Raw genomic sequence first — 55,363 nt, 5'->3', positions numbered from 1 at the left:
GTCGAAAGACTGGGCTTTTTCTCGTGTATTTTTTGCCAATTTGCATCACAGCCAAGCTCCAACACAACAAGGCTTTCCCGCTTGGGAGGGCCTTTTGTATTTCGGCTCAGGGGCTCACTTGCTTGTAGTACTTGCCGAGCAGTGGGCTCTATGCAGGCTGATTTGAAGAGGTTTTGCGGCATACAATGCACTTTGGTTTCAAATGGGAGGTAGCCTCTATGTTTTGCCCGCGCTGTGGTATCGAATCGCTGCAAAAACGCAGCGAGAAAGAGTTTGCCTGTGGTTGTGGTTTCCACTATTTCCAGAATGTGGCGTCGGCCGTGATGGTGGCGCTTTGCTGGCAGGATGAAGTGCTGGTTGCGGTGCGAGGGCGGGAGCCTGGCAAAGGACTGCTGGATCTGCCCGGTGGTTTCGTCGATCCTGGTGAGTCGCTGGAGGAGGCGCTGGTCAGGGAGCTGAAAGAGGAACTGGGGCTGGATCTGGGGATAGAGGCGCCTCGCTATGTCGGCTCCTTTGCCAACGTCTATCCCTATGACGATGTTGTCTATCACACCTGCGATACCGTCTTTATGCTGGAGTTGGCTCACAAGCCCGCCGTTACCGCGGCCGCTTGTGAGTGGCGAAAGTTGCGTGAGATCTACCCCACAGAGTTTGCCTTCCGATCCACGGGCGCAGCCATCGGCCAGCTGCAAAGGTTGCGGGGATGAGTGCCCGCCTCAGCGCTCTCGAACGACGCGACCAGATGGCTGAGCTGGAATAAAGGGCTAGCCCGGCAGGGAGAGGGTGACTATCAAACCGCCGTTATCGCCATTTCTGGCCTCGACCCGGCCGCCCTGGGCCTGAATGGCTTTACGAGTGATGGCGAGTCCCAGCCCATAGCCCTTGCCTGCAGAAGGGGACCCGATCCGCACGAAGGGATCGAACATGCTGGAGAGCTTGGTTTCGTCCACCCCCATGCCTTGATCCACCACCTCGATGGCGAACTCTCCCCCTTGCCTGTGCAGGGTCAGGGTGATGGATTGGCCAGGGTGAGAGAAGCGTAGGGCATTGCGCACCACATTGTCGAGCGCGCGGCGGATAAGCTCAGCCTGACCACAGATGGTGTGGTCCACCGCCTCATCCACCAGTTGTCTTATCTCGACACCCATATGCTGCGCCTCGTAGCGGGCATCGCTCACCACAGCCTCAACCAGGGCTTGCAGATCGTAATACTCCTCACAGTCCCGTTCGCCGTGGCTGGCGCGGGTGAGGGTGAGCAGTTCGCCGATCATCTTGTCCATGCGATGGGTTTCGAGCTGGATCCGCGCCAGGGATCCCTCGATCCTGGCCGGATCCTGTTGGGCCAGACCGATAGCCAGTTGCAGGCGTGCGAGGGGAGAGCGCAGCTCGTGGGAGACGTCGTGCAGCAGCTGTTCACGGCTCTCGACCAGCAGTTGCAACCGCTCGGCCATGGCATCGAAGTCACGGGCCGCCTCGCGGATCTCGTCGTGGCGTCGTCGCATCAGAGGATAGAGACACACGCCCAGATCACCCTGGGCGAGACGCTCGAATCCCTGCCGAAACTGGTTCATAGGACGGGTCAGATGCCAGGCGAGCAGGGCGCTGAAGAAGAGACCGCCGAGGCCGCCTATCCACCACATGGGGGGCGGCATGTTGAGCCAGTCGTTGCGTCGCGGCGGCGGTGCCAGTTGTTGCTGCAGGCCGGACGTGTCGTAACCAAGCCAGTAACGCTGGCCATCGGCTCCTTTGACAGTGCGGGTAAGCAGATGAGGGAAAGGGGATTGGGCGGCTTCACTCTGCTGGATATGCAGAAGCGGGCGTTCCTCGGCGGGCCAGTTGGTCGTCAGGGTGTTCAGGGTGGCGGGCCCCTTTTCTTGCAGCAGGGTCGCCGCCGAGTTCAGTTGCCGCCCGGCCAGCTGCCGCGCCATTCTCTCCTCTGGCGGTCCTTCATGGCTGTAGAGACTGAAAGCGACCCATAGCAGCTGGCTCATCATTATGATGGTGAACCAGAAGCCGAACAGTATCTTCCAGAACAGGTGGCCCTTGAGGATCATGTCAGCCGGTATCCTATGCTGCGCACCGTCTCTATGCCGATGACCTCACCCGCCAGCGCCTGCAGCTTCTGGTGGATATTGCAGATGTGCACGTCGACGCTGCGATCATAGGGCTCGCGCGGGCGGCCCAGTCCGTGCAGGGATAGCTCATCCTTGCTGACTACCCGCTCCGGCGCCCGCAGCAGCAGTTCCAGCAGATTGAATTCCGTGGCGGTCAGCTCCAGTGGCTCGCCTTGCCAGTGACACTGGCGAGTGGCTGGGGAGAGGGTCAGTTCCGCCAGACGCAAACCGTCACTCTTGCCAGCTGGCGCCGGTGCAGGTTCGACTCGTCGCAGCACGGCCCTCAGCCTGGCGACCAGCTCTCTGGGGTAACAAGGCTTGGGCACATAGTCGTCGGCCCCCATCTCCAGTCCGATCACCCTGTCGATGTTGTCCCCCTTGGCGGTGAGCATGATGACGGGGATCTTGCTGTCGTGGCGGATCTGGCGCAGTACCTCGCTGCCGTTGATATCGGGCAGCATGATATCGAGCACCACGGCCACATAGTTGCCGGAAAGAGCGTGTTGCACACCGCTCTTGCCGGTCAGCACATGGGTGGTGACAAAGCCTTCGCCGCCCAGGTATTCACTCAGCATGGTGCCAAGCTCCAGGTCATCGTCCACCAACAGGATCTTCATTGCTCTTCTCCCTCTCGAGTCGGCGCCATTTTCCCGTGTCTGCATGCGGCTGGCAGCTGCTTTTACGCAATCCTTACACTGCCCTGCAGGAGGCTTAACCGGGCATTGGGGTACATTGCGCTGGCTTGTTTCATCAAAGGATATCCCCGATGACCCGTACCCGTCTGTTCGTTGTCCGTCTGCTGCTGCCAGCCCTCTTGCTGATTGCGGTGGGCTGGTTTTTCAGCGCGACCGGTGCGGCGCCGGTGGCCTCCTATATCACAGCCACCGCCGAGCGGCGCGATCTGGAGCAGAGCGTGCTGGCTGACGGTACCCTGCAGGCCCAGAAACTGGTGAGTGTGGGGGCGCAGGTCTCCGGCCAGATCAAGGTCTTGCACGTTGCGCTCGGGGATCAGGTGAAGCAGGGCGATCTGCTGGTCGAGATCGACGATCTGACCCAGCAGAACGCCCTCAAGGATGCCGAGGCCGCCCTCGACAATGTGCAGGCCCAGCTGGCCTCGCGTCGGGCGACCCTGCGCAACAATGGGCTGGTGTTCGATCGTCAGCGCAAGGTGCTGGCTCGGGGGCTCGGTAGCCAGGCCGACTATGACAGCGCAGAGGCGACCCTGATCGCCACTCGCGCCGATATCCGGGCACTGATTGCGCAGGCGGTGCAGGCCCGCATCGCTGTGGATACTGCAAGAGTCAATCTGGGCTATACCCGCATCGTCGCCCCCATGGCGGGCACCATAGTGGCCATTCCGGTGGAGCAGGGACAGACGGTCAATGCGGTGCAGAGTACCCCGACCATCGTCAAGGTGGCGAGGCTCGACACCATGACGGTGGAGGCCCAGATCTCGGAGGCGGACGTGATCAGGGTGAGCACGGGCCTGCCCATCTACTTCACCATACTGGGGGCGCCCGAGCATCGTTACGAGGCCAGGTTGCGCGCCATCGAGCCCGCGCCGGACTCCATCAATGATGACACCAGCAGTTCGACCACCACAGCCGTCTATTACAACGGCCTGTTCGAGGTGAGCAATCCGGAAGGTGCCCTGCGCATCGGCATGACGGCTCAGGTACACCTGGTGCTGGCGACCGAGCGCAATGCGCTGGTGATCCCGGCCATCGCACTGAGCGGTGACAGGGTGCAGGTGGTGGATGGTGCGGGCAAGCTGCAGTGGCGGCAGGTGAAAGTGGGCCTCAACAACAAGGTGGATGCCCAGATCCTGAGCGGCCTCGAGGCGGGGGAATCCGTGGTGGTGAGCCAGTTGACGGCCCAGAACCAGCAGAGCGGGCGCATGGGCCCGCCCATGGGGATGTGATCATGACCCAGCCACTGCTGCAACTGAGCGGGATCCAGCGTCACTTCGGCGAGGGGGATCAGCGGGTACAGGTGCTCAAGGGGATTGACCTGACCATAGAGAGGGGGGAGATGGTGGCCATCGTCGGTGCCTCCGGCTCCGGCAAATCGACACTGCTCAACATTCTGGGTTGCCTCGACCAGCCGAGCGACGGTCATTACCGGGTTGCCGGTCAGGAGACGAGCAAGCTGGCCGCGGATCAACTGGCGGCGCTGCGCCGCGAGCATTTCGGTTTCATCTTCCAGCGCTACCACCTGCTGGGGGATCTCAGTGCCCGCGACAATGTGGCGTTGCCAGCCATTTATGCCGGTCTGGCTGCCGGTGAGCGACAGGCCAGGGCCGAGACGCTGCTGCGCAGGTTGGGGCTGGGTACGCGGCTCGACTACAAGCCGAGCCAGCTCTCCGGTGGCCAGCAGCAGCGAGTCAGCATAGCCCGTGCCCTCATCAACGGTGGTCAGGTGATACTGGCAGATGAACCGACTGGCGCGCTCGACAGCCACAGTGGGAAAGAGGTGCTCGGCATACTGCATGCCTTGCATGAGCAGGGTCACACCCTGGTGATAGTGACCCATGACATGAGCATTGCCGAGCAGGCCGAGCGCATCATAGAGCTCAAGGACGGTGAAGTGGTGGCCGATCGCCGCCGCGTGCCGGCATCTAATCCCCCACCTTTCCAGGATAAACCTCGGCCTGGCCGCTTTGCATGGGGTGGTGGGCTGGACAGGTTTGCCTCTGCCTTCAGGATGGCGCTGCGGGCCATGCAGGCCCAGCGGATGCGCACCTTCCTCACCATGCTCGGCATCATCATAGGTATCGCCTCCGTGGTTTCCGTGGTGGCGCTGGGGCGCGGCTCCCAGCAACAGGTGCTGGCCAACATCAATGCCATGGGCACCAGCACACTGGAGATCTTTCCCGGCAGCGGCTTTGGGGATAGGCGGGCCGAGGCGATACAGACCTTGCGGAGCGAGGATGCCGATGCCCTGGCCGGGCTCGATTATGTTCACAGCGTGACCCCCAGTCTGGCGACCAGCACCACGCTGCGCCGGGGCAGTCAAACGGTCTCCGGCACGGTAAACGGGGTGGGGGATCAGTTCTTTCAGGTGCGCGGCTATCGGGTGTTGCAGGGCATGTTGTTCGATGCCGGCAGCGTGGCCAGTCTGGCGCAGGAGGTGGTGATAGACGCGAACAGCCGGGATCGACTGTTCGATGCGGGGGAATCACCACTCGGGCAGGTGATCCTGCTGGGCAAGCTGCCGTGCCGGGTGATCGGTGTGGTGGCCCGCAATCAGAGCGGCTTTGGCAGCGACGAGAACCTCAATGTCTGGATCCCCCACACCACGGCCATGAAGCGGATGCTGGGTCAGAGCTATCTGCGCAGCATCAGCGTGCGGGTTCAGGATGAGGTTTCCCTGGCCGCCGCCGAGGATGGTCTCACCCGGCTGCTTCGCCAGCGCCATGGCAGCCAGGATTTCTTCGTGCTCAACACGGACAGCATCCGTCAGGCCATCACCAGCACCACTGCCACCATGACGCTGCTGGTTGCCATGATCGCGCTCATCTCCCTGGTGGTGGGCGGCATAGGGGTGATGAACATCATGTTGGTGTCGGTGACGGAGCGTACTCGCGAGATAGGTGTGCGGATGGCGGTAGGCGCCAGGCCCAGCGACATCATGCAGCAGTTTCTGATCGAGGCTGTGCTGGTCTGCCTGCTGGGGGGCGCAGCCGGTGTGCTGCTCTCCCTGCTGGTCGGCGTCTTGTTCGAGCACTTCAGCAGTCAGTTTGCCATGCGTTACTCCGCAAGCGCCGTGCTGGCTGCCTTCTTCTGCTCGAGCCTGATCGGCGTGCTGTTCGGTTTTTTCCCGGCTCGCCGGGCGGCGAGGATGGATCCCATCCATGCACTTGAGCGGGAGTAACCAGACTTTCGGCGCCTTTGTGCGCCAACTCATTCGCATCCTGGGGCGGGAGCTCATCCCTCTTCAACCCCCGGGTGCGGATTGGCCGGACGGCATGGACTGCCAGTCTGGCAAGCCTGAACTGTGTCATTGACATGACACGCCCTGCTCTGCGCAGGTTTTTCAACCGGGCCCCGTGCCCGGTTTTTTTACGCCCTCCTTTACCGTATTGAGGGGGATGCGATGGACGCGGCTCTTTGTTAACCTGCCTGTTTCACCCGAACCGCAGGGAGCTGCATCGATGCGATCCATTGTCAGCCTGCTGGCTTTGTCACTGCTGTGTGCTTGCAGCAGCCACTCAACCCGAGAGGATGTCATGTCAGGGAAAGAGCGCCTTCACTACCCCGTCACCCGCCAGAGCGATCAGGTGGATCACTACTTCGGTCACGCCGTGGCCGATCCCTATCGCTGGCTGGAAGACGACCGCAGCGCGGAGACCGAGGCCTGGGTCAAGGCCCAGAACAGTGTCACCCGGGATTATCTGGCACGCATTCCGTTTCGCGATGCCATCAAGGACAAACTGGCCGCCTCCTGGAACTACGCCAAGGAGGGGGCGCCGTTTCGCGAGGGGCGCTACCACTACTTCTTCAAGAACGATGGCCTGCAGAACCAGAACGTGCTGTGGCGCCAGCAGGCGGGCAAGCCGGCCGAGGTGTTCCTCGATCCCAATACCCTCAGCCCCGACGGCACCACGGCGCTGGATCAGCTGAGCTTCTCCCGGGATGGCCGCACCCTGGCCTACTCATTGTCGCTGGCGGGCAGCGACTGGCGCGAGATCCACCTGATGGACGTGGAGAGCAAACAGCCCCTTGAGGCCCCCCTCAAGGATGTGAAGTTCAGCGGCATCAGCTGGCTGGGCAACGAGGGCTTCTTCTACTCCAGCTACGACAAACCCGATGGCAGCGAGCTGTCGGCCAGGACGGATCAGCACAAGCTCTACTTCCACCGGCTCGGCACGGCGCAGCAGAATGACCGCCTGGTGTTCGGTGCCATCCCTGCCCAGCAGCACCGCTACGTGGGGGCAACCGTGACCGAAGATGATCGCTACCTGCTCATCTCGGCGGCGGACTCCACCTCCGGCAACCGCCTCTATGTGAAGGACCTGAGCAAGGAGAACGCGCCGCTGCTGACGGTGCAGGGGGATCTGGATGCGGACGTGAGCCTGGTGGACAACAAGGGCAGCACGCTTTACTTGCTGACCAATCGGGATGCGCCCAACCGCCGGCTGGTGACGGTGGATGCGGGCAACCCCGGCCCCGCCCGCTGGCGTGACCTTATCCCCGAGCGCCAGCAGGTGCTGACGGTGCACAGCGGCAGCGGCTATCTGTTTGCCGAATACATGGTGGATGCCACCGCCCGGGTCGAGCAGTTCGACCATGACGGCACACGGATTCGCGAGGTGGCGCTGCCCGGTCTTGGCAGTGTCAGCGGTTTCAACGGCAAGCAGGATGATCCCGCGCTCTACTTCGGTTTCGAGAACTACGCCCAACCATCCACTCTCTACCGGTTCGAGCCAAAAAGCGGGGCCATCAGCCTCTATCGCGCCTCGGCGGCCCCCTTCAAGCCCGAGGAGTACGTATCAGAGCAGCGCTTCTACCAGAGCAAGGATGGCACCCGGGTGCCGCTCATCATCAGCTACCGCAAGGGGCTGAAACTCGATGGCAGCAATCCCACCATCCTCTATGGCTATGGCGGTTTTGACGTGAGCCTGACCCCGAGCTTCAGCGTAGCGGTCGCCAACTGGCTGGATCTGGGAGGCGTCTATGCGGTGGCCAACCTGCGGGGGGGCGGCGAGTACGGTCAGGCCTGGCACCTGGCGGGCACTAGGATGAACAAGCAGAACGTGTTCGACGACTTTATCGCGGCGGCCGAATACCTGAAGGCCGAAGGCTATACCTCCAGCGACAGGCTGGCTGTACGAGGTGGTTCCAACGGCGGTCTGCTGGTGGGGGCCGTCATGACCCAGCGGCCGGATCTGATGCGTGTTGCCTTGCCTGCGGTGGGGGTACTCGACATGCTGCGCTATCACACCTTTACCGCCGGGGCTGGCTGGGCCTACGACTACGGTACCAGCGCCGACAGCGAGGCCATGTTCGACTACCTGAAGGGCTACTCACCGCTGCACAGCGTGCGGGCCGGTGTCAGCTACCCCTCGACCATGGTGACCACGGCGGATCACGACGACCGTGTGGTGCCAGCCCACTCCTTCAAGTTTGCCGCCACCTTGCAGGCCGACAACGCAGGGCCCAACCCCCAGCTTATTCGCATCGAGACTAATGCCGGGCATGGAGCAGGCACGCCGGTGGCCAAGCTGATCGAGCAGAGCGCGGACATCTACGCCTTCACCTTGTATGAGATGGGCTACCGGCAGTTGCCGCGTCTACCCTGACCCATGCGAGATGGGCTACTGGCCGTTGCCGGCCAGACCATGACATAAGGGCCCTGCGGGGGCCCTTTTCTTGTGGCCGGTGAGCGACTCACGCCTTGTGCTCCCATGTCGCGACCATCCCTGTCTCGCCATTCTCCCGTTTTGGGTGGAGGGGGCCATCTGCCCCGTCCCCGGTGGTATAGTCAGCCACAGGATCAGCATTCAAGGAGTCCATCGTGAAGAAGATCATTTACATCTTGCTGGGGCTGGCATTGGCCGCCCTGGTAATCATCACAGCCCTGGTCAAGCTGATTGACCCCAATGAGTTCAAGCCACAACTGGTGGAGCAGGTACGCAAGAGCACAGGCCGCGAGCTGGTGATGGAGGGGGATATCGGCTGGCGTTTCTGGCCGAGTCTGGGTCTCTCCCTAGAGCGGGTGGCGCTTCGCAACCCGGCTGGTTTTGCCGAGCCGGATCTGGTGCGCTTCGAGCGGGGGGATGCCTCGGTCGCCGTGTTGCCCCTGCTCTCCCATCGACTGGACATTGGCGAGGTGACCCTGACCGGTGCCCATCTGTTTATCCAGACCAGGGCCGATGGCAGCTCAAACCTGAACGATCTCGTCAAGACGCCTGAGGCGGCGAAGGACAGCGAGCCCGCGCCAGGTGGCCAGAGCCAGCCCCCTGCGAGCAATGGCCAGACCTGGCAGATCACTTTGCAGGGGGTGGTGCTGGAGCAGGCCAGTGCTCTGGTACAGGACGATCGCAACGGCACTCTCTCCCGGCTCGATCAGCTCGATCTCGCTCTCGCTCTCGGCCAGCTGACGCCGGGTCAGTGGGTGCCGGTGACCCTGGCCGCCAAGGGGGCGCAAGGCAAGCTTGCCTTCGATATCAAGGGGGAAGGAGAGGTCAAGCTGGCACAGGATGCGTTGGCCAGCGAGCTGAAAAACCTGAGTCTGAGCGGCAGCCTCAGCCAGCCGCAACAGCGGCTGGATAGCTTCTCGGTCAAGGCCGATCGGCTGGCACTGGGAGAGTGGAGCAGCCTCACCCTGAACCTGCAAGGCGCCCAGCTGGAAGGTGACCAACCGACTCTGGCCGGCTCGCTGGAGGGAACCCTCAAGGCGCGAGTAGACAAGGGTTTGCAACTGGTCGAAGTCTCGGATGCGAAGCTGGCGGCCAATCTGCAAGGTAAAGCACTGCCACGCCCGCAGATGAACCTCAAACTGGCTGGGTTTGCCCGCGCCGAGCTGGATCAGCAGAAGATCACCCTGAGCAAGCTGGTGATGAGCGCCGACGATGCCCTGCTCCGTGGTGAAGGGGCGGTGCGACTCGGTGCCGTGCCCAAGATTGAATTTGATCTCAAGGGCGACAAGCTGGATCTCGACAGCTGGCTCGGCGAACCGGCAACAGCCAAGGCAGCCGCTCCGGTGCAGCCCGCTGCGGCGAAAGCGGGTGATAAAGGCGCAGTGCCCGCCAAGGCTGCCAAGGGGCTCTCGACGGTAGAACCGGACCTGAGCGCGCTCAAGGCATTCGATCTTGCCGGGCGCTTGCAGCTTGATAGCCTGCGGTTGAAGGGGCTGGACTTGAGCGCCGTCGATCTGCAACTTGCCCTGGCCGGTGGCCAGCTCACCCTCAAGCAATTCAGTGCCGGTGTGGCCGGTGGTCAGGTGACCGCCGAGGGTGCAATAGATGCGCGTCAGCAACCAGCCCGTTATCAGGTACACAAACGGGTGCAAGGGGTGAATGTGCGCCCGCTGCTGCAAACCCTGGCCCAGAGCGATCTGCTGGAAGGCAAGGGGGATCTCGAGGTTCAGGTGCAGGGCACTGGACTGTCTGAGCAGGCGTTGCGCGACAAGATGCAGGGCAAGGTGAGCCTCAAGTTGAGCGATGGTGCCCTGCATGGCATCAACCTGGCGGAGATGATCCGCGAGGCGCGAGCCACTCTGACCGGCAAGGGGACAGATCAGGTCAAGGAGGCACGCAAGACCGACTTCAGCGCCCTCACCGCCAGCTTCCAGTTGGCGAACGGCGTGGCGCGCAGCGACGATATCCAGCTGTTCGCCCCGGCACTGCGAGTGCGGGGCCAGGGTCAGACGGCATTGGTGCCCCAAACCCTCGATTTTCTGTTCCTCACCTCCATAGTGGAGAGCAGCAAGGGCCAGGGGGGCAAAGGGGTGGATGAGCTGAAGGACATCACAATACCGGTACGCATCGGCGGCCACTGGCAGGCCCCTACCTATCGGCTGGATGTGAAAGAGCTGCTCACCAACAACAAGGTGCTGGAGGAGAAGGCCCGCAAGGAGGCCGAGCGCGGTCTCAAGAAGCTGTTGGGTGACAAGGCTGACAATGACGCTGTCAAAGGGGTGGCCGACCAGCTGCTCAAGGGGCTGTTCAAGTAGCAACTCCTTCCTGTTATTGCCATTCAGAGCCCGCCCCGTGCGGGCTCTTTGTTGCCGCATGTCAATGCGTCGGAGGGCTGGCGGCAAGAGAGCCATGGCTGCTTCTGGTTAAAAATGGGGATGTACCCTTGTCCCAAAGGTGATATCACTGTTGTTTTGCCAAGGAGTAGATGAATGAGTCGAAGTGAAGTAGTGAGAGAGATATCCCATCCAGACTGGCCTCTGGTCTGGCAGATCTATGGCAGCAGCTTTCCGCACTACGAGCAACGCCAGCCGCAACATCAGCAGGTCAAGATGGCGGATCCTCACTTTCACTGTCAGCTCTTTTATCAAGGCGACTTGCTGCTCGGCTTTATCTTCTGGTGGGCCTGCGGCGAGCAGATCTATATCGAGCATCTGGCCATCAATCCGGCCCTGCGCGGCCAGAACCATGGCTCCCGCCTGCTTGCTGACTTCTGCGAGACGGCGGGGCGCTCCGTTATCCTGGAGATTGATCCGCCAGAGGATGAGATTGCCATCCGGCGGCTGCGCTTCTACCAGTCGCTGGGCTTTTGTCTCAACGACCATGACCATGTGCATCCGCCCTATCATCCTGACTATCAGGGGCACGATCTGCGGGTGTTGAGCTACCCAAATCCCATCAACCCCTATGAGTACCAGCAGTTCAACCGGATGCTGGTGGCGAGGGTGATGGACCACGGCGTGACTGCCTGACCGGCATCCTGGTTGGCCCGCGATCGGACAGTATCGGAGACTGGCAATCAGGGTGAAGAACAAGGAGGTTCAATGAGCAGGAATGTGCTGATCACGGGTGGCAGCCGTGGGATAGGGGCGGCCACTGCCCGCTATCTGGCGGGGCAGGGTTATCATATCTGCATCAACTATCGCCATGACTGGCAGGCTGCCGAGACGCTGGTGGCACAGATCCGGGCGCAACATCCGGTATCCTGCATAGCGGTGCAGGCGGATATCAGCGTCGAGGCCGAGGTGGTGCGCCTGTTCGAGGAGATGGACGAGCGGCTCGGGGTGGTCACCCATCTGGTCAACAACGCCGGTATCTTGCAGCCACAGATGAAGGTGCTGGAGATGAGCGCCGAGCGCATCAACAAGACACTGACCACCAATGTGACCGGCTACTTTCTCTGCTGCCGTGAGGCGGTGCGCCGCCATCGTCAATGTCTCCTCGGCTGCTGCTCGTCTGGGCTCGGCGGGTGAATATGTGGATTATGCCGCCTCCAAGGGGGCCATAGACGTGCTGACCAAAGGCTTGTCGCTGGAGGTGGCTGCGCAGGGGATCCGGGTCAACGGGGTACGCCCTGGCTTTATCTACACAGAGATGCATGCCGACGGCGGTGAACCCGACCGGGTGGAGAGGGTGAAAAACCAGATCCCGCTGCAGCGGGGCGGTCAACCAGCCGAGGTGGCCGCCGCCATTGCCTGGCTGCTGTCTGACGAAGCCTCCTACGCCACCGGCACCTTTATCGATCTTGCCGGGGGGCGATAGGCATTTTGCGCAGACTTGGTTGAAGGAGGGGGGACGGAATTAATCCGCCCCCAATCAGGATTATTCGTAGACGGCAGTGGCCGTCAGTAGCTGGTCGGCAAAGGTAAATATTTCATCGATAGAGCTAATGGGATGCCTGGTTTCTTTTTTGTCAGCGTCAAACAAACCAATATATTTTTGCTTTGCATTGAAATGTAACCGGCATAGTGGCTTGCGGTTATTGTCATCGAGCAGTATGCCAAAGTAGCTTTGAGTATCTCTGGCTGCGATCCTGGTTACATCAAACTGTTGTCTCAAGATGGCCTTGACGACATTGAAACCTTCCATCTCTTCAATTGTGGTATCTACCTTTGATTTTTCCTCACTATTATCGACTTCATTGTTATCACTTGATAGGCCACTATCAAATGCAGGCTGGATAGCCGAGGAGCTAACTGTGCTACCAATTGCTGATTTTAACCGTGCATTGATGCTGTCATTGAGAAACTGACTGAGGGCTTTCTTGGTTATATCGGTAAAGGACTGCTTGACCCTTGCGGTAAGCACACCATCATAGATCCTGGATGCAAAGAACTTAACAAAGTCCTCTTCTGGCGAACCAAACTGCTCAGCCAGTAGTCTCTTGATTTGACTGAGATATTTTAGCTCTCCTGCTGCATCGACAACCGACTCTACATCAAAGGAGGTCTTGGTCAGCTTCAATACCTCAGGCACTATGTGTTCATCAATGTCTTCTAAATCGAGCGTTAGAAATGGTTTCTCGTCCATCTTGTTTGGTGCATCAAGGTCGGTATAAAACTCATATTGAGCACCATTGGTCAGGATGCCGATGCGGGCATTAGTGACAGAAAAATAACGAAAGAGTTGCCCCGAGTGCTTGGTTGACAGTTTCTCACTGTACTTTTTGCACTCAACCAGAATCTGAATCTGTCCATCCTTAAGAATGGCATAGTCAACTTTTTCCCCCTTTTTGATACCAGTATCTGCGGTGAATTCTGGAATTACTTCGGTGGGGTCGAATACATCATACCCCAGTACGCGGTTGAGAAATGGCATTACAAACGCATTCTTGGTTGCCTCTTCGGTCGTGATCATCGACGACTGTTGAGCAATCTTTTTGGCTAGGCTCTGTAACTGTTCTGAAAAATCCATTTTTATCTCCACATGGACACTGGGTGTTGGCATGGCTGAATTGACATTCCCCTTTCACCATTTCGGGCTAGAAATCGGGTGATAACGTAGACATAGTTGATCTCCACTTATATTCAGCAAAGTGTCATACGATGCCAAGTTGTGAATGCTTGAAACAGGATCCAGCTCACCGCTATTGAGTATTATGTGAAGGAAACTCGGGTTCCGGGCTGATATTCATAATGAAAAGGGGCGCTGAAGCGCCCCTTTTCATTGATCCAGCCGAGCCTTGTTTCACTCCCCCAACAGCCGTTGCCAGACAGCTCCGTTCGGTCAGCAACTGGTTTTCACCCACCTTGCGGGAGGTCTCCGGGAGATTGCGGTGATGACCCGGGTGGCGGATCTCCAGATAGGCGTGTTTCAGCCCTTTCGTCTGCTCCTGGGGGATGCCCCCCATGACAAACTCGGTCATCGCCCTAGATGGAACGGGCTCGTACCAGCAGCCTGCTGGTACTGCTCACAGGCGGCGGCTGTCGATGGCTCGTGCCCGTCTTTGTCGCTGTCGGGGAGAACACCAGACCCGAGCCGTAGCCGAGCGCGATACCGCCGATCTTGCCATAAGCCACCACGGCGAAACCGCGTTGGTCTCTCACAGCTACTTTGGGCGAGAGTTTGCTCATCTTGGTCCAGCGGCCTGATTGACCACCAGGGCATCAGTCGTGGCGCTCTCATACAGGGTTTGCAGGCTTCACTGCTCAGCTTGAAGCCCAATAAGTGCGCCCGTTTTTCAGTGAATTGCCATGTAGTTGAACGATGGGAGCTAGCTTTGATTTTCAATATGAAAAACTCGATAGATGTAGAATTGCTGCTGTAACGATTCAGCTTGTTGTGTTTAACAATTTTTGAGATTGTCAGCCTTGGCTTGCTCGCCACAGGTGGCATCGTTAGCGAAACTCAAGGGTAAAAACGGAAAAAGTGCTACTGAAATCACACATTGAAAATCATTTTGTGAAAATTGTCTTTCATTGTGAAGGTATTGGGTTGCTGGGGTCGCACGCTATCAAGGAAGCAGCCAAACCCCCGTCACACAGCTGAAGTCATCCACATTCTGTGTGCCCTTATCAACCACTGGAGTTACTTGAGGACTACACCATGGATATCATTATTCATGCAGCGGAATGGTTCATTGGACTGTTCCATAAAGGAGGTGAGGTATTTGTCGGCATGATGACTGGCATTCTTCCCTTGCTCATATCCCTGATGATCGCAATGAATGCCTTGATTGCATTCATTGGTCAGGAGCGGGTGGAGCGCTTGGCCGCAAAAAGCGCTGGCAATCCCATTTCCAGATATTTGATACTGCCGGTCATTGGTACATTTGTTTTTATGAACCCGATGACCCTCAGTTTGGGGCGTTTTCTGCCTGAACGATATAAGCCATCTTATTATGCAGCAGCCTCCTACAGTTGCCATTCGATGAATGGTCTATTTCCTCATGTTAATCCTGGTGAGCTGTTCGTTTATCTGGGTATCGCAAGTGGGCTGACTCAGCTTGGTTTACCATTGGCACCTTTGGCCATGAGTTATTTATTGGTTGGCATGATAAGTAATTTCTTCCGCGGCTGGGTAACAGATTTGACGACGGCATTTGTTGAGCGTCAGCAAGGGATTTATCTTAGTGGCGAAGTCAATATTAAAGTCACTGCTTAAGTTCACTCAGGAGTTTCATCATGGATAATGTACTCTATATAACAAAAGGCGCTTCGGGTTGGGGTGGTCCACTGATTGTGCCGATCAAGCCTGGCAATAAAATTCTGTATATAACGGCAGGTACCCGCCCCGATATTGTTGACAGAATGGTAGAGTTGTCCGGTATGGAGGCAGTGGATGGCTGCAAGTCTTCTGTACCCGAGGAAGAGATCGCAGTCGTCATCATCGATTGTGGTGGTACGCTGCGTTGTGGTCTCTATCCTAAAAAGAAAATTCCTACTGTGAATATTCATTCAACCGGTAAAAGCGGGCCAATGGCACAGTTTATCGTTGAGGATATTTATGTTTCCGGAGTCACGCCTGATAATATCAGGTTGCAAAATGCCAGCGGGGATGTGTCTACAGAGGCAGCCCCACAGACCTTGGTTCAGAATGCAGACAAACCTCAATATGACAGTAGCAAAAAACTGAGTGAGCAAAGTGACAGCTTGCTTGCAAAAATAGGGATTGGCATGGGTGGGGTCATGGCAACCTTCTTTCAGGCTGGTCGGGAAACCATCAACACTGTCATCAACTCCATTATTCCCTTCATGGCATTTGTATCAATGTTGATTGGGGTGATACTGGCTTCTGGAATCGGTGATGTGATAGCGCATGCACTTATTCCGCTAGCGCAGAATCCGGTTGGTCTAATCATACTGGCACTTATTTGCTCTTTTCCGTTCCTCTCTCCCTTTCTTGGGCCAGGGGCCGTTATTGCACAAGTCATTGGTGTCTTGGTAGGAACCCAGATTGGTTTGGGTAACATACCGCCTCATCTGGCATTGCCCGCTCTGTTTGCTATCAACGCCCAGGCTGCTTGTGACTTCATACCGGTTGGGTTGAGCCTGGCAGAGGCAAAACCAGACACGGTACAGGTAGGTGTCCCATCGGTACTTTATTCCCGTTTTCTAACGGGAGCACCTACGGTTGCTCTTGCCTGGTTTATTTCATTTTTCATTTATCAGTAATCACGCTTGTAGAGAAGGACATAGACGATGCTCTATCGGACGCAAGTAACTCAAATTGGGGAATTCGCAACAGAATCACTCAATGAAAATATGATGATTATCTTCAATGATAATGCACCAAAGGATGTCGCTGACTATTGTTTCATTCATCCAGATGCCGAGTTGAATGGTGAAATTCTGGTAGGTGGACAATTTTTATTAGGCGCAATCAGCTATCCGATTACGGCGGTTGGCTGTGTAGTAAGCCACAACCTTGATGCATTGGGTCATATTACCATTCGATTTGATGGCGCTTCAGAATCTGAATATCCGGGGACTGTCCATGTCAATGGCACATGCCCAAAGGCTCTGGAGATTGGCACAGAAATCATATTTACATCGAATCACTGAAAACTCACACCCCCTCTACACATTATTGAGTTTGGTCGCTCTGATGTAGAGGAGGGTGAGATACAACCTTGGGAGAATAACATGTCTAAAGTAGCGCTGATAGTTGGTAGCGGTAAAAGCCTGGGAGCTTTTCTGGCCAAAGGGTTGGCTGATGATGGCTATCGTGTGGTCGTCGCCGATCTGGATGGCGAGGCTGCCCGGAAAACAGCGGATGAAGTGGCTCATGACCATGGTGCAGAAAATGTCATGTCGATTCAGGCCAATGCCATTCAGGAAGAAGATGTCATCCGTATGGTAAACACCATTGATGAGCGCTTCGGTCGTATCGATCTGCTGGTATACAATGCGGGAACGGCTACCGCCGCCAAGATCGACAGCTTTCCTCTCGCTGATTGGCATCGCTCACTGGATATCAACCTGACAGGTTATTTCCTTTGTGCAAAAGAAGTGGCGCGGATCATGATACGGGAGTCTCACGGTGGTCGTATCATCCAGATAAACTCCAAATCTGGCAAAGTGGGTTCCAAGCATAACTCGGCTTATTCAGCTGCAAAGTTTGGTGGTATAGGGCTGACGCAATCTCTGGCTCTGGATCTGGCAGAGCACAACATCACAGTGCATTCACTGATGTTGGGAAATTTGCTCAAGAGTCCCATGTTCCAATCGCTAAAACCCCAGTATGCGGTAAAGCTCGGCATTCCAGAGGATCAAGTGGAACAGGCTTATATCGACAAAGTTCCCCTCAAACGTGGCTGTGACTTTCAAGATGTACTCAATGTATTGAAATTCTATGCCAGCGACAATGCTTCCTACTGTACTGGCCAGTCCATCAATATTACTGGTGGTCAGGTCATGTTTTAAGTCCATCATGGCTTGTCACCAGATATTTCGGCAGTGCATGAGGCACTGCCGTTTCACTTTATTTTCGTCAGTGAGGTAACTAATGGATACGGTAAATGCCTTGATTTTTGTTGCATTGACTGCATGGATTTTGCAAATGGTCTTGGGATTTTTCCAATTAAAATCTTTCAACCGTATGTTGCAGGAGCTGAGCCGAAAGGGAGTGGTCAGGATAGGCCGAACAGCTTCCCGTTGGCGGCCACGCACCCTGGTGGTACTCGTCCATGATGCAGAAGGCGTGATCCTTGATGCTCGCCTGATGAAAGGGATCAGCACCTTTACACGCCCCAAGCCACTAACCGCGTTATTGCACGCCAGTTTGCCCCTGAGTGAGCAGGATGTGACTGGGTTATCTCCCTCCATTCGGGAGGCGATAGCGTGCGCTTTATCAACTAAGTGACGTTTTTCCTGTACATTTGTTTTCATTTTGAAAAAAATGGAGGTAGATTCCTGAACTGGTCAGACTTTTAATCACTGTGAGAATCCTGAATGTCTATAGAAACTCGACGCGATATGCTGGTTCGTTATCTACGTGAAAATGGCAGAACGTCTGTGAAGGAACTGGCTGACTATTTCAACATCACAGGAGCCACAGTTCGTAGCGATCTTCGCTTTCTGGAGCAGGCACAGCTGGTGATGAGGCGGTATGGCGGGGCGGAGGCATTCAATGGTGCCGCTCTGGAAGACCGTACCATGGACGAGAAAACCACGCTCAACTTGAACATCAAGCAGCGTATCGGGGCCAAGGCTGCCAGCCTTGTGCAAAATGGTGAGTCCATCGTGCTTGACAGTGGCAGTACCACCTTGCAGATGGTGCCCTGGCTGGCTGAACATGTCGGGCTCAAGCTGATGACCAACAGCCTGCACATCATGAATGAAGCGGCGGCCCTTGAGAGTTCCCTGACATTGCTGATGCCTGGCGGCACCTATCGCAAGCGCTCCGCTTCCTTTCATGGCAAGTCGGCCGAGCAGGCTTTTCGGGACTTCACCTTCGACAAACTCTTTATCGGTGCCGATGGTTTTGATGTTGAACAGGGGATCACCACCTTCAACGAGGCATATCAGGTGAGTCAGGCCATGTGCCAGTCAGCGAAAAAGATCATAGTGGTGACCGACTCCTGCAAATTTGGCCAGCGAACCCCCAACGTGGTCGTGCCGATCGACAAGATAGACATCATCATTACCGACCCCGGAATTAGCGATGCGGACCGTCAGACACTGGAACGACAGGGTATCGAGATCTTGCTGGTTTGACGCCCGATTCCGGGCAATGGCCTCCAGAATATGCCTGAGAGGCAGGTATAGTCTCTCAGGGACGGAATCATGATTCCGTCTATTGGCCTGTGTGCGCTTCTGAAGAGATACCGCTTATGCTGCCGACTTTTATCGAGCTGGCCGCAGGGCGATAGGGCCAGATGCCACCGACCATTCCGGAAAGTAAAAGGGGCGCTGAAGCGCCCCTTTTCATTGCTCCGGCCAAGCCTTGCGTCACTCCCCCAACAGCAGTTGCCAGACCGCCAGCACATGGCCTCGTTCGGTCAGCAACTGGTCGTCACCCACCTTGCGGGAGATCTCCGAGAGATTGAGGCGATGGCCGAGGTTGCGGATCTCCAGATAGGCGTGTTTCAGCCCTTCCGCCTGCTCCAGGGTGAGCACTCCCGCCATCACGCACTCATCGAAGATACGCACGTTATCGGACCAGCGGGTCAGGGCCTCGGGTTCGCCGTTGGCGTGAGCCAGCACCAGATACTGGGCGATGAACTCGATATCCACCATGCCGCCGGGGGATTGCTTGAGATCGAACTCCCCCTCACCGGCCTTGAGCAGGTGATCCCGCATCTTGTGGCGCATCTCGCGCACTTCTTTTGCGAGGATGGCGAGGTCTCGCTCCTTGGCCAGCACGGCGCGGCGGATCCTCCCAAACTCGGCGATGACGGTCTCATCGCCGTAGATGGGGCGGGCCCGCACCAGTGCCTGATGCTCCCAGGTCCAGGCCTCGCTGCGCTGATACTGCTCATAGGCGGTCAGCGACGAGACCAGCAGGCCCGAGTCGCCTGAGGGACGCAGTCGCATGTCGATGTCATAGAGGATGCCTGACGGAGTGCGGGTGCTGAACAGGTGCAGGATCCGCTGGGCCAGGCGCAGGTAGAACTGGCGGCTGTCGATGGGTTTGCGACCGTCTGTGTAGCTGTTGGGATCGCCGCCGTGCAGGAATACCAGATCGAGATCCGAGCCGTAGCCCAGTTCTATACCGCCCAGCTTGCCATAGGCCACCACGGCGAAACCGCGCTGGCCGGTCACAGTCACTTCGGGCGGCACTCCGTAGCGTTCGCTCATCTGGGTCCAGGCCTGATTGACCACTTCTTCGGTGATTGCCTCCGCCAGCCAGGTGAGGTGGTCGCTCACCTTCATCAGCGGCAGGGCGCCGGCGATGTCGGCCGCCACTATGCGCAAGAGCTGCACCTGCTTGAACTGGCGCAGCGCCTCCATCTGCTGCTCGACGTCCTCTTCGGGGATGCGCAGCAGGAACTGGCGCAGCTGGGGCTTGTACTGATCCAGCGGGGTCGGGTGGTAGAGGTGCTGGGGATCCAGCAGCTCGTCCAGCAGTATGGGGTAGCGGGCTAGCTGCTCGCTCACCAGATGGCTGGCATCGCACAGCCGTACCAGCTGGCGCAGGGCGGCGGGGTTCTCCGCCAGCAGCTGCAGATAGGCGCTGCGGGTGAAGATGCGGGTCAGCAGCTCGCACACTCGCTCGAACAGGCGGGCAGGCTCACGGCTTGCCACCACCAGTCGCAGCAACTCAGGCATCAGCCAGTCCAGGGCGATGCGCCCCTGCGGGCCCACCTGGCGGCGCTTGTACTCTTCCTTGAAGCGCAGCAGGGCGGTGCAGAGCGGAACTGGGTCGTCGACGCCCTGAGCGACGAGCAATGTCTCCAGCTCAGCAGCATCGAGCTCGGTGCGCCAGAGATCGAGCCAGAGTTGTTCCAGATGGGCGGGGGCCTCTTTCTCTTCGCCTACCACGGCGGCGAACTCCTGATGAACGGCGGCCATCTCCTCATCCAGATGGGCCATAAAGGCGCCCCAGTCGGCAAAGCCGAGGGCGGTGAGCAGCCGCAACCGCTCCCGCTCCTCGGTGGGCAGGGTTTGGGTCTGCTGATCGCCTATCTCCTGCAGGATGTTTTCGACCCGACGCAGGAAGCGGTACGCCACCAGCAAGCGGTCGCAATGCTCTGCCTCGAGGGCGCCGCACTGGGCGATGGCGGCCAGCGCCTCGGGCAGGTGGCGCACCCGCAGCGCAGGCTCGCGACCGCCGCGAATAAGCTGCAGCGCCTGGGCGATAAACTCCACCTCGCGAATGCCGCCTGCCCCCAGCTTGATGTTGCCCTCCAGCCCTTTGCGGCGCACCTCGGCGGCGATCATCGCCTTCATCTGGCGCAGGCCGTCGATGACGCCGAAATCGATGTAGCGGCGAAACACGAAGGGGCGCAGCATTTCGGCAAGCGCGACCGCGTGCTCGCACTGGGGCCCCAGCACCCGCGCCTTGACCATGGCGTAGCGCTCCCAGTTGCGGCCGTGGTGCTGGTAATAATCCTCCATGGCGGCAAAGGAGATGGCGAGCGGGCCCGCATCGCCGAAGGGGCGCAGCCGCATATCGACCCGGAATACCTGACCATCCTGGGTGGGCTGGTGGAGGGCATTGATCAGCCGCTGCCCCAGCTTGATGAAGAAGGGCTGGTTGGCGAGTTCGCGCCGTCCGCCGACCGTGTAGCCGTTCTCGGGGAAGGTGAAGATAAGATCGATATCCGAAGAAAAATTCAGCTCGCCGCCGCCGAGCTTGCCCATGCCGAGGATCAGCAGTGGCTGCGGGTTGCCATCCCCGTCCATGGGGGTGCCCAGCTCGTTGCATTGCCTCTCGTAGAGCCAGTCGCGGGCGGAGCAGATGAGGGCATCTGCCAGTTTGGTGAGATGGATAAAGCTCTCTTCCACCGCCGCGTGTCCCAGCAGCTCGCGCCAGGCGATCACCAGCATGCGGCTGCGTCTGAACTGGCGCAGGGTGCGCTTGAGCGCCTCTTCATCATCCACCTCGGCGAGCAGAGCGGTCAGATCGCGCTGGTAGGCGGGCCAGCGTTCGGACCGCTCGAGATCCCCCGAGGCGAGGATCTGCGTCACCAGTTCGGGCTGCTTGATGAACGAATCGGAGACAAAATCGGAGAGGCCAAGCAGGGTCAGCAGGAGCTGGCGAATCGCATCGGGCAGGGCGCCATAATCGGGCGCCAGCTCGATCAGCCGTTGCCACTGGCGCTCGGCCTGATCCTGCAGCAAGGGCGGAAGAGCGGAGGGAGAAGAGAGAGAAGAAAAATGCTGGGCCACGGTTGCCGTCCTTGTGGTTAACGGGTCTGCAGAGTGAATGAAAACGCTGGCAGCCAATCTAGCACTGTCGCGCGGCTCGGCACAGTACGACAGAGGTCAATTAGACCAGGGGGTTCAGTGACCTGCCCCAAGGACAATCAAGTCGCGGACACCCTCATCAGGCACTGTCACGCCCCTGCGCCACAGCGCTGGGGCGTGCTGCATAAACCGACGAGCGCCACGTGCTGCCTGCGTGACAGAACTCAAGGGCGCAGATAAATCTCGGGATCGTACTTTTCCATCAGGCTGGCCGGTTTGCGCGGCGGCTCGAAGCCAAAACCGGCATAGAGACCGTGGGCATCGGAGGTAGCGAGGGAGAGGCGCCGCAGTCCCTGCAATTGCGGGTGAGCCAGGATGGCCGCCACCAGCGCCTTGCTGTGGCCCCGGCCGCGATGAGCGGGCAGCACGAATACATCCGCCAGATAGCCGAAGGTGGCCCTGTCCGTGATGACCCGGGCGAAGGCCACCTGCTGGCCTGCCACGTAGCCACCGAAACAGAGGGAGTGGTTGATAGCTCTCTGTACCGTTGCCTGTGGAATGCCGAGGCACCAGTAGGCCTCCTCGGACAAAAATCGGTGGATCAGCGGCACGTCTAGCCGCCCCTTGTCGTCGCTTATCTCCAGTTGGGAGTGATCTTGTGGCTGTTGCATCCTGGCTCCTTGCCGTCACATGAATAAGAAAGGCCCCTGACGGGGCCTTCCAGTTTACTCAAATCGCGGCATCAGGCCAGCAGCATGGCGGCGCCGACCAGCAGTCCCGCAAGGGCCAGAATGGGCAGCTTCAAGACGCGCAACAGATAGAAGCCGATGGCGGCGAGTGCGAGATCGCTAGGGGCCTGCACGGCGCCCAGCCATACCGGCTGGTAGAGGGCGGCCAGCAGCAGCCCCACCACGGCGGCATTGATCCCTGTCACTGCACCTGCCAGCCGGGGGCGGGCCAGCCAGCTCTGCCAGCTTGGTCCCAGGGCCCACAGCAGCAGAAAGCCCGGCAGGAACAGCGCTAGGGTTGCCAGCAGGGCGCCAAGCAGTGGTGTCGCTGGCAGCAACTGGGCACCAAGGTAGCTTGCCAGCGTGAACATGGGGCCGGGCACCAGCTGGGCCAGACTGTAGCCGGTCAGGAACTGTTGTTGAGTGAGGGTATGGCCCACGCTCTCCTGCAACAGGGGCAGCACCACGTGGCCGCCACCGAATACCAGGCTGCCCGCCTGATAGAAATCGGCGACAAGGCTGCTGACGGAGCCGTGAGCCAGCAGTGGCAGGCCGATAAACAGCAGCGCAAACAGGATCAAGGCAGGCCAGTGGGGCGGGTGGGCAACAGGGGGGTGAGGCTGCGATGAGATCGGCGTTGCCGGTTGCTGCGCACTGAACCGGGCACAGAGCAGGGCGGCGCCGAGCAAGAGGCCTAGCTGGGTCAAGAGCCCAGGTTGCCACCAGAGTACTGCGGCGGTGGCCACCATGACGCCTTGTTGCAACTGTGTCTTGCAGAACTGTCGGATCATGGTGAGCACCGCATCCGCCACCACCACCAGTGCCAACAGCTTGAGGCCGTGCAGGGCGGCTTCCAGCCATACATTGGCGGTCAGCTGCCCCAGACCGATGGCAGCGGCCAGCAACAGCAGGAAAGAGGGCAGGGTAAAGCCGACAAAGGCGGCCAGCGCCCCCGTCAGGCCGGCCCGGTGGCGCCCGATGGCAAAGCCGAGCTGGCTGGACGCGGGGCCCGGCAGCAATTGGCACAGGGCCAGCAGCTGGGCAAACTCGGCCTGACTCAGCCAGCCCAGTCGCTCGACGAAGGTGCGCTGGAAATAGCCGATATGGGCGGCGGGCCCACCGAAGCTGACACAGCCCAGCCATAGAAATTGAATGAATACCTGCCCCATGTCATCACTCCCTTGTTGTCCTTGTCGAGCCGGTTGGGATGATATGACAAAGTAGTGACTTTTTTATGACAAATCAGGGGGCTGATGGCAGGCCATGGTCACTCTGTCGGCTGGCCTGGTTGTGGCAGATAGCAACGACCGGCAAGCCAGCAGGCTATCGATTGGCGACTGGCATCGAAGTGGGGCTCTGGCAGGTTGCGGGGATCACACCATATCCAGCCCTCGCATTTTTCCGGCTCCAGCAGTTGCGGCTCGCCTTCCACCCGGGCCAGCAGGGTGACGGAGATGTAGTGCAACCCGCTCTCGCGCCAGGTCTCCAGGTTGTTGGTGACGGCGATGACGTTGGGCGCCGTGATGACAAAGCCGGTCTCCTCCGCCACTTCCCGGATCGCCGCTGACTCGAAGCTCTCCCCCAGTTCCAGATGGCCGCCTGCGATGGACCAGTAGGGGGCATGGCTGCCCTTGCGCTTGCCAAGCAGCACCTGGCCCTGACTGTTGGTCAGGATAACGCCGACACCGACGCGGGGGTAGAGAGTAGACATATACGAGGCTCCTTGCGTGATTAGGTGGGACAAACGGGTTGGTCAAGATAACACTGTCATCGACCACCGACGTGGGGGTAGAGAGTGGACATATGCGAGGCTCCTTGTCGAAACGGGATTGCACCATAAAAACGGGCCCACCTTAGGTCGGTTGGGCCCGTCATGCAAGTTGCTGGCTGTGTGATGGTCCAGTCCGGTGACTTAGTCCAGCTTGACCAGCATCTTGCCAGTATTGCGTCCTTCGAACAGACCGATAAAGGCCTGCGGCATGCTGGCCAGCCCCTGATAGATGGTCTCCTCGGCTTGCAGTGCACCGGCCTCGAATGCCGGGATCACCTCGGCCAGAAACTCGCCGTAGTGCTGCCAGTGATCAGACACGATAAGCCCCTGCATGGTGAGGCGTTTGCGGATCACCTGAGAGAGGTTGCGCGGGCCGCTCGCCTCGCCCTTGCTGTTGTACTGCTCAATGAGGCCACACAGCACTATGCGACCGTGTACCGCCATGTTGTTGAGAGCTGCATCCAGCATGGCGCCGCCCACGTTCTCGAAGTAGACCTTGATGCCTTCCGGGGCGAGTCGCGTCAGCTCGGCATCGAGATCCGGGGTTTCACGGTAGTTGATCACCTCGTCAGCCCCCAGCGTCTTGAGGTAGGCGACCTTGTCGGCCGAGCCGGTGGAACCGATCACTCTGGCCCCCGCCCGCTTGGCGAGTTGCACCACCATGGATCCGACCGCGCCGGAGGCCGCCGACACCAGCACGGTTTCGCCGGCTTGCAGCTTGGCGATGCGGTTGAGCCCGACCCAGGCGGTCATGCCCGGCATGCCGAGGGCTCCCAAGAATAACTGGGCTGGCAGTGTTGTGTCGGGCAGGCGAGTCAGCTGTTCGGCCTTGGCGACCAGGCTATCGCGCCAGCCCAGCATGCTGCTCACCCGATCACCAACAGCAAAGTCGGGATGGCGCGAGTCCTGCACAGTACCGATGGCACCGCCATCGAGCGCACTGTGCAGGGCAAAGGGCGGTACATAGCTCTTGGCCTCTGTCATGCGACCGTGCATGTAGGGGTCCACTGACAGCCATTGGTTGGCGACCAGCACTTCCCCTTCCTGTAACTCGGGCAGCGCGACCTCGGCCTGGATGAAATCGTCCTGACTGGGCATACCGACCGGGCGGCGCAGCAGCTGGATTTGATGACTGAGCAGACTCATTGTTTTTCCTCCAGTTCGATATCGTTTAGCCGCAGGCGGGTGACGACATTGCCCCGAATGGCATTTGAGAAGGGGCAGGTCTGGTGGGCCAGCCGCACTAGCTGCTCGGCCTGCGCCATCTGTTCAGGCTGCGCTGCGGCGAGCGCCACGTCCAGCGTGATGGCAAAGTTGAAGCGGCCATCGGCCAGTGCCAGCAACTCGACGCTGGCCGTGACCGGCGCGCTGGTGATGGGTGCGCCGAGTTTCTGGGCCACGTGGATCAGGGCGTTGGAGAAACAGGCGGCGTAGCCAGCGGCCAGCAGTTGCTCCGGATTGTTGCCCTTGCCGTTGCCGCCGAGGGCGGTTGGCAGGGCCAGTGCCAGTTGCAGGCTGTTGTCCAGGGTGTGAACTTCGCCGTTGCGGCCTGCCTGGGCGATGGCCTGTGTGCGATAGAGTGTTTTCACGTCGGGTGCTCTGATTTGTTTTGTGTGCAAATCATTTTTCCCTCCACCTTGCTGGGGTATACTGGCCCCACTTGCCAATGAGGTGCCCCCATGAGTGAATTGAAAAAGCAGGTCTGTTTTGCCCTCTACAGCGCCTCCAACGCCGTGATGCGCGCCTATCGGCCGCTGCTGGACAAATTGGACCTGACCTATACCCAGTATCTGGTGATGTTGTCGCTGTGGGCGCGGGATGAGGTCAGCCTCAAGGAGATTGGTCAGGAGACTGGGCTGGATGCGGGCACTCTGACCCCCATCGTCAAGCGGCTGGAGAGCAAGGGTTGGCTGACCCGCACCGTCTCCAGCGAGGACGAGCGGCAAAAATGCATCTGCCTGACCGAAGCGGGGCGCCAGCTGCAACGGGAGGTCAAAGCGTGTTGCCTGGCAGACAACTTGCGCAATCAGGTGGATCTGGCCGATGCTGAACTGGCCCAGCTCAAGCAGCTCTGCGATCGCATTTCGGCGCAGCTGGGGCGCTGAGTTCGGCCGACCCATACAGCTGAGGATCCACCCCATGAAAATACTGTTGCCCCTGTTTGCCCTGTTGCTGAGCGCCTGCAGCACAGGTTCTCGCTCTCCTTCGATGGCGATCGATGATGCCGATGCCTGGCAGGCCATCTGCAAGGATGGCACCCGGGTACGTGCCGTGATCGAAGAGGGGATCTGCGCAGATCATAGAGGCGTTGCCATGTGGACGAATAAGCCAAGAGCGGCCCGGATGGCAGAGGAAGCCGCCAAATAGTGTGATCTCGGCGCCATAAAATGACACAACCGGCCCATTGGCCGGTTTTTTTCGCGATCTCGCCTGCACTTTGCCACCTTGTTCATGGTGTGCTCACGCTTCTCTTCCCATACTGGCTCCACAGTTCCAAAAGAGGAGAGACAAGATGCAAACATCTTTGGTCGGGCTCTCCATTCTGTGGGGGCTAGCCAGTTTTGGTGTTCAGGGGGATTTCATCGAGAGCCGTGATTCCGTTGCGCCTTCCTGGCAAGCCGAGTCCAGAGTGGAGATGGAAGGTTATCTGATCGAGTCGCTGGGGGAAGATCGCTGGCTGTTCGACAATGGCAGCGAGAGTCTGCTGGTCTCCCTGCCCGAGGGGCAGTGGATACCGACCGGTGAGCGATTGCGGGTGAGCGGTGAACCCCAGCAGGAGCAGGCTGGTTGGCTGCTGCAGGTGCAGGATGTCAGCCAGGTCGCGGTCTGATCAGACTCCGTATCAGGGCACTGGGTCGCTACATGAGCGAGTGCCAATAGATAGCAATCAATAAAGAGAGGAGGCCCCGGGGCCTCCTCTCTTCGTCAGGGGTCTCTCATGCTCCAATCCGCCTCACCTCGCGTGTCGAGGTGGACACATGGCAGCATGCTGATCCCTTACCCCAGATGGTTCAGCGGCAGTGCCGTCTTGTGCTTGATGCGGCGCAGCACGAAGCTGGAACGGACGCCGGTCACGCCCGGTATGTGGGTCAGCTTGTCCAGCAGGAAGTGCTGGTAGTGCTCCATGTCCCGCACCACTACCTTGAGCTGATAGTCGGCATCGTTGCCCGTGATGAGGTCGCACTCCAGCACTTCGGGCAGCTCCTTGATGGCCTTGTCGAAGTTCTCGAACCGTTCCGGCGTGTGTCTGTCCATGGAGATATGGATATAAGCGGTGAGGGTGAGTCCCAGCTGGCGGGCGTTGAGCAGGGTGACGTGGGTATCGATGAGACCGGCATCCTCCAGCGCCTTGACCCGGCGGGAGCAGGGGGAGGGGGAGAGCCCGACCAGCTCGGCCAGCTCCAGGTTGCTGATGCGGCCATTCTCCTGCATCAACTCCAGAATATGCCTGTCTATGCGATCAAGTTTCAGCATTCTCCGTTCCTCGTTGCAATTATTAATTCACTTTTCCTAGATTAAGGGTGAACTATTGCAAAAACAACTGAAAATGCATGCTACTTCGCAACCACTCACCGCACCGGGAGGGATACTATGGTTGCATCTTCCGGTGGCAAGACAGATACCCAACCCGGTCTCTGTGGTGAAGGACCTTACCGGGTCACACACCCCATCAGCCGTCCGACCTTATCGGGAAACGACGGGCTGGAACGAGAGCACCTCCTCCCCGAAGGCAACAAAGCAGGCATCCCGGCGCCTGCTTTGTTGTTTCTGGCATTCGGCGATCACGGGGTCGGCGGCGTGATGCGGTAGAGGCAGCGGTGATCCCCGTCCAGCAGGTATTGTTCCCGCTCCACCCTGGCCGGTGCCAGCAACTGGCGAAACATCTCCAGCTCGCTGCGACAAAAGCCCCGACAGGCCCGCGCCGCGGCGCAGATGGGGCAGTGGCTCTCCCATAGCAACCAGCTGCCGTCCTCCTCCTGGCGCATATCTGCCATATAGCCCTCTCGCGTGCGCTGCTCTTTCAACGTGGCCAGCCTGTCTGCCAGCGTAGGCTGGGTCAGCTGTGCCTGATAACGGCCCAGCTGTTGCTGCTCACGCTGCTGGATCAGTCGCTCCATGCCCACCTCGCCAAACAGCTGCTGGATATTGTCGATAAGCTGCAAGGTCAGTTCGCTGTGGGTATCGGGGAAGCGCTGCCAGGCCTGTTCGGTCAGATGCCACAGGCGCACGGGGCGGCCACGGCCGCGCGTTTCATCGCTAAAACCCACCCAGCCGTCGGATTCCAGCGCGATCAGATGCTGGCGGGCGCCCATGGAGGTCATCTGCAACTGCTCCCCCAGCGCGGCTGCGCTCTGGGGGCCGTGACTCTTGAGCAGAAACAGTATCTTGTCGGTGCTGGCGTTCATTGAGGGCTTCCCGTTATCGACAGGTACGCCAAGGATTCAGGGTATCGGAAGAGGATCTTGTCAGTACGGATGTTCATGGGATCATTATGGATAGCGGCCGTTTTTAAATCAACAATTCACTTTACTTAATAATGCGCCTTGCTCAGTATAAATAAACCAATAACTTTATTTAATGAGGCTGACATGGAAGGGATCAAGGGGCAGGCGACCCTCTGGGTATTGGTGATGACGGTGACGCTGGCGGTGGCGGGTTTCAGCCTGCCCTCGCCCGTGCTGGCGCCACTGATGCTGGATCCGGCGCAGGGTATGCTGACACCAGAGGCGTCTGACTGGAGTCGCAAGGTGTGGCTGGGTGTTATTATGGGGCTTTATCCGCTGTTTCAGCTGGTGGGATCCCCCTGGCTGGGACGGCTTTCCGATCGCCACGGCCGCAAGCCGATCCTGACAGTCTGTCTGGTTGGCGTGCTGGTCGGTTATGCCCTGATGGCGTTGGGGATCGCATGGCGATCCTTGCCACTGTTGTTGTTGAGCCGGGTGGTGGAGGGCTTTTTCAACGGGGATATCGCCATAGTGCAGGCGATGGCGGCTGACATGAGCACCACCAAGACCAAGGCCCGCAGCTTCGCCTGGATCAACATCGGCATGAACCTGGGCTGGGTGCTTGGCCCCATGATAGGAGGCTATGCCGCCGTGGTATCGGGAGATTACAGCCTGGCCGCCTGGCTGGCGGTGGCCATGACCCTGGTCAACTTGCTGCTGGTGCTCTGGTTGTTGCCCAACAAGGCCCCGGTTGCCCCCAGCCAGCAGGCGCCGTCGCTCTCTTCCCGTCAGCTCTTGCTGCAACCGGCTCTGTTGCCCTATTTCGTGCTGACCCTGCTCAGCTACGGCGCGGTGCAGCTTTACTTCACCTACTTCAACGTCTGGCTGGTGGAGCGGCTGGCCTGGGATCCGGTACAGCTGGCACAGGCGGCCGTGCTGGTGAGCGTGCCCATGATGCTGGGATCCTGGCTGGGATCCCGCCTTGCTCGCCACTGGCGTGGCAGCAGCCTGGGGGTCGTCGGCCATCTGGTGATGGCGGCGGGCATGCTGATGTTTGTGCTGCCGGACCACTGGTGGGGGTTGGCACTAACCTTCATTCCAGTAGGGATCGGCATGAGCCTGGGGGAACTGGCGACCTCGGTAGCCGTCTCCAACCGCAGTCATGCCGAGCAGCAGGGGCAGGCGATGGGGATCTACCGTGGTCTGGCGGTAGGCAGCGAGATCCTGGCTGTGCTGGTGGGCAGTCTGGTGCTGCTGGCAGGGACAGAGTGGCCCTTCTATCTGGCTGCCCTCTCAGGTGTGATCTGTGCCATCGGTTTCTACGGTCTGCGCAAACGGGCCGATCGACGCCAGCGTCTGGCGAGCTGTGCCGAGCCGGGTTGAGGAGCCGTGGACGGGAGGGACTTGCCGTGTGCCCCGGTCAGATCACAGATTGGGGGCCCGGTCCCTGACAGGGCTTGCATCGGGGCGCCGGCTCTGGGACGGTAAGGCTCTTTGCTGATTTGTTTGATGCTGGAGGAGCTATGAGTGAGTACAAGGCCATCGCACTGGACATGGATGGCACCCTGCTGACCCGGGATCACAAGATCTCGTCTGCGACCCGAGCGGCGCTGGCCCAGGCGCGGGCCCACGGCATCAAGGTGTTGCTGGTGACGGGTCGCCACTTCATGACGGCGCGCCCCTTCCATCACGAGCTGGCCCTCGATACCCCCATCATCTGCAGCAACGGTGCCTACCTCTATGATCCGGTGCAGGAGAGGATCCTGGCGGTGGCCCCGCTCACCGAGCTGTTGGCTCAGGTCGAGGCGCAGCAGATGGGGGCCCTGTTCCACCTTAGCGAAGGGATCGGCTATATCGGCTGCGAGGATCACATCACCCGGATGCGCCACTGGTCGGCAAACCAGCCGGATCATCTCAAGATCTCCCTGCTGCCTGCGGACGATCTGGCGAGCTGGCTGAAAAATCCGATCTGGAAGCTGGAGCTGTTCAACCAGGATCCTGCCCTGCTGCATCAGTTCATGGGGCAGGTGGTCGAGGCCATGCCCTTTACCCGTGACTGGGCGGCGCCTTATGCGGTGGAGCTGGTGCAACCGGGGTGCAGCAAGGGCAACCGGCTGGCCCTGTGGGCCGAGAGCGAGGGGATAGCGATGGAAAACGTGGTGGCGTTTGGTGACAACAACAACGACATCAGCATGTTCGAGCAGGTAGGGCTGGCGGTTGCCATGGGCAATGCCGCCGCCCATGTGCAGGCCCATGCCGACCTTGTGACCGCCGATCACAACGAAGACGGGATCGCGCTGGCGCTGCAGCGCTGGGTGCTGCCCTCGTAAGGATCCGCGGCCAGAGGAAAGGGGCCATCCAGGCTGGGAAATAGCCCGGATGGCCTTTTCTTTTCGCATCCATGCCAGAAAGAGAAGGGGATCAACCGGACCGGGAGGAGGTGCCGGTTGTACTCGGTGCAGCCCGAGTCTTAATTGCCGAAAGAGAACTGGATTACCCGATCAGGGAAGCGGATCCGGTTGTAGTCTCGGCGCAGTCCCTCGTAATGACGGATGGCCCGCTCGCGCTGTGCGCGGTAGTAGTCGCGCTGCTTGCTGTCGTTCTCGTTGCGGATCTGGCGCTCCAGCTGTTCGATATCCCGTTCTGTCTGCTGCAAGTCGCTCTTGATCTCGCTGAGCTGCTTCTCCAGCAGGTACTCCTTGCGACCGCGATCGTACTGGGTGAGGAAGCTGGCATCGTTGGGACAGACACCCAGATACTCATGACCTGACTTGGCCTTGCTGTAGGCCAGTTCAGGAATGCAGTAGAGCTCCAGCCCCTTGGCATAGCCCCGTTTCCACTCGGCTTCATCCACCTTGAGGCCGTACTCGCCACAGGTCGAGACATAGTCACGGGTTGCCTGACGGGTCTTGCCCTGCTCCCCATCCTGATAGCCCAGGTTGTACCAGCTCATGGCACGGCACTCCTCTTCCGACAGCGAGCTGCAACCGGCGAGCAGAAAAGGCAGGGTCAGCAACAGGATCTTGGGGGACATAAACGGGCTCCAGCGTGGATGATGGAGGCATTCTAGTGAGGATGCGGGGTCAGGACAAGGGAGGATCTCGGGTCTTGGCTGGCGCCGTTTTTTGACGTTTTTGTCACTATTTGCGACAGGCCGGGGCGGGAGGGGCGGCTCACTTTCCTTGTGGTCATGGGCGAGGTAAACTGCGCCATCTTTTAACTGGCGCGTAACAAAAATAATGAAAGTCCTGACCGTCGATTACCGCTCGCCCGATGCGGCGCAGCGCTTCACCGAATCCCTGCGTACTACGGGCTTCGGGGTGTTGACCCACCACCCCATCCCGAAAGAGCTGGTGCAGTCTATCTATGACAACTGGTATCGCTTCTTCATGAGCGAACAGAAGCAGGATTTCCTGTTCAACCGCGAGACCCAGGACGGCTACTTCCCGCCGTCTGTGTCCGAGGTGGCCAAGGGTCACAGCCAGAAGGACATCAAGGAGTACTTCCACCTCTATCCCTGGGGCCAGATGCCGGAAGCGCTCAGGGAGCAGGCGATGGAGTACTATCGCCTCGCCAACGATCTGGCCGCCGAGCTGCTGGGCTGGGTGGAGCAATACACCCCGAGCGACATCGCCGCTCACTACAGCTGCCCGCTCTCTTCCATGATTGAAGAGAGCCAGAAGACACTGCTGCGGGTGCTGCACTATCCGCCGTTCGACGGCACCGAAGCGCCGGGTGCCATCCGCGCCGCCGCCCACGAGGACATCAACCTGCTGACCATTCTGCCTGCCGCCAACGAGCCGGGCCTGCAGGTGAAGGGAGCCGATGGGGAGTGGATGGATGTGCCCTGCGATTTTGGCACCCTCATCATCAACATCGGCGACATGCTGCAGGAGGCCTCTCGCGGCTACTACCCCTCCACCACCCACCGCGTCATCAATCCGACCGGCGGCAGCGCCGCTAAGTCCCGCATCTCCCTGCCGCTGTTCCTTCACCCGCGACCGGACGTGGTGCTCTCCGAGCGTCATACCGCCCACAGCTACCTGATGGAGCGACTGCGGGAACTGGGGGTTATCTAGGCGCTCAATGCGAGTCCATGACAGTCAAAACCGGAGCAAAAATGCTCCGGTTTTTATTTTTCGGCACGATAACGCGTAAAACTGAATATTATTAGGTAATGATGCCAATAAATCGTTTTTTAGCCCGATAAGCGGCGTTGTGATTGCGTGGCCTTGACCGTACTCTGAGCGCCGTTTTGGGCCCAGCTCGTGGGCACCTGTATTGGAGTTCTTATGAAGCAGTCCCAATGGTCATCCCGGCTTGGTTATATTCTGGCCGCCGCAGGCTCCGCCGTCGGTCTCGGCGCTATCTGGAAGTTTCCCTACGTGACCGCCGCCAATGGTGGCGGTGCCTTCCTGCTGGCGTTTTTGCTGTTCAGCTTCACCCTGGGGGTGGCGGTGCTGATGGGGGAAACCCTGCTCGGCAGCATGAGCCGCCGTGGTGTGGTGGGGGCGTTTAGCGCCCTGATGGGCAAGCGCTGGCGCTGGGTCGGGGCCATGGGCCTGCTCTGCAGCTTGCTTATCTTCAGCTTCTACAGCGTGGTGGGCGGCTGGACCCTGGGCTACACCGGCATGGCGCTGGCCGGTAGCCTGCAGCATGGGGATGGCGCCGCCCTGACCGCCCGCTTCAACGACTACGTCGGCGATCCGCTCTGGCCCGTGTTGACCCACCTGCTGTTTGCCGCTCTCACCTGGTGGTTCGTGCAGGGGGGCGTGCAGCAGGGGGTGGAGCGTACCTTGCGCTGGATGATGCCGGCCCTGTTCATCATGATACTGCTGCTGGTGGCCTTCGGTCTTACCCTGCCCAATGCCATGGCCGGGGTACGCCACTTCCTGATGCCGGACTTCAGCAAGCTCGGCATGTCCGGCGTGCTCGATGCCATGGGGCTGGCCTTCTTCTCCCTCTCCATCGGCCTCGGCATTCACACCACTTATGGTGCCTATTTGCCTTCCAGCGACGGCGTAGGCCGTTCCAGCCTCTGGGTGGTACTGCTGGCGAGCCTCATCGCCGTGCTGGCGGGGTTGATGATTTTCCCCGTGCTGGCGGCGACCGGCATAGATCCCGCCTCCGGCCCGGGCCTCACCTTCATGACGATGCCGGCGGTGTTCCAGCAGTTGCCGTTTGGTCAGGGACTGGCAGTGATCTTCTTCTCCCTGCTGGTGGTGGCGGCGCTCTCTTCGGCCATCTCGCTGCTGGAGCATCTGCAGTGCTTCATCTGCGAGAGTCTGGGCTGGTCACGCCGCGCGGCCTGCAGCCTCATTACTCTTCTGGTGATGGTGAACGGCATTCCCGTCAGCCTGTCGTTCGGCTCCTGGGCGGATGTGACCCTGTTTGGCAAGAACATCTTCGAGCTGCTGGATTTTGTCACCTCCAATCTGATGATGCCCATGTTCGGGCTGGCGCTCACCCTGTTGCTGGGCTGGAAGCTGGGTCAGCGAGCTCTGCCCCAGGGCTTGGCTCAGCACTGGCGGACCCTGGTGATGGGTTGCTGGCGCTGGCTGGCCCCCTTACTGATCGGCGGGATCCTGCTGCGCGGCTTGATGTGAGGTTCGATCTTGATGGGGGGGCAGCATGCCCCTCCCACTTTTCAACCTGACCTTGTCGAGCGCGGACTGCCAACGGGCTATGACGGCATCATCCTGATCCCTGGAAAAGGCGAGGTAGAGCCATGACTCATGAAGCACTACCCCCGAGTTTGTCACGCTGCGATGTGATAACCCTCGCTGTTCCAAGGTGGCATCCAGCACCATTTCACCTACCGGAAATGCATCAATTTTGCCCAGTACCAAGCGTTGCAAGGCTTCCTCAACCGATTGGTAGCGCACCAGATTGGTATATCCCTCGCGGGTGAGTCGTTCGTCATCGGCATTACCGAGCACAACCCCGACCCTTGGCAAGTGACGCAAGTCGTCGAGGTTCTTCAGTTTGTGTCTGGGTGACGGGGGCTGATAGATGATCACCTTGCTCCGAAACAGTGGTCCTACCCATTTAAAGAAGGGTTCTCTCTCGGGTGCCCACTGGGTAACAAACAGCGCATATCCTGGCTCCAGTCTGGTCAGTGCCAGGGCCCGTTTGAAGGGGTAAATCCGGATGGGATACGTTTCTCCCAGTTCATCTTGTATTTGCTGGATCAGGCGAACGGCGAGCCCGTCGAGCTTGCCATCATGGTGGTGAGTGAAGGGGACGAGTTCATGGCTGAGCAGGGTCAGCGAGGGTTGTGCCGACAGTGTCAGGCTGAGGCTGAAGAGTGCTCCGATGAGCAGAGTTCGTTTCATGCGCTGTCCTGTTGCATATGCTGAATCAAGTGGCCGCAGGGGTGACATTATCATGGTCAACAGGGCGTCCCTGATTGATAAATATAGGGTTTTCAATGGGAGTTGAAAATTTTTATTTCTCATTGTGTCAATTTTTCTTGCCATGATTTAGGCTGTGGCTCCTTTTTGGCGTTCAGGTCATCCTATTCATGTCACCCGTTTTCGCGCTGTCAGGCCGATTTTGCAGCTCCCAGGAGAGGTGACCTTGCACGCGCAGTTTGTCTGAATGTTCATTGCAAAGGTCGCCGCCAGGCGGCCTTTTTTGTGGTTACCCGTTTGATGTTTACCCATGGAGTATCGATTCGATGTTGTGTTCCCCGGAGGTTGTATGAGCCAGGTTCAGTGGTCTTCCCGTCTCGGTCATGTGTTGGCGGCGGCCGGTACGGCGATCGGCCTTGGCGCCATCTGGAAGTTTCCCTATGTGACGGCCACCAATGGTGGCGGTGCCTTCCTGCTGGTGTTCCTGCTGTTCAGCTTCACTCTGGGGGTAGCCGTACTGGTGGGGGAGACATTGCTCGGCAGCCGCAGTCAGCGTGGTGTACTCGGTGCCTTCCACAAGCTGGTTGGCCCGAACTGGCGCTGGATGGGTTACATGGGGATCCTGTGCGGCTTCTTCATCTACAGCTTCTACAGCGTGGTGGGCGGCTGGACCGTGGGGTATGCGGCGCTGGCGGTGGCGGGCAAGCTCAACCTGAGCGAGGGCAGCGCCCTCACCGCCCTGTTCAACGGTTATGTCAGTGACCCCTGGTGGCCCGTGCTGACCCATTTGGTGTTCGCCGGACTGACCTGGTGGTTCGTGCAGGGCGGCATTCAGAAAGGGGTGGAGCGGGCACTGCGCTGGATGATGCCTGCTCTGTTCATCATGATGTTGCTGCTGGTGGGGGTGGGTCTCTCCATGCCGGGTTCCATGGCCGGGGTACGTCAGTTGCTGGTGCCGGACTTCTCCATGCTGACCGGCCAGAGCGTGCTGGATGCGCTGGGGCTGGCTTTCTTCTCCCTCTCCATTGGCCTCGGTGTGCATACCACCTATGGTGCCTACCTGCCGAGCAGCGATGGTGTGCTGCGATCCGGGGTCTGGGTGGTGACGCTGGCGAGCCTTATCTCCGTGCTGGCGGGTCTGATGATCTTCCCGGCGCTGGCCTCGACCGGTATCGATCCCACTGCCGGTCCCGGCCTCACCTTCATGACAATGCCAGCCGTGTTCAGTCATCTGCCGTTCGGTCAGTGGCTGGGAGTGGTCTTCTTCCTGCTGCTGCTGGTGGCGGCACTCTCCTCTTCCATCTCCATGCTGGAGCATCTGGTGCGTTTCACCACGGAGGAGTGGGGTTGGTCACGGCGCGGTGCCTGTCGGGTACTGACTCTGCTCATCATGGTGTCAGGTATTCCGGTCAGCCTCTCATTCGGCCTCTGGAGCGATCTGACCCTGTTTGGCAAGACGATTTTCGATCTGCTCGACTACCTCACCTCCAACCTGATGATGCCGCTGTTCGGCCTGGTGCTGACTCTGCTGCTGGGCTGGCGACTGGGGGACACCATACTGCCCGCCGGTCTGTCACCCGTGCTGCGGCTCAGCCTGCTCTGGTGCTGGCGACTGGTCGCACCGCTGCTGATCGCCGGTATTCTGGTGCGGGGTCTGTTTTAAGAGGGCTTCTTGCGAGGTCCGCCAGCCCGGCCATCAGCGGGCTCAGTTGGGCGGGGAAGAGGATGACTTGGGGTGCAGGTGTGATCTGATCTGCAGCAAGGTCTTCTGGTACGCATCGGCATGGTGCTCCATGAAGGTGGCGCTGTGGGTCAGGCGCCGCTCCAGCCGATCAACCAGAAGTGCCACCTTGGGTGCGGGCATGCCGGCAGGCCAGCACAGCTGCAGCAACTCCAGCAGTTGCCAGGCATCTCCCGGCAGAGCCGGGAACTCTTCCTGCAGTGTCATGGCGTATTGCACTGCGAGCTGATGCTGACCCGATGCGCTGGCCCGCTGCCGTTCCTGGCGCAGGTAGGTCAGGCGTTGCTCACGGCGGTCCAGCTGGAGTTTGAGTTCAGTGACGACTTGATTGAACATCCGCTGGAGCAGCGGCGACGGTGCCACTCTGGCCTGGTACTGGCCGAGCTTTGCCAGATAGCGCTGGGCGTGGTGGGGCAGGCCGCAAAACTGGCTGACGGCAAAGCCGAGCAACTGGTTGAGATGATTGTCCCGCGCCGCCTCTGGCGGGTGTTTGGCCAGCAGCACTATGGCGTCATCGAAGCGATAATCCAGACCCAGCATAAGGGCCTGCAGCAATGCAGCCTCGTGGGCCCGCAGGGTGGCGGCCTTGCTGAGATAGTCAAACTCCTGTTGCAGGGCACTGATCCTGGCTGCCGTGGGGTAGTGCCAGAGCACGGCCAGACTGGCATTCAGGACGAAATTCTCGATAGACAGGCGGAACCTGTGCTCACTGAAAAATCGCAGGCTGAGCGCGTTTGCCTGTTCAAGCGCCTTCCCTTCATCTTTCAGCAGCAGGGCCAGCAAGATGGCCGCCTGACGCCATTCCGGCTGCCAGGACTGTTTTTGCAGCAGCTTGCCGAGTACCTCCCAGGCTGATTCCCACTGCGCCTCGTGCAGCAGGCAGGCCAACATCAGTTCCAGCTGGATTGTCGGCGGCAATCGTTCCTGATTGCGGGTCAGGTCCTTGCGGGCGCTGTCCAGCTTGTTCAGCCCCAGCAGAGCGTGGATCAGCCCCTTGCGTGGCCACCAGGCGTCGTGTTCAGTGGTACACATGGCATAGTGCTGGGTGGCCTGGAAGTGATCCTTCTCCTGCAGCAACATGTAACCCTTGACCCTGTCCAGCAGTGGGCCCAGCGCCTTGTTTTTCTTCTGCTGCTGGTAGAGCAGGTCTTCGCACAGGGAGCAGGCGAGGCGCCACTCCCTGAGCTTCATTGACGGGGGCAAGGGTCGGGTCAGCCCGGTCAGCAACACCAGTTCGTGCAAACTGCGTGTCAGCTGATCCGTGGTAAAGGGCATGGACAGGTGCAGTGGAAAATAGAGCTCGGAAGGGGGGTACTGGAGCAATTCATCGTCCCCATCCAGCAGCAAGAGCACACAGCCAGGTTCGAGCAGGCCCAGATAGTGGGCCTCCTGCAGCAGGCGGATCCCCTCATGGGCCTGATGGCGATACTGGCGGCAGATGATGGCGTCGAACGGCTGCTGACGCAGCAGGGCGGATAGTGTGGAGAGTTCCTTGCAATAGGTCAGTTGGGATGGCGTGACGCCATGATCACTCAGACCTTGGGAGAGGGCCGAGCTGAGCATGGCATCGTCTTCGATCAGAAGGATCTGCATCCTTGGCGCTCCCTTGCTGGTTCACGTTACGAAAAAGTATGGCATGGGATGGAGTCAAAAAGAGCTTTCACTATTGTCTGTAAATTGTACTCTGGTCAATACCCCGCCGGGGTCAAGGGGGGGGCGGATTGATCAGAAACACCACAGCTCCCCCATAGGCGGGGATCTGTGCCAATCTCGCTTCCCAGGCGGGATCCCACTCTCCCCCCTGCGCCAGCCCCAGCTTGAATGGCAGTGTCAGCCGGTGCAGCGTCTGCAGATAGCGGGCATAGCCGGGTTCGGTATGACGGCCCCGATAGGTCTGCACCACCAGCTCGTCAACCACACCTGCCAGGGCATTCAGCTCCCTGATGTCACCGGTGCGGGTCCAGTCCAGCAAGCCTGTGATGCTGATGGCGTAGCGAGCGGGTAACTGTTGTCGCAGCTGACGCAGAAAGTGCCCATAGTCGGCCAGCTGGTGGGTGCGGGCATCGAAATCTATTTGGATGCCGCGTACTTCATTGCCCTTTCGCTGCCAGGCCGCCAGCTGGTTTTCCAGGTTCTGCAACAGGGTGTCATCCCAGTCGAGCCGCTCCACCCGATAGGCGAGCCAGAGTTCGCCCACCGGCAGCTTGCTCGGCGCTATGCCCTGTCCCTGAAAGCGCAGGGGCAGGGCCGGGTCCAGGGGGCCTATTTCCCCTTGATGCAGATAGAGGCGATCTGCCTGCTGCAACACGGGTTGGGGTTTGACCCCGGCCCACAGCCAGAACTGGCGGTACTGGCTCGCCTCGACGGTTGCCCTGGCCTCGGTGCCTAGCAGCGTCAGCATCACCAGTAATATTTGAGCTGTTTTGCCCACTGGCTTGCCCCGTGTTGCTGCTTGAGGGTGTTGAACCAGGCCTTGCGCTGGCTGACGGGCAGATCCTGACTGCCGCAACCGTTGCTGCCGCTCGGGGCGTAGCAGTTGATGGCGCGATAGAGGGCGTAGGCCTTGTCGTCCTTGCCGGCTTTGGGATTGGCGATGACCTGCTGATACCAGTCGAGGCGGCTGCGCTGCTTGCCGGCAAACAGGTCCTGGCTCCCCGCCAGGGTATCGGCTCCCGGGCGATGGAGCAGGGGATCCCAATCCAGCCCTTGTGCCAGGAAAAACTCGCCCAGGCAGTTGAGGGCTTTGGGCGTACCAGGCGCCTTGGCGAGGGTGGCGACCACCTCGGTCAGGGCCGGGCACTGATAACCCTGGCTGCCTTGCCAGTTGAACGGTGCCGCAGGGGGAGCGCCCGCCATATCTTGCAGGAAGCCCTGGTAGTCGCCATGGGTCAGCTGCTTGTAACTCAGGGTGTAACTGGCACGCTGACGCAGGGGCTCGGAGGCGGTTTCATCCCGGGCCATGCGGCGCAGCAGGGGCGCCGGTGCCACATACTCCAGCAGCGGGATCCGGTAGTGATCGCTCTTGATGGGGCTTTCCTTGGCAAACACCTGCTCCAGCTGGCCTGCCCGTTCCAGGGTCATGGCCAGGGCAAGCTGCAACAGCTGATCCTGCAAGGGGGTTGGCTGGTTGGCGAGCAGGGCGCGCCACTGCTGTTCGGCTTTGGTCCACTGCTGCTGTGCAGCCAGTGCCATCCCTTTCAATACCTGCTGGCTGAAGGCCAGATTATTCAGGGTGCCGTTGGCCAGCGCAGGGGCGGCAGCGACCACGGCGGCATAATCCTTGGCGAGATAGTAGCGGCTGGACTGCTCCAGATAGGCCAGCCAGGGGGCGTGCCGGGCAAACTGGGGGGCTTGCTTGCCGATCTCGGCGGCGAGCAGCGGCTGCCACTCATCCCAGCTGTCATGGATCCGCAGCCGGCGCAGATCCTGCACCAGGATCAGCATGGGCATGGTTGCCGAGCCGGTGAAGCCGGGTTGCATCAGCAATTTGAGATCGATCTCGTTGACCAGATCCGGTGGGCTCTGCTGTTGGCTCGCCTGCAGATAGTGATTGGCCAGCAGCTCGTTATCCCCCTTGAACCAGGCAAGTCGACGCAACAAGCCGGTGGCGGAATCCAGATAGCGCCCCTGTGGATAGCGGGTGCGGTAGTCGGTGATGAGCTGCTCGCAGCGCTGTAGCTGAGCCTGATCGATCTGGCTGCGGTCCAGGCTGCCCCAATCGTCGAAGGCGCTTTGCTGTGACTGGTTGAGGGCGACCCGGATCTTCATGTAGTCGGCCGTCTCCTTGAGCCAGGGCTGGTCCTGTTCGGCGAGGATGCCAAACAGCGCATCCGCCTGTGCAAATTCCCCCTGATAGAAGTGCTGGCTGGCGGTCAGGTAGTCGGCAAACCCCTTGGCGGCGGCGGACAGCGGCGCCGTCTTGCTTTCGCCCAGGGGCATGCTTTCTGCCGCGTCCTGCGCTTGGCCGCACTGACCCAGCATGGCGAGCCGCTGGCTTGCCAGCTGGCTGCGATCACTGGCGGTAAGGGCGGGCGTTTGCACCAGTGCCTGCAAGAAGGCCTCGGCAGAGACTGGATTGTTGCTGATACAGCGCCCCTCGCTCCAGCTGCCGGCCCGGGTGATGGCCGTTTCAGTGGTGGCGGCCTCTATGCCGAGCGACGCGGCTAGCGCCAGCAGGGGATCCGGTCCGGCAGGTGCGGTATCGCCAGCGGCCGGGCTTATCAGCTCATCGACCCGAAATGGCAAAGGCAGAGCCCCACCGGGCAGGGAGAAAGCCTGCTCATCGGCCAGCAGCAAGGCCAGATTGGTACGGGTGTCGTTATCGGGGGAGAGAAATGGCAGTCCGTTCAGATGGCACTGGGCTGCAGTCAGTTGCAGGGTGAGCGGCGTTTCGCAGCCATCCGGGCCACAGGCCAGCACAGGCAGGCTGCACAGCGCCAGCCACAGGGGAGTCAGTTTCATGAGGGCGGTTTCCGGCCAAGGGAGTCAAGAGAAGGGGATGGAGGCAAGCTACAAGATGTGGGGGCGCCTTTCAACTGACCATAGGGGGCGCCTGGATTAAGCAAAGGCGGCTTATTGCAGGCCGGGCCCACTGGCCGAGAAGGGGCAATCGCGCTGGTGGATCAGGCGGGAGCCCTGAGCGTCGAGTCCCTGCCAGCTGAGCGCAAGCTGGCCCAGACGACCCAGATGGCGCAACTCGAACTCATAACGCAGGCAGGGATTGTCGAGTGGCAGGGTCGTCATGCCACCCGGCAGCCGGTAGTGATAATTGAGCCGTGGCCCATCCTGCAACTGGCGACGCTCGAGCTTTACTCCTGCTACCGGAGGGGAGGCGGCAACCAGATGGCGGCGCAGGCTCAAGGGGGCATCGATCGCCTTCTGGTAATGGAGGCCGTTCATGGCTGCCAGCTCCTCTTCCAGCCGTTGCAGCTCCCCCTCCAGCCCGCTCAGTGCCGTGCCCAGCTGTTGATGACCGGGCGCAGCGCAGCCCCCCAGCAGCAGAGTTACAAGCAGAAGCGAGACGCGGGTCGGGGGCATAGGCTCTCCTTTGGGCGCCCGGATCTGGGCGCGCCGGGCCGGATAGTGGCTGACTGATGGTGGCTGACTATAGCAGGGGATTGGTGGGCGGCGCGGCGCGCAGCAGCTGTGCCAGCCGCTCCAGCCCCTCGGCGACACGGGCATCTGTGGCCGGTTGGCTCAGGCTCAACCGTACCCCTTGCGGCGCGGCGAACTGGCCGGCGGCGAAGTGTTCTCCGCTCGCCACCCCGACGTCAAGGGCGTTGGCAGCCTCGGCGAATTCCTGGCTGCGCCACGGCTCCGGCAATGGCAGCCAGGCGTGCATGGAGCCCGCCTGCCAGTGAGCCCCCGGCAACAGGTGGCGCAACAGCTCGCCGCGACGTGCCAGGATCTGCCGCTGCTGCTCGACCAATGGCATTATCTGGCGCTGGCTGACCAGCTTGCAGGCCAGCTCGATCAAGAGCGGGCTCACCATCCAGCTCGACAACCGCATCGCCTGGGCGAAGGCGTTGCGCAGGGCGGGCGGCGCCAGCACGAAGCCGACCCTCAGGCCGCCACAGGCGATCTTGGCCAGGCTGCCCAGATAGATGACCCGCTCCGGCGCCAGGTTGACCAGGGGGGCTACCGGGATACTGGGCAGCAGGCCGTTGACGTCATCTTCGATGATCAGCAGGTCATGGTGGCGTGCGATGGCGACGACGGCCTCGCGCCGTGCCTGGCTCATGATGGCGGTGGTGGGGTTTTGCAGAGTAGGGGTGAGGTAGAGCAGCTTGGCCCGCCGCGTGCGGCAGGCGGCCTCCAGCGCGGCGGGGATCAACCCCTCCTCGTCCATCGCCAGCCCCACCACCTGGTTCTTCAGCTGGCGGGCATTGCCCAGCATGCCGGGGTAGCTGAGGCCTTCACACAAAATGGTTTCCCCCACGCAGCCGGTGGCCAGCAGAGAGAGCATGATGCCGTGCTGGGCGCCGTGGCTGAACAGCAGGCGATCCTCGCTGCCGTGTACCCCCTGCTCGGCCAGCCAGTCGATGAACAGCTGGCGCTGACCGGGCTGGCCCGCCTCCTTGTCATAGCCGAGCAGGGCGTTGAGATCCCCGTCGGCCAGCTCCCCCAGCATGGGACGTATGATGGCGGCCCTGTCCAGTTGTACCGGCAGGTTTTGCCACAGCTCGATGCGATGTCCCTCTTCCTTGCGGATCACCCACTCATTGGCCGGATCCGTACCTGTCCCTTTGACCCAGGTGCCGTGTCCCACCTTGGCCGCCAGCAGGCCGGCCGCTCCGCCTCGCCATAGGCACGGGTGATGGTGCCGACGGTCACCCCCAGCCGATCCGCCAGGGCCCTGTGGGTAGGCAAACGGGTCCGGGGGGGCAGGGTGCCATCGTGAATAGCCTGCTCTATGGCTTTCACCAGTTTGAGATAGAGGGGGCCATCGAAGGGGGTTAGGTCCGGGGTCCAGATTGTCATGGTGACAATAAATCCATTGATCCAAAATTGTCCTCAATATAGCGTGAAAGCCAACCTGTTCACAATCAAATACAGCACATTGTATCGATACAATGTGGCAATGAAGGAGTCACAAGATGACGATGGAATGGTATGTCACCCTGTTCGGCTTTGCCGTGCTCACCTGCGGTACGCCGGGCCCCAACAATCTGATGCTGACGGCATCTGGCGCCAACTTCGGGGTGCGCCGTACCCTGCCACACCTGACCGGCGTGGCCGTGGGTCAGCCTGTGTTGCAACTGGTCATGGCATTGGGGCTCTATCCCCTGTTCGAGAGCTGGCCTCTGCTGCGGTTGGGGCTGCAGATCTTCGGCAGCCTCTATCTGCTGTGGCTGGCGTGGCGGATCGCCGTGGCCGGTGCCCCCGGTGATCCGGCCCGGCGTGCCCGTCCGTTGACCCTGCTGGAAGGGCTGGGCTTTCAGTTTCTCAATCCCAAGGCCTGGATGATGGCCATCTCCGCCATCAGTCTGTTCAGTCTGCCAGGTGCCAGTTACTGGCCTAGCCTGTGGGGGATCATGCTGGTGTTTCCGCTGGTGGGCTTCCCGGTCTGTTTTGTCTGGGTCTTGTTCGGCCATCAGCTGAGCAACTGGATCAGCACGGATCGGGGCTGGCGGCGCCTCAATGGGTCCCTTGGTGTGCTGACGGCGCTTTGTGTGGTGATGCTCTGGTATTGAGCGCGTGCCGCTGGCAGGCAAGAAAGAGCCATTTCTGACTTGTCGCCACGGGGCTGGCTCTGCATATTAGAAGGCTTGCCGTATATCGGACGCTTTGTATCACCAAGAGGTTGAGATGGATCTGAACTGGTTGCTTCCCCTGGCGGGCTTTGCCCTCATTACCTGTGGCACGCCGGGCCCCAATAACATGCTGCTCACCAGTGCCGGTGCCGCCCAGGGATTTCGCCGCACTCTTCCCCTGCTGGTGGGGGTGGTGGGGGGGATCAACCTGATGATCCTCGCCACGGCGCTGGGGCTCGGGGTGATGTTTGAAAAGGTGCCGCTGCTGCATGACGGCCTCAAGCTGATTGGCTCGGCCTATCTGCTCTGGCTGGCCTGGAAGGTGGCGACCGCCAGTGGCCCGGCCGAGGGCAACCGAGCGCTCATTCCGGCCCATCAGGGAGCCATGCTGCAACTGCTCAACCCCAAGGCCTGGATGATGGCGCTCTCCGCCATCAGTGGTTTCACTCTGGCGGGGGAGGCTTACTGGCCCTCGGCCAGCTGGGTGCTCGGCATCTTTTTTGTGACTGGCCTGTATACCGGCGCCTTTTGGGTGCTGTTCGGTGCCCAGGTGCGCCGCCTCATCCGCACCGCCACAGGCTGGCGTCGTTTCAACCTTGGCATGGGGCTCGCCACGGCAGCCTGCGTGCTGATGATCTGGATTTAGGCGTCCAGGATCCCTTGACGTGTCGATTCGGCCGCGACAGACGTCAACAGACCCTGGACCTTTGGCCTTACCTTCTGTCTTGTTGGCCCTTCGGGGCCTTTTTTATCTCGCTGGCAGCGCCATACTGCACTGGCACTGTATTAAAGGAGTCCCCATGAAATGTATCGGTCTGCTGGGTGGCATGAGCTGGGAATCCACCGTCAGTTATTATCAGGCGTTCAACCGGGATGTGCGGGCACGGCTCGGCGGCCTGCACTCGGCGCGAGTGCTGCTGAGCAGCGTCGACTTTGCCGAGATAGAGCGTCTGCAGCATGTCGGTGACTGGCCCGCGACCGCGCGCCTGCTGGCTGCCGAGGCGCGCCTGCTGGCTGCCGAGGCGCGCAAGCTGCAGGCTGGCGGCGCCGATTTTCTGCTGATCGGCACCAACACAATGCACAAGGTGGCGCCCGAGATTGAGGCTGCCATCGATATTCCGCTGCTCCATATCGCCGATGCCACCGCCCGCCAGTTGCTGGCGGACGGGGTGCAAAGAGTCGGGCTGCTTGGCACCCGTTTCACCATGGAGCAGGATTTCTACAAGGGCCGCCTGCAAACCTTGTTCGGGCTTGAGGTGCTGGTGCCGCCAGCGGCGCAGCGCGAACGGGTGCATAGCATCATTTATGACGAGCTCTGTCTTGGCGAGATCCGTGCGTCATCGCGGGCCGAGTATCTCGCCATCATAGCCGGGCTGGCCGAGGCGGGTGCCCAGGCCGTGATCCTGGGATGTACCGAGATTGCCTTGCTGGTGGGTGACTCAAAAGCAGCCGTTCCGCTCTATGACACCACTGCGATTCATGCCGAAGCGGCGGTGACACTGGCATTGCAGCCTGATTAACTGGTCAGATCTCACTATTCGTACTCGCTCCATACCCCTTGCCATAAAAGCGTGTAAAATTGCGCCCTGAATTTCCCGGCCAACTCGGTTGGCCGCGACTCCTTACACGCAAGGCTGACATTGTGACTGAAGTAGATAGATTCGCGGACATTCGCCCCTACCGCGATGAAGAAGTGCCGGCAGCCATAGAACGGCTGATCCAGGATGATGAATTTATCGGCGCCATCGCCAAGTATCGTTTCGGTTCCCTGATGAGCTGGCTTGGCTGGGCCATTCGCCCGCTGATCCGTCAATTCCTGCGCTACAAGTGGTCCAAGGTGACCACCATCCATCAGGTGCAGATGGGGGTGACCCGTTACATGTCCCGCATGATTGCCACCTCTACCAAGGGCGTGACCTTCTCCGGCCTCGAACACCTCAAGAAAGAGCAGGGTTACCTGTTTGTCTCCAACCACAGGGACATCGCCATGGATCCGGCGTTCGTCAACTGGGGGCTGCATACCCATGGTTTTGATACGGTGCGCATCGCCATCGGTGACAACCTGCTGCGCAAACCCTGCGCCACCGAGCTGATGAAGCTCAACAAGAGCTTCATCGTCAAGCGCTCCGCCAAGGGGCCGCGGGAGATGATGAAGATGCTCGGCGAGCTGTCCGCCTATATCGGCCAGTCGGTGCACGAAGGCCACTCCATCTGGATCGCCCAGAAGGAAGGGCGCGCCAAGAATGGCGATGACAAGACGGATCCGGCCATCCTCAAGATGTTCTATGTAGACGGCAAGAAGCAGAAAATCGACTTCGTCGACTACATGCGCAGCCTCAACATAGTGCCGGTCAGCATCAGCTATGAGCTGGATCCCACCGACAAGGCCAAGGCGCGCGAGCTGTACGAGAAGTCGGTCAACGGCAGCTACGAAAAAGGCGAGTTCGAGGATATTGAGAGCATCGTTGCTGGCATCGTCGGCCAGAAGGGGCGGGTACATGTCTCCTTCGGCGCCCCCATCACCGAGGGCTTCAGCGATCCGGACGAGCTGGCTGCGCTGATCGACAAGGCAATCTGGGGCAATTATCGCCTCTTCCCGGGCAACTACCTGGCCGCAGATGTGTCCGGCAAGGCCAATACCATAGAGCAGGCGGCCTTCCTGACTCGTCAGTCAGAGGTGCCACAAGAGCACAAGGCCATCTGGCGCGCCATGTATGCCAAGCCGGTGGAAAACGCCCGCAAGGCTTGAATGACACCGGTTGTGTGAAAAAAACGGGAGCAGATGCTCCCGTTTTTGCGTCTGGTCAAAGTCGACGACGATGGAGTAGTGAATAATATTGTTTCAGCTGGTACGATCACCGGACGAATGCGTTTTCGTCTCTTGGCAAGCAGCGGATGAGTGTGTAACAGTGACCTCAGACGCTCGGCACGAGCAAATAGGCGCTTCCTGTCTGCATGGATTGCAGATGGTGCGACACAAGGACCTGAACAGGGTCCTTTTTCATTTTGCGGCAAAGATGTCGCCTGAATACACCTAAGGATCCGCTCGCCATGATCACCGGCAGTCTGAATACCCTGCAGCGAACGCCGCTGCCCGCCCCGCTGGCCCGCATCATGGTCGAGGTGGTGAAAAGCGTCGGCCACTGGCTGAGTGCGCCGCTCGGCAAGACAGAGATCGACGGCCTCACGCTGTTCTGTCTGGTGAGCGAAGAGCTGACCGAGCCGGCTGCGGATCGCCGTGGCGAGTTCCATCAGCAGTATCTGGACATCCAGCTGCTGTTGCGCGGGGAAGAGTGGATAGGTGTCGGGCCTCACAGTTACGTCAATGACGGCGCCGATCATCCCCACCCCGATCTCTGGTTCGTCGACGACGAACAGACCAGTTATCTGGCGTTGCAGCCCGGCGACTTCGCCATCTTCTGGCCGGGAGAACTGCATCGCCCTCTCTGTACCCCCAACCAGCCGGCTCACGTGAAGAAGTTGGTGGTCAAGGTGCACAAGGATTTGCTGGCCGGCCTGTAGCCGTCAGCACGGCAGCTCAACGGGTGTGCGGCACCCTCCGGGTCTACACCGACCCCATGATGAATCGAGTGCACAGCGTCTTCGGGACCCGCACTTAACGTATTGAAAAATTGGGCGCACTTTCCTGCGACCATAAGCCCCCGGCAGGGGAATCCCATCCATTGTTGGATGACACGACACTGTCGGCATAAAGCCGAAGCACAGGAAGATGTAGAACATGAGCAAGTTGGTATTGATCCTTAACTGCGGTAGCTCTTCCCTGAAATTTGCCGTAATGGACGCCGAAACAGGTGAGGACATGCTGTCCGGCCTGGCCGAATGCTTCAATCTGGATGATGCACGTATCAAATGGAAACTCCACGGGGTCAAGGGCGAAGCCATGCTGGGAGCGGGTGCCGCTCACCAGGCCGCCCTCGACCACATAGTGGGCCACATCCTGCCTCAGGATCCGACCCTGGCCGAGCAGCTGGTGGCCATCGGCCATCGCATCGTGCACGGTGGTGAGCAGTTCTCCCGCTCCGTTCGCATCGATGATGGCGTGATCGCCGGCATCGAGGCCGCCATTCCGTTCGCCCCCCTGCACAACCCGGCGCACCTCATCGGCATTCGTGCCGCGCTCAAGGTCTTCCCGCAGCTTGCCGAGAAGAACGTGGCCGTGTTTGACACCGCCTTCCATCAGACGCTGCCGCAGGAAGCCTATCTCTACGCGCTGCCCTACAAGCTCTATAAAGAGAACGGTATCCGTCGTTATGGCGCTCACGGCACCTCTCACCGCTTCATCGCGGAAGAGACCGCCAAGGCACTGGGCAAGCCGCTGGCCGAGCTCAACATCATCAACTGCCACCTGGGCAACGGTGCTTCCGTCTGCGCCATCAAGAACGGCGAGTCCGTCGATACGTCCATGGGCCTGACCCCGCTGGAAGGGCTGGCGATGGGCACCCGTTCCGGTGACATCGACCCCGCCGTCGTCTTCTTCATGCACGATCAGCTCGGTTACAGCGTGGACGAGATCAACCACACCCTTACCCGCGAGTCCGGTCTGCTGGGTCTGACCGAGGTGAGCAGCGATTGCCGCTATGTTACCTCCAACTATGCGACCGACGCCGGTGCCAAGCGTGCGCTGGATGTCTTCACCTACAGAGTTGCCAAGTATGTTGGCGCCTATGCTGCTGCCATGGAGGGTCGCCTCGACGCCCTGGTGTTCACCGGCGGTATCGGTGAAAACGCCGCCATGGTGCGCGAGATGGTGCTGGATCGCCTGGCCCTGTTCGGCTTCAAGGTAGATAAAGAAGCCAACAATGCCGCCGTGCTCGGTGGAGAAGGCCCCATTACGGCTGAAGGCAGCCGTCTGGCGCTGGTGATGCCCACCAATGAAGAGCTGGTCATCGCCCGCGATGCCCTGAGTCTGGTCGGCTAACGCCCCTTGCTCCGATACAACGCCCGGCCTGCGCCGGGCGTTGTCGTTTCAGGCTTCCGGCTGAGCAAGTTGTCATTTGACATGGGGTGGCAGATACGTACCCTGACGGCTGTTTCACGCATTGGAGGTAGGGATGAAGGTGATATTTTTTAACTGGCTGGCGAGCATGGGTGTTGAAGTCAGCAACATGATGGCGCTGGTGATCGCCCTGGGCTTTATCGTCCTTACCTCGCTGATATTGCATGTGTTGTTGCACCGGGTCCTGCTGGTGCGGCTGGTGACTGTGCTCGCCAAGTCCAAACAGGTGTGGCTGCCCCCCCAGTTGCAGCAGCGCCTGTTCTACCGGCTCGCCTTCGTGTTGCAGGGAGCCGTTATGCTCGGTCAGGCGGAGATCTGGCTGCCGAGCGGTTCCGACAGTTTGCAGTTGATCGAGATGGTGACCCAGTTCTGGATCCTGCTGTTCCTGCTGCTGGCCCTGTTTGCCCTGCTTGACTGCATGTCGTCGGTGAGCCGTTACACCCGGCTGGGGCGGGATCTGCCCCTGCGCGGCATCTTCCAGGGGGTGAAGCTGGTGGCCAGCATACTGGTCGGCATCCTGATGATCGCCCTGCTGCTCGGCAAGTCACCGCTCTTCCTGTTCAGTGGCCTGGGTGCCATGACAGCCGTGTTGATGCTGGTGTTCAAGGACCCCATCCTGGGGCTGGTGGCGGGGATCCAGCTCTCCGCCAACCGCATGCTCAGCGTCGGCGACTGGTTGCAGATGGACAAGTACGGTGCCGACGGCGAGGTGACCGATATCGGTCTCACCACCGTCAAGGTGTCGAACTGGGACAAGACCATCACCACCATCCCCACCTATGCGCTCATCTCCGACTCCTTCAAGAACTGGCAGGGGATGACGGAATCCGGCGGTCGCCGCATCAAGCGCAGCGTCAATATCGACATGACCAGCGTGCGCTTCCTGACCGCGGATGAGCAGATGCAGCTCAAACAGGCCCAGCTGCTGGCGCCCTACCTGGGCCGCAAGGAGCAGGAGCTGAGCGCCTATAACCAGCAGCTCAGCGATGCCCTCAGTTGCCCCATCAACGGGCGCCACCTTACCAATCTCGGGACCCTGCGCGCCTATCTGGACGCCTACCTGCGGGCCCATACCGGTATTCGCAAGGACATGACGCTGATGGTGCGCCAGCTGGCACCGACTACCGACGGTCTGCCGCTGGAAATTTACTGCTTCACCGCGACCACGGCCTGGGCGGATTACGAAGGGATCCAGGCCGATATTTTCGACCATATCTTCGCCATCATTGAGCAATTTCATCTGCGGTTGCATCAATCTCCCACAGGTTACGATATGCGTGCCTGGCAGAGGGAGCAAACGGAGTGAGGACACGGGTCGAGGTGGCAGGGGAAGCGCCATATTAATCATCGACCCGTATCCAGTTGTCAGTTGAAATTTGGTGTGCAGAGGAGAAAAATGGCGGCCTTCTCTTCGCGCCCCTGATCCCTCTTGAATCAGCTGTCAGCCCTGAGACGTCAATCAAGTCATCATCATGGGAAAGTTATGAAGCTCCTTCGCAATAGTGCGGCTGCTCTGTGCTGCAGCCTTGTTATGGCCGCCGCGCCTGTGTTTGCCGTTCAATACGATCTGCCCGGGGCCAACAGCCGTCTGGTGGGCGAGAATATGGAATACGTGGTGCCGGCAGAGGAAAATGGCCAGCCGCTGGAAGCCGTGGCCGCCAAATTCCAGCTGGGGCTGACCAATATGCTCGAAGCCAACCCCAAGGCGGATCCCCTGCTGCTGCAGGCGGGTGAGAGGCTGGTCATCCCCCATCAGCTGATACTGCCGGATGCCCCCCGCGAAGGCATAGTGCTGAACGTGGCCGAGATGCGCCTCTACTACTACCCGAAAGGCAAGAAGGTGGTGGAAGTGCTGCCCATCGGCATAGGCCAGCTCGGCACCGACACCCCGGAAAACTGGGTGACCAGCGTGCAGCGCAAGAAGGCGGGCCCGACCTGGACCCCTACCGCCAAGATGCATGCCGAGTATGCCGCCCGTGGCGAGAGCCTGCCGGCAGTCTGGCCCGCCGGCCCGGACAACCCCATGGGGCTGTTTGCGCTCTACATCGGCAAGATGTACGCCATCCACGGCACCAATGCCCAGTTCGGCATAGGTCTGCGGGTGAGCCACGGTTGCGTGCGGCTGCGTAACGAAGACATAGAGTACCTGTTCAAGCAGATCCCGGTCGGCACGCGGGTGCAGTTCGTCAACCAGCCGATCAAGGCCACCGTCGAGCCCGATGGTCGCCGTTATCTGGAAGTGCACCAGCCCCTGTCCCGCAGCGAAGCCGAGTTCAACTCCAGTCTGCCTGCTCCGCTGCCCATGACCCAGGCCGCGACCCGCTTTATCGCCCATGCCGACAGCGACTCCCAGCTGGTCAAGCAGGCGCTGGAGCAGCGCAGCGGCATGCCGATCGCCATCAATCGCTGATCCTGTCGTTCATCGTCTCAAGCCCCGGCCTCTGGTCGGGGCTTTTTTTTACGCTCATGCCGCCTGGCGCCAGGCGGAGGGGGAGCAGACAAGCCCTTGCTGTCTCAGGATAAAATCCGGCGCATCTCTCCTTGAGTGGTTCGTTAGTTAGAGATGAAACGTTTATATTGTGTTTTTTATTTGTTAAAAGTGGTTGAGGTCATGGGATCTGCTGATTAAGCTAGGGCGGTTTTTTAAGGAAGAGCCCGTCGTCAGAACGGGTACACACGTCACCTAATGGAGTTTTGAATGACAGCCAGCACCCCCATGCTTATCACCTTTCTGGTGTATATCCTCGGGATGGTTTTGATCGGTTTTATCGCCTATCGCGCCACCCGCAACTTTGACGACTACATTCTCGGCGGCCGCCGTATGGGGAGCTGGGTCACCGCCCTCTCCGCCGGGGCCTCCGACATGAGCGGCTGGCTCCTGATGGGCTTGCCGGGCGCCGTTTTCATCGGCGGTATTTCAGAGAGCTGGATCGCCATCGGCCTCACCATAGGGGCCTATCTCAACTGGCGCTGGGTGGCCGGTCGCTTGCGGGTTCACACCGAGAAGAACCGCAACGCCCTGACCCTGCCGGACTACTTTACCTACCGCTTCGAGGACAAGAGCCGGGTACTGCGCATCCTCTCCGCCCTGGTGATACTGCTGTTCTTCACCATCTACTGCGCCTCCGGCGTGGTGGCCGGTGCCCGTCTGTTCGAGAGCACCTTCGGCATGAGCTATGACACCGCCCTCTGGGTCGGCGCTGCGGCCACCATCACCTACACCTTCTTCGGCGGCTTCCTCGCGGTGAGCTGGACCGATACGGTGCAGGCGACCCTGATGATCTTCGCCCTGATCCTGACGCCGGTATTCGTCATCATCGCCGTTGGCGGCATCGACACCGCCATGGTGCAGGTGGCGGCGCAGAACGCCAGCAACCTCGACATGTTCAAGAACCTGGACTTCATCGCCATCGTCTCGCTGATGGCCTGGGGCCTGGGCTACTTCGGCCAGCCCCACATACTGGCGCGCTTCATGGCGGCGGATTCTCACCACTCCATGGTCAATGCCCGCCGCATCAGCATGACCTGGATGGTGTTCTGCCTCGGCGGCGCCGTGGCCATCGGCTTCTTCGGCCTCTCCTACTTCTCCACCTTCACCGAGCAGGCCGCCGGTGTCACCGGCAACCCGGAGCGGGTCTTTATCGAGCTCTCCAAGATACTGTTCAACCCCTGGATAGCCGGCGTGCTGCTCTCCGCCATTCTGGCGGCCGTGATGAGCACGCTAAGCTGTCAGCTGCTGGTCTGTTCCAGCGCCATTACCGAAGATCTCTACAAGCCCTTCTTGCGCAAGAACGCCTCCCAGCAGGAGCTGGTGTGGGTGGGTCGCATGATGGTGCTGTTGATCGCCGTGGTCGCCATCGGTGTTGCCATGAATCCGGAGAACCGGGTACTGGGGCTGGTGAGTTACGCCTGGGCCGGCTTCGGTGCCGCCTTCGGTCCCGTTGTGTTGCTCTCCGTGCTCTGGTCACGCATGACCCGCAACGGCGCCCTCGCAGGCATGCTGGTGGGTGCCATCACCGTCATCGTCTGGAAGCAGTTTGGCTGGCTGGGGCTGTATGAAATCATCCCGGGCTTCCTCTTCTCCGCCCTGGCGATTGTGGTGTTCAGCCTGCTGGACAAGGCGCCCTCCAAGGCCATGGTGGATCGCTTCAACGAGGCCGAGCGCGAGTTTCAAACCCCGCCGCCCGCCAGCATGAGCGAGCCGGTCGCCGTCAACTGAGTCGGCCACCGCCAATAACAAGCAGCCCCGCAATGCGGGGCTTTTTCATGTGCGGCGACTTAGCCGGCGCACATCGGCGCGGGCCGCCGCACCGGTGCGCGTCAGCCAGCGGGCCCTGTCCTGATCGCGGGCTGTGTGCATGGGGCCCAGGTATTGGCGGTGGGTGAGCCGGATACCGCACAGCCCCAGTACCTGTTTGTCGAGGATGCGTGAGGCGGGATCCCCCAGCCACCAGCGGTAATACCAGACTGGGCTGTCCATGGTGAGCAGCAGGCGCGCCGTCTTGCCCGCGAGCAGGCGCAGGCGCAGGGCCTTGCCCTTGACATATTGAAAGGCGAAGCCGGAGAGCAGGGTGCGATCCAGCAGACCCTTGAGACGGGCCGGCATGTTGCCCCACCAGAGGGGGGAGACGATCACCAGATGATGGGCGGCACTCAGACTCTGTTGCAACGCCAGCAGATCCGGCTCCAGCGGCGGCATAAGGTCATAGCCATGGCGCAAGTCCGGCTCGAAGGCCAGCTCCCCCACGTGCAGCAGTGTGACCTCTGCGCCAGCCTCCTCAGCGCTGCGAGCATACTCGCGGGCCAGGGCATGGCAGAAGCTGTCGGGTTTGGGATTGCCGTTGATGACAAGCAGACGGGGTGGCATGGTCAGGGCTCCTGATGGGGTGAGCCCGTATTAGACCCTCTGTCCCATGGGACAGAGTCAAGGGGCGCAGCGGCCCTCTTTGATGAGGTCGATGGTCAGGGCGACTGGCTTGCCATCGAAGGGCGCTTGCCCGGGCTTAGTCTGGCTGGAGGAGTGGCGTGCGGCAGGGATGCTGTTGCAGTAGCGCAGCGCACTGGGTCAGGGCTTGATACTGGCGCTGTAAACGGGCCTGCTCCTCGCCGATCTGCGCCAGCTTGTCGGCGATAAGGCGTTCCACCTTCTGCCAGGGAAACTGCGCCATGTCGGTCATGCCGGCCAGCAGAGGGGTGAGCTCACTCAGTTTGCAACCCAGCTGCTGGGCCTGGCGAATAAACCCGACCCACTCCAAGTCTTCCGCACGGTAGACGCGATACTTGCCGTGCCGCCTGGGTTCGGGCAGCAGCCCCATCTGTTCGTAGAGGCGGATCGCCTTGGGAGTGGTGCCCGCCAGCCGGGCAAATTCGCCGATATACATATTGCTGCTCGCAAAGGTTGTTCGAGTAGGGGCTCACTATAGGTCAGTGGCTGGCGGGATTGAATCCCCGATGGGGAGGGGAGAGGGGGCACCCACCTTGCCAGACAAGTCTGCTATCGAGATGGTGGGTATCCCAATTTTTGAGTTATCTCTATGTGGCAGGACTGTTTTCAATTATAAATTCCTTAGCACCAGATTAAGTATTGGTTATGATTTAATTTCGATGCTTGTTAATTAGTTCAATTATGCTATGAGGTGATGCATCATCAGTTATTATGCCTGTAGATACAGGCCTAAAAATAGCTTGTAAAACAAGGTTACGTTCTTCTTCTGATGATGAACCTCCTTCGCTTATGAGTGCTAAATAGGCCTGTGTCATAACAACTCTTTCTTGAGAGTTCATCTGCATATGATTATGACTTAGATACATGCGAACTAAAATACGTATTAACCAGATGGCTAAAGATGTTGTAAATGCAGCAACCCCTACTTTGCCCCATACAACCTGTTCTTTAGCTAAAATCTCCCATGCCACGTATGCAATAGGTAGAAAAATAATAAGAGACAGCACGATACTTGCTATGCCAAACTTTTTGGCTGATTTTTTATGGTGTTCTACATTATCCGTCCAGTATTGAACAGGTGCTTTCAGTTTCATTTGATTTTTATAGGCATCAATAAAGCCTTCAAATTTCTGTTTTGATATGTTTTTCTCGTTATCGAGCTGCTGATGAAGATCTTTAATTGATTCATCGTAACTTTTAGTTGCATGCCCTATTTTGCTTTCTAAATAACTGATCCTAATATTGCTACACCTTCGCTGTGCCATAGCCATTCCCGGGGAAAGGAG

At 59.8% G+C, this 55,363-nt stretch carries 50 protein-coding genes and 2 pseudogenes; 30 read left to right on the top strand and 22 right to left on the bottom strand.

The window, feature by feature from the left end:
- Positions 1 to 218: 218 nt before the first annotated feature.
- Positions 219 to 707, top strand: a complete 489-nt coding sequence (locus AXW79_RS17485) for an NUDIX hydrolase (RefSeq protein WP_043144750.1) — start codon at positions 219 to 221, stop codon at positions 705 to 707.
- 57 nt (positions 708 to 764) lie between these two features.
- Here AXW79_RS17485 and AXW79_RS17480 read toward each other — a convergent pair whose 3' ends face one another.
- Positions 765 to 2,054 (bottom strand): HAMP domain-containing sensor histidine kinase, encoded by a 1,290-nt coding sequence (locus AXW79_RS17480; RefSeq protein ID WP_005318611.1) that lies wholly within the window; start codon positions 2,052 to 2,054, stop codon positions 765 to 767.
- Complete coding sequence (locus tag AXW79_RS17475) at positions 2,051 to 2,731, bottom strand: response regulator transcription factor (RefSeq protein WP_005318613.1); 681 nt, start codon at positions 2,729 to 2,731, stop codon at positions 2,051 to 2,053. The genes AXW79_RS17480 and AXW79_RS17475 overlap by 4 nt, the downstream gene beginning before the upstream one ends.
- A 149-nt stretch (positions 2,732 to 2,880) precedes the next feature.
- Between AXW79_RS17475 and AXW79_RS17470 the strand changes: the two genes are divergently transcribed.
- The 6 genes and pseudogenes from AXW79_RS17470 (at position 2,881) to AXW79_RS17445 (ending at position 12,294) form a co-directional block, all read left to right on the top strand.
- Complete coding sequence (locus tag AXW79_RS17470; RefSeq protein WP_005318615.1) at positions 2,881 to 4,035, top strand: efflux RND transporter periplasmic adaptor subunit; 1,155 nt, start codon at positions 2,881 to 2,883, stop codon at positions 4,033 to 4,035.
- 2 nt (positions 4,036 to 4,037) lie between these two features.
- On the top strand, positions 4,038 to 5,987 hold the full coding sequence (locus AXW79_RS17465) for a MacB family efflux pump subunit (protein ID WP_005318617.1): 1,950 nt from the start codon (positions 4,038 to 4,040) through the stop codon (positions 5,985 to 5,987).
- Between the two features lie 280 nt (positions 5,988 to 6,267).
- Entirely contained in the window at positions 6,268 to 8,415 is a 2,148-nt protein-coding gene (locus AXW79_RS17460) for a prolyl oligopeptidase family serine peptidase (RefSeq protein WP_005318620.1), read from the top strand.
- A gap of 215 nt (positions 8,416 to 8,630) precedes the next feature.
- A complete protein-coding gene (locus tag AXW79_RS17455; protein ID WP_005318624.1) occupies positions 8,631 to 10,790 on the top strand; it encodes an AsmA family protein in 2,160 nt (719 codons plus the stop codon).
- Between the two features lie 174 nt (positions 10,791 to 10,964).
- Positions 10,965 to 11,504 carry a GNAT family N-acetyltransferase gene (locus AXW79_RS17450; protein ID WP_005318627.1) on the top strand — a complete coding sequence of 180 codons (540 nt, stop codon included), beginning with the start codon at positions 10,965 to 10,967 and terminating at the stop codon, positions 11,502 to 11,504.
- A gap of 72 nt (positions 11,505 to 11,576) precedes the next feature.
- Positions 11,577 to 12,294 (top strand): annotated as a pseudogene (locus AXW79_RS17445) (SDR family oxidoreductase).
- A 60-nt stretch (positions 12,295 to 12,354) separates the two neighbouring features.
- On the opposite strand, the gene AXW79_RS17440 reads toward AXW79_RS17445, so the two are convergent.
- Complete coding sequence (locus AXW79_RS17440; RefSeq protein ID WP_005318631.1) at positions 12,355 to 13,446, bottom strand: type I restriction endonuclease; 1,092 nt, start codon at positions 13,444 to 13,446, stop codon at positions 12,355 to 12,357.
- 455 nt (positions 13,447 to 13,901) lie between these two features.
- A complete protein-coding gene (locus AXW79_RS17430) occupies positions 13,902 to 14,078 on the bottom strand; it encodes a hypothetical protein (RefSeq protein ID WP_231109921.1) in 177 nt (58 codons plus the stop codon).
- A 499-nt stretch (positions 14,079 to 14,577) separates the two neighbouring features.
- On the opposite strand from AXW79_RS17430, the gene srlA reads away from it, so the two are divergent.
- The 6 genes from srlA (at position 14,578) to srlR (ending at position 18,689) form a co-directional block, all read left to right on the top strand.
- The gene (gene srlA, locus AXW79_RS17425) at positions 14,578 to 15,135 is read left to right on the top strand and encodes a PTS glucitol/sorbitol transporter subunit IIC (protein ID WP_005318636.1); all 558 of its coding nucleotides are present in this window, start codon (positions 14,578 to 14,580) and stop codon (positions 15,133 to 15,135) included.
- Between the two features lie 20 nt (positions 15,136 to 15,155).
- Positions 15,156 to 16,145: a PTS glucitol/sorbitol transporter subunit IIB gene (gene srlE, locus AXW79_RS17420; RefSeq protein WP_005318637.1), complete on the top strand. Its 990-nt coding sequence runs from the start codon at positions 15,156 to 15,158 to the stop codon at positions 16,143 to 16,145.
- A gap of 27 nt (positions 16,146 to 16,172) precedes the next feature.
- Positions 16,173 to 16,535 carry a PTS glucitol/sorbitol transporter subunit IIA gene (locus AXW79_RS17415; RefSeq protein ID WP_005318640.1) on the top strand — a complete coding sequence of 121 codons (363 nt, stop codon included), beginning with the start codon at positions 16,173 to 16,175 and terminating at the stop codon, positions 16,533 to 16,535.
- Between the two features lie 81 nt (positions 16,536 to 16,616).
- Positions 16,617 to 17,396, top strand: a complete 780-nt coding sequence (gene srlD / locus AXW79_RS17410; RefSeq protein ID WP_005318641.1) for a sorbitol-6-phosphate dehydrogenase — start codon at positions 16,617 to 16,619, stop codon at positions 17,394 to 17,396.
- Between the two features lie 82 nt (positions 17,397 to 17,478).
- On the top strand, positions 17,479 to 17,835 hold the full coding sequence (locus AXW79_RS17405) for a transcriptional regulator GutM (RefSeq protein ID WP_005318643.1): 357 nt from the start codon (positions 17,479 to 17,481) through the stop codon (positions 17,833 to 17,835).
- 89 nt (positions 17,836 to 17,924) lie between these two features.
- Complete coding sequence (gene srlR / locus AXW79_RS17400) at positions 17,925 to 18,689, top strand: glucitol operon DNA-binding transcriptional repressor SrlR (RefSeq protein ID WP_011899087.1); 765 nt, start codon at positions 17,925 to 17,927, stop codon at positions 18,687 to 18,689.
- A gap of 234 nt (positions 18,690 to 18,923) precedes the next feature.
- Here the strand turns inward: srlR and glnE are convergent, their stop codons facing one another.
- The 6 genes from glnE to AXW79_RS17370 form a co-directional block, all read right to left on the bottom strand.
- A complete protein-coding gene (glnE, locus tag AXW79_RS17395) occupies positions 18,924 to 21,806 on the bottom strand; it encodes a bifunctional [glutamate--ammonia ligase]-adenylyl-L-tyrosine phosphorylase/[glutamate--ammonia-ligase] adenylyltransferase (RefSeq protein ID WP_011899086.1) in 2,883 nt (960 codons plus the stop codon).
- Between the two features lie 242 nt (positions 21,807 to 22,048).
- On the bottom strand, positions 22,049 to 22,495 hold the full coding sequence (locus AXW79_RS17390; protein ID WP_005318651.1) for a GNAT family N-acetyltransferase: 447 nt from the start codon (positions 22,493 to 22,495) through the stop codon (positions 22,049 to 22,051).
- Positions 22,496 to 22,566: 71 nt separating this feature from the next.
- Positions 22,567 to 23,721, bottom strand: a complete 1,155-nt coding sequence (gene chrA, locus AXW79_RS17385) for a chromate efflux transporter (RefSeq protein ID WP_005318653.1) — start codon at positions 23,719 to 23,721, stop codon at positions 22,567 to 22,569.
- 98 nt (positions 23,722 to 23,819) lie between these two features.
- Positions 23,820 to 24,263, bottom strand: a complete 444-nt coding sequence (locus tag AXW79_RS17380; protein ID WP_005318655.1) for a nucleotide triphosphate diphosphatase NUDT15 — start codon at positions 24,261 to 24,263, stop codon at positions 23,820 to 23,822.
- Positions 24,264 to 24,464: 201 nt separating this feature from the next.
- Positions 24,465 to 25,469 carry an NADP-dependent oxidoreductase gene (locus AXW79_RS17375; protein WP_005318657.1) on the bottom strand — a complete coding sequence of 335 codons (1,005 nt, stop codon included), beginning with the start codon at positions 25,467 to 25,469 and terminating at the stop codon, positions 24,465 to 24,467.
- Positions 25,466 to 25,912 (bottom strand): organic hydroperoxide resistance protein, encoded by a 447-nt coding sequence (locus tag AXW79_RS17370; RefSeq protein ID WP_005318659.1) that lies wholly within the window; start codon positions 25,910 to 25,912, stop codon positions 25,466 to 25,468. The genes AXW79_RS17375 and AXW79_RS17370 overlap by 4 nt, the downstream gene beginning before the upstream one ends.
- Positions 25,913 to 26,002: 90 nt before the next feature.
- Here AXW79_RS17370 and AXW79_RS17365 point away from each other — a divergent pair, with 90 nt between their 5' ends.
- From AXW79_RS17365 to AXW79_RS17355, 3 genes are all read left to right on the top strand, one after another.
- Positions 26,003 to 26,428 (top strand): MarR family winged helix-turn-helix transcriptional regulator, encoded by a 426-nt coding sequence (locus AXW79_RS17365; protein WP_005318661.1) that lies wholly within the window; start codon positions 26,003 to 26,005, stop codon positions 26,426 to 26,428.
- Between the two features lie 34 nt (positions 26,429 to 26,462).
- Complete coding sequence (locus AXW79_RS17360) at positions 26,463 to 26,690, top strand: hypothetical protein (protein WP_005318662.1); 228 nt, start codon at positions 26,463 to 26,465, stop codon at positions 26,688 to 26,690.
- Between the two features lie 145 nt (positions 26,691 to 26,835).
- Positions 26,836 to 27,153, top strand: a complete 318-nt coding sequence (locus AXW79_RS17355; RefSeq protein WP_005318663.1) for a hypothetical protein — start codon at positions 26,836 to 26,838, stop codon at positions 27,151 to 27,153.
- Between the two features lie 167 nt (positions 27,154 to 27,320).
- Here the strand turns inward: AXW79_RS17355 and AXW79_RS17350 are convergent, their stop codons facing one another.
- Positions 27,321 to 27,797, bottom strand: coding sequence for an Lrp/AsnC family transcriptional regulator (locus tag AXW79_RS17350; protein ID WP_005318665.1), 477 nt, complete (start codon positions 27,795 to 27,797; stop codon positions 27,321 to 27,323).
- 308 nt (positions 27,798 to 28,105) lie between these two features.
- Complete coding sequence (locus tag AXW79_RS17345) at positions 28,106 to 28,729, bottom strand: helix-turn-helix transcriptional regulator (RefSeq protein WP_005318667.1); 624 nt, start codon at positions 28,727 to 28,729, stop codon at positions 28,106 to 28,108.
- A gap of 183 nt (positions 28,730 to 28,912) precedes the next feature.
- Between AXW79_RS17345 and AXW79_RS17340 the strand changes: the two genes are divergently transcribed.
- Both AXW79_RS17340 and AXW79_RS17335 read left to right on the top strand, forming a co-directional pair.
- Positions 28,913 to 30,151, top strand: coding sequence for an MFS transporter (locus AXW79_RS17340; RefSeq protein ID WP_005318669.1), 1,239 nt, complete (start codon positions 28,913 to 28,915; stop codon positions 30,149 to 30,151).
- A gap of 140 nt (positions 30,152 to 30,291) precedes the next feature.
- Entirely contained in the window at positions 30,292 to 31,098 is an 807-nt protein-coding gene (locus AXW79_RS17335; protein WP_005318672.1) for a Cof-type HAD-IIB family hydrolase, read from the top strand.
- Between the two features lie 140 nt (positions 31,099 to 31,238).
- On the opposite strand, the gene AXW79_RS17330 is transcribed toward AXW79_RS17335, so the two are convergent.
- A complete protein-coding gene (locus AXW79_RS17330) occupies positions 31,239 to 31,802 on the bottom strand; it encodes a DUF2799 domain-containing protein (protein WP_005318675.1) in 564 nt (187 codons plus the stop codon).
- 205 nt (positions 31,803 to 32,007) lie between these two features.
- Here AXW79_RS17330 and AXW79_RS17325 point away from each other — a divergent pair, with 205 nt between their 5' ends.
- A complete protein-coding gene (locus AXW79_RS17325) occupies positions 32,008 to 32,847 on the top strand; it encodes an isopenicillin N synthase family dioxygenase (RefSeq protein WP_005318677.1) in 840 nt (279 codons plus the stop codon).
- A gap of 213 nt (positions 32,848 to 33,060) precedes the next feature.
- Positions 33,061 to 34,374 carry a sodium-dependent transporter gene (locus AXW79_RS17320; protein WP_005318680.1) on the top strand — a complete coding sequence of 438 codons (1,314 nt, stop codon included), beginning with the start codon at positions 33,061 to 33,063 and terminating at the stop codon, positions 34,372 to 34,374.
- Here the strand turns inward: AXW79_RS17320 and AXW79_RS17315 are convergent.
- On the bottom strand, positions 34,336 to 35,103 hold the full coding sequence (locus AXW79_RS17315) for a substrate-binding periplasmic protein (protein WP_011899085.1): 768 nt from the start codon (positions 35,101 to 35,103) through the stop codon (positions 34,336 to 34,338). The two genes, AXW79_RS17320 and AXW79_RS17315, sit on opposite strands and share 39 nt — an antisense overlap.
- Positions 35,104 to 35,470: 367 nt before the next feature.
- Between AXW79_RS17315 and AXW79_RS17310 the strand changes: the two genes are divergently transcribed.
- Positions 35,471 to 36,784 (top strand): sodium-dependent transporter, encoded by a 1,314-nt coding sequence (locus tag AXW79_RS17310; protein ID WP_005318684.1) that lies wholly within the window; start codon positions 35,471 to 35,473, stop codon positions 36,782 to 36,784.
- A 42-nt stretch (positions 36,785 to 36,826) separates the two neighbouring features.
- On the opposite strand, the gene AXW79_RS17305 is transcribed toward AXW79_RS17310, so the two are convergent.
- The 5 genes and pseudogenes from AXW79_RS17305 to AXW79_RS17285 all read right to left on the bottom strand — a co-directional run bounded on the left by AXW79_RS17305 (position 36,827) and on the right by AXW79_RS17285 (position 43,342).
- Positions 36,827 to 38,455: a response regulator gene (locus tag AXW79_RS17305; RefSeq protein ID WP_005318685.1), complete on the bottom strand. Its 1,629-nt coding sequence runs from the start codon at positions 38,453 to 38,455 to the stop codon at positions 36,827 to 36,829.
- A gap of 112 nt (positions 38,456 to 38,567) precedes the next feature.
- Positions 38,568 to 39,293 carry a DUF3142 domain-containing protein gene (locus AXW79_RS17300; protein ID WP_011899084.1) on the bottom strand — a complete coding sequence of 242 codons (726 nt, stop codon included), beginning with the start codon at positions 39,291 to 39,293 and terminating at the stop codon, positions 38,568 to 38,570.
- A complete protein-coding gene (locus AXW79_RS17295; RefSeq protein WP_005318690.1) occupies positions 39,263 to 41,323 on the bottom strand; it encodes a hypothetical protein in 2,061 nt (686 codons plus the stop codon). The genes AXW79_RS17300 and AXW79_RS17295 overlap by 31 nt, the downstream gene beginning before the upstream one ends.
- A 111-nt stretch (positions 41,324 to 41,434) precedes the next feature.
- Complete coding sequence (locus AXW79_RS17290) at positions 41,435 to 41,899, bottom strand: hypothetical protein (RefSeq protein ID WP_005318694.1); 465 nt, start codon at positions 41,897 to 41,899, stop codon at positions 41,435 to 41,437.
- 67 nt (positions 41,900 to 41,966) lie between these two features.
- A pseudogene (locus AXW79_RS17285) lies at positions 41,967 to 43,342 on the bottom strand (aminotransferase-like domain-containing protein).
- 116 nt (positions 43,343 to 43,458) lie between these two features.
- Here AXW79_RS17285 and AXW79_RS17280 point away from each other — a divergent pair.
- The 9 genes from AXW79_RS17280 to putP all read left to right on the top strand — a co-directional run bounded on the left by AXW79_RS17280 (position 43,459) and on the right by putP (position 53,351).
- On the top strand, positions 43,459 to 44,055 hold the full coding sequence (locus AXW79_RS17280; protein ID WP_005318697.1) for a LysE family translocator: 597 nt from the start codon (positions 43,459 to 43,461) through the stop codon (positions 44,053 to 44,055).
- Between the two features lie 115 nt (positions 44,056 to 44,170).
- Positions 44,171 to 44,761: a LysE family translocator gene (locus AXW79_RS17275; protein WP_017411808.1), complete on the top strand. Its 591-nt coding sequence runs from the start codon at positions 44,171 to 44,173 to the stop codon at positions 44,759 to 44,761.
- Positions 44,762 to 44,915: 154 nt separating this feature from the next.
- On the top strand, positions 44,916 to 45,635 hold the full coding sequence (locus AXW79_RS17270; RefSeq protein ID WP_005318700.1) for an aspartate/glutamate racemase family protein: 720 nt from the start codon (positions 44,916 to 44,918) through the stop codon (positions 45,633 to 45,635).
- Positions 45,636 to 45,757: 122 nt separating this feature from the next.
- A complete protein-coding gene (locus tag AXW79_RS17265) occupies positions 45,758 to 46,864 on the top strand; it encodes a 1-acyl-sn-glycerol-3-phosphate acyltransferase (RefSeq protein WP_005318702.1) in 1,107 nt (368 codons plus the stop codon).
- A 302-nt stretch (positions 46,865 to 47,166) separates the two neighbouring features.
- Positions 47,167 to 47,637, top strand: coding sequence for a YhcH/YjgK/YiaL family protein (locus AXW79_RS17260; protein ID WP_005318704.1), 471 nt, complete (start codon positions 47,167 to 47,169; stop codon positions 47,635 to 47,637).
- Between the two features lie 217 nt (positions 47,638 to 47,854).
- On the top strand, positions 47,855 to 49,054 hold the full coding sequence (locus AXW79_RS17255) for an acetate kinase (RefSeq protein WP_005318706.1): 1,200 nt from the start codon (positions 47,855 to 47,857) through the stop codon (positions 49,052 to 49,054).
- Between the two features lie 133 nt (positions 49,055 to 49,187).
- Positions 49,188 to 50,438, top strand: coding sequence for a mechanosensitive ion channel family protein (locus AXW79_RS17250; RefSeq protein ID WP_005318708.1), 1,251 nt, complete (start codon positions 49,188 to 49,190; stop codon positions 50,436 to 50,438).
- Between the two features lie 177 nt (positions 50,439 to 50,615).
- Positions 50,616 to 51,542, top strand: coding sequence for a L,D-transpeptidase family protein (locus AXW79_RS17245; RefSeq protein ID WP_011899081.1), 927 nt, complete (start codon positions 50,616 to 50,618; stop codon positions 51,540 to 51,542).
- Positions 51,543 to 51,830: 288 nt separating this feature from the next.
- Positions 51,831 to 53,351, top strand: coding sequence for a sodium/proline symporter PutP (putP, locus tag AXW79_RS17240; protein WP_005318714.1), 1,521 nt, complete (start codon positions 51,831 to 51,833; stop codon positions 53,349 to 53,351).
- A gap of 45 nt (positions 53,352 to 53,396) precedes the next feature.
- Here putP and AXW79_RS17235 read toward each other — a convergent pair whose 3' ends face one another.
- From AXW79_RS17235 to AXW79_RS17225, 3 genes are all read right to left on the bottom strand, one after another.
- Positions 53,397 to 53,999, bottom strand: coding sequence for an NAD(P)H-dependent oxidoreductase (locus tag AXW79_RS17235; protein ID WP_043151049.1), 603 nt, complete (start codon positions 53,997 to 53,999; stop codon positions 53,397 to 53,399).
- A gap of 136 nt (positions 54,000 to 54,135) precedes the next feature.
- The gene (locus AXW79_RS17230; protein ID WP_005318719.1) at positions 54,136 to 54,513 is read right to left on the bottom strand and encodes a MerR family transcriptional regulator; all 378 of its coding nucleotides are present in this window, start codon (positions 54,511 to 54,513) and stop codon (positions 54,136 to 54,138) included.
- 214 nt (positions 54,514 to 54,727) lie between these two features.
- The coding region (locus AXW79_RS17225; RefSeq protein ID WP_211271114.1) for a DUF6161 domain-containing protein at positions 54,728 to 55,363 on the bottom strand (636 nt) is incomplete at its 5' end.

The sequence above is a fragment of the Aeromonas salmonicida subsp. salmonicida genome, from assembly GCF_001643305.1.
GTDB lineage: Bacteria > Pseudomonadota > Gammaproteobacteria > Enterobacterales > Aeromonadaceae > Aeromonas > Aeromonas salmonicida.
This window is presented reverse-complemented; position numbering and strand designations above follow the sequence as displayed.

Bases quoted from the DNA above. Each gene is read 5' to 3' on its own strand.
- AXW79_RS17475 (WP_005318613.1), bottom strand. From the start codon at position 2,731: ATGAAGATCCTGTTGGTGGACGATGACCTGGAGCTTGGCACCATGCTG.
- AXW79_RS17465 (WP_005318617.1), top strand. From the start codon at position 4,038: ATGACCCAGCCACTGCTGCAACTGAGCGGGATCCAGCGTCACTTCGGC.
- putP (WP_005318714.1), top strand. From the start codon at position 51,831: ATGACAGCCAGCACCCCCATGCTTATCACCTTTCTGGTGTATATCCTC.
- AXW79_RS17325 (WP_005318677.1), top strand. From the start codon at position 32,008: ATGAAAGTCCTGACCGTCGATTACCGCTCGCCCGATGCGGCGCAGCGC.
- AXW79_RS17360 (WP_005318662.1), top strand. From the start codon at position 26,463: ATGAAAATACTGTTGCCCCTGTTTGCCCTGTTGCTGAGCGCCTGCAGC.
- AXW79_RS17405 (WP_005318643.1), top strand. From the start codon at position 17,479: ATGGATACGGTAAATGCCTTGATTTTTGTTGCATTGACTGCATGGATT.
- AXW79_RS17485 (WP_043144750.1), top strand. From the start codon at position 219: ATGTTTTGCCCGCGCTGTGGTATCGAATCGCTGCAAAAACGCAGCGAG.
- AXW79_RS17250 (WP_005318708.1), top strand. From the start codon at position 49,188: ATGAAGGTGATATTTTTTAACTGGCTGGCGAGCATGGGTGTTGAAGTC.
- AXW79_RS17280 (WP_005318697.1), top strand. From the start codon at position 43,459: ATGACGATGGAATGGTATGTCACCCTGTTCGGCTTTGCCGTGCTCACC.
- AXW79_RS17235 (WP_043151049.1), bottom strand. From the start codon at position 53,999: ATGCCACCCCGTCTGCTTGTCATCAACGGCAATCCCAAACCCGACAGC.
- AXW79_RS17335 (WP_005318672.1), top strand. From the start codon at position 30,292: ATGAGTGAGTACAAGGCCATCGCACTGGACATGGATGGCACCCTGCTG.
- srlD (WP_005318641.1), top strand. From the start codon at position 16,617: ATGTCTAAAGTAGCGCTGATAGTTGGTAGCGGTAAAAGCCTGGGAGCT.
- AXW79_RS17295 (WP_005318690.1), bottom strand. From the start codon at position 41,323: ATGAAACTGACTCCCCTGTGGCTGGCGCTGTGCAGCCTGCCTGTGCTG.
- AXW79_RS17380 (WP_005318655.1), bottom strand. From the start codon at position 24,263: ATGTCTACTCTCTACCCCCGCGTCGGTGTCGGCGTTATCCTGACCAAC.
- AXW79_RS17340 (WP_005318669.1), top strand. From the start codon at position 28,913: ATGGAAGGGATCAAGGGGCAGGCGACCCTCTGGGTATTGGTGATGACG.
- AXW79_RS17315 (WP_011899085.1), bottom strand. From the start codon at position 35,103: ATGAAACGAACTCTGCTCATCGGAGCACTCTTCAGCCTCAGCCTGACA.
- AXW79_RS17460 (WP_005318620.1), top strand. From the start codon at position 6,268: ATGCGATCCATTGTCAGCCTGCTGGCTTTGTCACTGCTGTGTGCTTGC.
- AXW79_RS17415 (WP_005318640.1), top strand. From the start codon at position 16,173: ATGCTCTATCGGACGCAAGTAACTCAAATTGGGGAATTCGCAACAGAA.
- AXW79_RS17320 (WP_005318680.1), top strand. From the start codon at position 33,061: ATGAAGCAGTCCCAATGGTCATCCCGGCTTGGTTATATTCTGGCCGCC.
- AXW79_RS17310 (WP_005318684.1), top strand. From the start codon at position 35,471: ATGAGCCAGGTTCAGTGGTCTTCCCGTCTCGGTCATGTGTTGGCGGCG.
- AXW79_RS17350 (WP_005318665.1), bottom strand. From the start codon at position 27,797: ATGCTGAAACTTGATCGCATAGACAGGCATATTCTGGAGTTGATGCAG.
- srlE (WP_005318637.1), top strand. From the start codon at position 15,156: ATGGATAATGTACTCTATATAACAAAAGGCGCTTCGGGTTGGGGTGGT.
- srlA (WP_005318636.1), top strand. From the start codon at position 14,578: ATGGATATCATTATTCATGCAGCGGAATGGTTCATTGGACTGTTCCAT.
- AXW79_RS17255 (WP_005318706.1), top strand. From the start codon at position 47,855: ATGAGCAAGTTGGTATTGATCCTTAACTGCGGTAGCTCTTCCCTGAAA.
- srlR (WP_011899087.1), top strand. From the start codon at position 17,925: ATGTCTATAGAAACTCGACGCGATATGCTGGTTCGTTATCTACGTGAA.
- AXW79_RS17290 (WP_005318694.1), bottom strand. From the start codon at position 41,899: ATGCCCCCGACCCGCGTCTCGCTTCTGCTTGTAACTCTGCTGCTGGGG.
- AXW79_RS17355 (WP_005318663.1), top strand. From the start codon at position 26,836: ATGCAAACATCTTTGGTCGGGCTCTCCATTCTGTGGGGGCTAGCCAGT.
- AXW79_RS17365 (WP_005318661.1), top strand. From the start codon at position 26,003: ATGAGTGAATTGAAAAAGCAGGTCTGTTTTGCCCTCTACAGCGCCTCC.
- AXW79_RS17450 (WP_005318627.1), top strand. From the start codon at position 10,965: ATGAGTCGAAGTGAAGTAGTGAGAGAGATATCCCATCCAGACTGGCCT.
- AXW79_RS17230 (WP_005318719.1), bottom strand. From the start codon at position 54,513: ATGTATATCGGCGAATTTGCCCGGCTGGCGGGCACCACTCCCAAGGCG.
- AXW79_RS17440 (WP_005318631.1), bottom strand. From the start codon at position 13,446: ATGGATTTTTCAGAACAGTTACAGAGCCTAGCCAAAAAGATTGCTCAA.
- AXW79_RS17270 (WP_005318700.1), top strand. From the start codon at position 44,916: ATGAAATGTATCGGTCTGCTGGGTGGCATGAGCTGGGAATCCACCGTC.
- AXW79_RS17275 (WP_017411808.1), top strand. From the start codon at position 44,171: ATGGATCTGAACTGGTTGCTTCCCCTGGCGGGCTTTGCCCTCATTACC.
- AXW79_RS17345 (WP_005318667.1), bottom strand. From the start codon at position 28,729: ATGAACGCCAGCACCGACAAGATACTGTTTCTGCTCAAGAGTCACGGC.
- AXW79_RS17260 (WP_005318704.1), top strand. From the start codon at position 47,167: ATGATCACCGGCAGTCTGAATACCCTGCAGCGAACGCCGCTGCCCGCC.
- AXW79_RS17390 (WP_005318651.1), bottom strand. From the start codon at position 22,495: ATGCAACAGCCACAAGATCACTCCCAACTGGAGATAAGCGACGACAAG.
- AXW79_RS17330 (WP_005318675.1), bottom strand. From the start codon at position 31,802: ATGTCCCCCAAGATCCTGTTGCTGACCCTGCCTTTTCTGCTCGCCGGT.
- AXW79_RS17245 (WP_011899081.1), top strand. From the start codon at position 50,616: ATGAAGCTCCTTCGCAATAGTGCGGCTGCTCTGTGCTGCAGCCTTGTT.
- AXW79_RS17305 (WP_005318685.1), bottom strand. From the start codon at position 38,455: ATGCAGATCCTTCTGATCGAAGACGATGCCATGCTCAGCTCGGCCCTC.
- AXW79_RS17480 (WP_005318611.1), bottom strand. From the start codon at position 2,054: ATGATCCTCAAGGGCCACCTGTTCTGGAAGATACTGTTCGGCTTCTGG.
- chrA (WP_005318653.1), bottom strand. From the start codon at position 23,721: ATGGGGCAGGTATTCATTCAATTTCTATGGCTGGGCTGTGTCAGCTTC.
- AXW79_RS17470 (WP_005318615.1), top strand. From the start codon at position 2,881: ATGACCCGTACCCGTCTGTTCGTTGTCCGTCTGCTGCTGCCAGCCCTC.
- AXW79_RS17375 (WP_005318657.1), bottom strand. From the start codon at position 25,469: ATGAGTCTGCTCAGTCATCAAATCCAGCTGCTGCGCCGCCCGGTCGGT.